This window comes from Kitasatospora sp. NPDC090308 (assembly GCF_044769485.1).
In the GTDB taxonomy this organism is placed as follows: Bacteria; Actinomycetota; Actinomycetes; order Streptomycetales; family Streptomycetaceae; genus Kitasatospora; species Kitasatospora fiedleri.
This window is the reverse complement of record NZ_JBIVXY010000001.1, coordinates 283,717-340,336: the sequence shown is the minus strand read 5'-3', so window position 1 is coordinate 340,336 and position 56,620 is coordinate 283,717. Positions and strand designations below refer to the sequence as shown.

Below are 56,620 nucleotides of genomic sequence, written 5' to 3'. Positions count from 1 at the left end.
CTCGGCCACGACGTCGTCCGGCACCCCGAACGGGCCGCCCGGCTGCTCGGCTACCTCGGGCAGGAGTCCACCGCCCTCGACGAGCTCACCGTCGCCCTGGCCGCCGAGACCACCGGCCGGCTGCGCGGCCTGTCCCGGGCCGCCGCCCGGGCCGAGACCGCCGAGGTGATCACCGAACTCGGCCTCGAACCGCTCGCCCACCGCCCGCTCGCCAAACTCTCCGGCGGCCAGCGCCGGCTCGCCTGCTTCGCCGCCGTCCTGATCGGCGAACGCCCGCTGCTGGTCCTGGACGAACCCACCACCGGCATGGACCCGCTCGCCCGCCGCGCCGTCTGGAGCGCCGTCGACCGCCGCCGCGCCGAACGCGGCACCACCGTGCTGCTGGTCACCCACAACGTCATCGAGGCCGAGACCGTCCTCGACCGGGTCGCCGTGATCGACGCCGGCAAGGTCATCGCCTGCGACACGCCCGGCGGCCTCAAGGCCCTGGTCGACGGCCACGTCCGGCTCGACCTGGTCTGGCGCACCGACGCCCCGCTGACCGTCCCCGCCGTCGCCGCCCTCGCCGAGCGCGCCGAACGCACCGGCCGCCGCTGGACCCTGCGCACCACCCCCGACGAGGCCCGCGAACTGGTCGCCGCCGTCACCACCGGACCCGCCTTCGCCGCCCTCGACGACTTCACCCTCGCCACCCCCACCCTGGAGGACGCCTACCTCCGGCTCGGCGGCCGGCCCGGAGGACTCGCCCGATGACCCTGCTCGACGCCCCCGCCGTCACCACCGCGCCCGCGCCGCTCGCCCCCGCCGCCCGGCTGCTGCCCGCGCTGGCCGCCGTCTACCGGGCCCAGCTGGCCCGCGCCAAGGTCTCCCGGATCCCGCTGCTGTTCGTCGCCACCTTCCAGTCGATCGGCATCCTGGTGATGATGCGCGGCGTCGTCGACGCCGGCGACAACCCCTCCGCGCACGCCGTGGTGGCCGGCTCCGCCGTCCTGGTGGTCGCCTTCGTCGCGCTCAACCTGCTCGCCCAGTACTTCGGCCGGCTCCGCGCCACCGGCGGCCTCGACCACTACGCGACCCTGCCGGTGCCGCCCGCCTCCGTGGTGCTCGGCACCGCCGCCGCCTACGCCTCCTTCACCGTGCCCGGGGTCTTCGTCACCGCCGGCGCCGGCTGCTGGATGTTCGGACTGCCCCTCGCCCGGCTGTGGGTCCTGCTCGCGGTGATCCCGCTCGCCGGCGCCGCGCTGGCCGGCCTCGGCGCCGCCCTCGGCCTGCTCGCCCCCCGCCAGGAGCTCGCCACCCTCGCCGGACAGCTCGGCATGTCCGCCGCCCTGCTGCTCGGCGTCCTGCCCGCCTCCCGGCTCCCCGAGCCGGTCCGGTGGCTGCGCGACCTGCTGCCCTCCAGCTACGGCGTCGACGCCTTCGCGCTCACCTTCGCCCCGCACCCCGACTGGGCCCGGATCACCCTCGACCTCGGCGTCTGCGGCGCGGTCGGCCTGGTCTCGCTCACCCTCGCCACCTGGGCGTACCGGCGCGCCGCGAGCTGACCCGGCCGGAACGGGGGGCGGGACACCGCCCGGCCGGTGGGTGGGTCGTTCGCCGTGGTCGTTGTCCCGTCGAGATCGACATCCGCCCGGGCCGACATGAAACGATGGGCCCGTGACCGTACCGAACACACCCGCGGGTAGCTCGCCCGGGCCGGACCCCTTCGCCCCGCCCTTCCCGCCGCAGCCGTCCGACCGCGCGAAGCGGCCGCCGATCGGCCCCGAACTGCGGATCGGAGCGATCATCACCCTCGTCGGAGCGGTCCTCGGCGTGGTGCTCGGCCTGCTCTGGTTCTGGCTCGCCCCCCGGGTCGGCTACGCCGTCCAGGACGACCACATCCTCTACCGGGACCCGGAGGGCGAGGAGCTGATCGGCGCGGTCGGCGTCTTCTCGCTGCTCGGCCTCGGCCTCGGCCTGCTCACCTCGCTCGGCGCCTTCCTGTGGACCCGCGCCCGCGGCGGCGGTGTCGCCGTCGCCGTCGGCCTGGCCGTCGGCGGCCTGCTCGGCTCGGTGATCGCCTGGCAGCTCGGCACCCACCTCGGTGCCACCTCCGACCTGCGCGCCCACGCGCTGTCCGTCGGCAACGGCGGCACCTTCGACGGGCCGCTGGAGCTCACCGCGAAGGGGGCGCTGATGGTCTGGCCGATGACGGCCATGATCCTGCTGCTCGCCCTCTCCGCGACGTTCGGCAAGCGCGAGCCGGACCGCCCCCCGTACTGGGAGACCCCGGGGCCGGTGCCGGGGCCGCCCCCGGCCGACCGGGCCTGAGCCCCGGCCCCCGGGCTCCCGGGGTTCACTCCCGCGCGATGGGGGCGGTCAGCGCGTCGGTGAGGCGGACCAGGTCGGCCGGGGCGAGTTCGACCTCGGTGCCGCGGCGGCCGGCGGAGACGAAGACGGTGGGGTGGGCGAGGACGCCGGAGTCGATGACGGTGCGCAGCCTGCGGCGCTGGCCGAGCGGGGAGATGCCGCCGACCACGTAGCCGGTGGAGCGCTCGGCGGCGGCCGGGTCGGCCATGGCGGCGCGCTTGGCGCCGAGCGCGGCGGCCAGCGCCTTGAGGTCGAGCCGGCCGGAGACCGGGACGACGGCGACGGTGAGGGTGCCGTCGGTCTCGGCGAGCAGGGTCTTGAACACCCGGCCGGGGGAGACGCCCATCGCCTCGGCGGCCTCCGCGCCGTAGGAGGCGGCGGCCGGGTCGTGGGCGTACTCGTGGACGGTGAACGGGACGCCGGCGGTGTCGAGGGCGACGGTGGCGGGGGTGCCGCCGGGGGACTTCTTCTTGGCCACGGAGGTCCTCAGTTGGGGCTGAACGCCTGGCGGGTGAGTTCGGCGGCGGGCAGCGAGGGGAGTTTCGCGAGCACCGCGCTCTCGTGCCGGAGCAGGGCGAGTTCGCGGGTCAGGCGCTGTGCGGTGTCGGGGCAGGCGAGGAGTTCCTGCTTGTCCTTGGTGGAGAGCGAGGTGGCGGCGGCGACCAGGTAGGAGAGCACCTGCGGGTCGTCGGGGAGCTCGGGTTCGCCGCTGAGGGTGGCCTCGCGGGCCCCGGCCAGCCGCTTCTGGTAGGTGCGGAAGGCGCGTTCGACGCCGGCGGCGAGCGCGCCGGAGCCCTCGCCCGGCTCCTCGGGGAGCACCGAGACCTCGCCGACCAGGTAGGGGCCGGTGGCGTCGAGGGCGCGCAGCCGGAACCGGGTGGTGCCGGTGATCAGCAGTTCGTACCGGCCCTCGGGCTGCTCGCGGACGGAGGCGACGTCGGCGACGCAGCCGACCGCGTACAGGGCGTCCAGCGGATCGCCGCCGGGGGCGCCGAGGCCCTCCAGCGGGCCCGCCGGGCCCTCGCTCTCGCGGACCGGGGTGGTTCCCCGGCCGTCCTTGACGGCGACCACGCCGAAGCGGCGCGGTGCGTCCTCGGGCTGTTCCAGGAGATCGGCGACCAGGTGGCGGTAGCGCTCCTCGAAGACGTGCAGGGGCATCACCAGGCCCGGGTACAGGACCGTGTTGAGCGGGAAGAGCGGGAGCCGATCAGTCACGGCGGACAGCGTAGTTGGCGGCGGGCCGCCGCCGCGCCGCGGTTCGCTCGCGGCCGGGGGCGTCAGCCGCGCTGGAGCAGCCGGGTGACGCCGGCCACGGCGGTGGTGGCGAGCACCCAGCCGGTCAGCACCAGGGCGGTGGCGACCCACTGGCCGGCGCGGTCCGGGTTCCAGCCGTTCTGGCCGAGGTCGATCAGCGGGAGGACCTTGCCGGCCGCGTACAGGGCCGGGTTCCAGACCACCTTCTCGTCGGCCTTGAGCGGCGCGGGCTCGTGCCCGGCGAAGTACGCGGTGCCCAGTGCCCAGGCCAGCACCAGCCAGGCGGCGGCCCGGCCGGGGCGGTAGCCGTAGCCGACGGCGGCGTCCTGGAGGTGGCCCCAGATCCGGCCGGGCAGCGGCAGGGTGTGCCGGCGGCGGCGCTGCTTGGCGTGCAGGACGGCGCGGGCGTCCTCGTCGGCGCCGTCGCGGCGCAGGGCGGCGGCGAGCTGCTCGTACGCCTCGGGGCGGAACTCCCGGCCGGAGTCGACCCAGGCGATCCGGCGCTCCAGCGGGAAGGGGCCTACGGGGCGCAGCGACTCGTAGGTGAAGCCGGTGAGCGAGACGTGGTGCGCGGTGGGCCAGGCGTCGGGCGAGTCGACCAGGTTGCCGATCCGGGCCCGGTTGAGGGTGACCGGGCCGGTGGGCGGGGCGTCGCAGGCGAAGCGGAGTTCGGGGGTCTGGATCCGGCTGAGCGCGAGCTCCTCGCCCGGGCCGAGGTGGAACTCGGCACCGGTGATCAGGCAGGCGTTGTCGAAGCGCCCGTCGGAGAGCCGGATCCGGCCCCGGGCGCGGAACGGGGTGTGGGTGGTGTCCCGGTAGTGCCCGGTGCCCGCGGGCTCCCCGTAGCCGGAGCCGTAGACGGTGCGCGAGCCGGCCCAGTTGGCGTCCTCCGAGCCGGACAGGTACAGGGTGTGGCCGACGGTGATCCGGGCCGCGTTGAGCGCGTTCGGATTGTCCGGGCCGACGGCCCGCAGCGAGCTGCCGCGCAGCGAGAGCCGGCCGCCGATCCGGGCCGAGCGCAGGCTCAGCTCGCCGAGCAGCTCGATCCGTTCGGCCTCGCAGTCCTGGTTGACGGTGAGCCCGTCGGCGGAGACCGCCCGCCCGTACGCGTCGGGGCCGACGGCGGACTGGTTGAGCAGCAGGTCGGTGCCGATCCGGGCGTCGGTGAGCCGGATGCCGCCGGGTATGCCGCAGCGGGCGAGGTGCACGTCGCCCTCGGTGGCCAGCCGGGAGCCCTCCAGCCGGGGCAGGGCGCAGGAGACGATCCGCAGGGTGCCGGCGGTGGCCTCGGAGAGCAGTAGCTTGCGTTCGAAGCGGCAGAGCTGGAACTCGACGTAGCAGCCGATCCGGCCGCCGGCCAGGGTGAACTCGCCGGTGATCCGGGCGCCGGTGAGCTTGAGCGCGGTGACCTTGCCGGGGGCGGCCTCCGGGCCGTGCAGCAGCAGCCGGGCGATCACCTCGGCGCGGACGGTGCGCTCCGGGCCCCACGGCGCGCCGGTGAACGGGTCGTCCGGGCCGTGGCCGGGGCCGTCCTGGTCCGGGTCGTCCGGGCCGTGGCCGGGGCCGTCCTGGTCCGGGTCGTCCGGGCCGTGGCCGGGGCCGTCCGCCCCCGCCGGGCGGACGGCCCGCCCGGCGGGGGCGGGGAGCAGCAGCTCGACCGGGCCGCTCCCGGCCCGCAGGTCGTACACCTCGCCGTGCCGGAAGGCGTCCCACAGGCCGCGCTCGGTGTCGGTCCAGTCGTCCGGTGCCTGCTCCACCGCGTCCCCCGATGATCTTGGTTTCGTCTCACCCTTCGTATCACGGACTGAAATGCCGGGCTGCCGGTTTTCGCCACTCCTTACACTTGGGCCTGTGATCTCTCGAATCGACCTCCGCGGCTCCTCCACGGACCCGCGCGACGTGCTCCCCCGTGCCGAGTTCGACGTCGAAGCCGCCCTGGAGAAGGTGCGGCCGATCGCCGAGGACGTGCGCCATCGCGGGGTCGCGGCGCTGATCGAGATCACCGAGCGCTTCGACGGCGTCCGGCTGGAGTCCACCCGCGTCCCCGCGGAGCGGATCGCCGAGGCGCTGGAGCAGCTGGACCCGAAGGTCCGCGCCGCGCTGGAGGAGTCGATCCGCCGGGCCCGCGCCGTGCACGCCGACCAGCGCCGGGTCGGGCACACCACGCAGGTGGTGCCCGGCGGCACCGTCACCCAGCGCTGGGTGCCGGTCGACCGGGTCGGCCTGTACGTGCCGGGCGGCCTGGCGGTCTACCCGTCCTCCGTGGTGATGAACGTGGTGCCCGCCCAGGAGGCCGGGGTGGCCGGCATCGCCGTCACCTCGCCGCCGCAGAAGGCGTTCGGCGGCCGGGTCCACCCGACCATCCTGGCGGCCTGCGCGCTGCTCGGCGTGGACGAGGTGTACGCGGTCGGCGGCGCCCAGGCGGTCGCGATGTTCGCGCTCGGCACCGAGGAGTGCGCGCCGGTCAACCTGGTCACCGGCCCCGGCAACATCTACGTCGCCGCCGCCAAGCGCCTGTTCGCCGGCCGGATCGGCATCGACTCGGAGGCCGGCCCGACCGAGATCATGGTGCTCGCCGACGACACCGCGGACGCCGCGGAGGTCGCCGCCGACCTGATCAGCCAGGCCGAGCACGGCCCGACCTCCGGCTCGGTGCTGGTCACCGCCTCCCCGCTGCTGGCCGACGCCGTCGAGGCCGAGCTCAAGGCGCAGGTCGCCCGCACCCGGCACGGCGAGCGGGTGGCCGAGGCGCTCGGCGGCCCGCAGTCCGGCATCATCCTGGTCGACGACCTGGAGCAGGGCCTCGCGGTGGTCAACGCCTACGCCGCCGAGCACCTGGAGATCCAGACCGCCGACCCGCACGCCGTCTCCGAGCGGGTCCGCAACGCGGGCGCGATCTTCCTCGGCCGCTTCACCCCGGTCTCGCTGGGCGACTACGCGGCCGGCTCCAACCACGTGCTGCCCACCGGCGGCTGCGCCTGCCACTCCTCCGGCCTGTCCGTGCAGACCTTCCTGCGCGGCGTCCAGGTGGTCGAGTACGACCGCGAAGCGCTGGCCGGGATCGCCGCGCACGTGGTCAACCTGTCCGAGGCCGAGGACCTGCCCGGCCACGGCGACGCCGTGAAGGCGCGTTTCGTCGGAGACGAACAACACTGGCACAGCGACTGGACGGTTCCCACCTCGTGACGAAGATCGACGACCTCCCCGTCCGCGACGAGCTGCGCGGCCAGTCCCCGTACGGCGCACCGCAGTTGGACGTGCCCGTCCAGCTGAACACCAACGAGAACCCGTACCCGCTGCCCGAGCCGCTGGTGGCCCGGATCGCCGAGCGGGTCGCCGAAGCCGCCCGGCAGCTCAACCGCTACCCGGACCGGGACGCGGTCGAACTGCGCACCGGCCTGGCGTCGTACCTGAGCGACACCACCGGCTTCCCGGTCACCAAGGACCAGGTGTGGGCCGCCAACGGCTCCAACGAGGTGCTCCAGCAGCTGCTGCAGACCTTCGGCGGGCCCGGCCGCACCGCGATCGGCTTCGAGCCCTCGTACTCGATGCACGCCCTGATCGCCCGCGGCACCGGCACCGGCTGGGTCTCCGGCCCGCGCAACGAGGACTTCACCATCGACCTGGACGCGGCCCGGGCGGCCATCGCCGAGCTGCGCCCGGACGTGGTCTTCGTCTGCTCGCCGAACAACCCGACCGGCACCGCCGTCGCGGCCGACACCGTGCTCGCCCTGTACGAGGCCGCGCAGGCCGCCGGGCCCAGCATGGTGGTGGTCGACGAGGCGTACGTCGAGTTCTCGCACCGCGCCTCGCTGCTGCCGCTGCTCGAAGGCCGCCCGAACCTGGTGATCAGCCGCACCATGTCCAAGGCGTTCGGCGCGGCCGGGCTGCGGCTCGGCTACCTGGCCGCCGACCCGGCCGTGGTGGACGCGGTGCAGCTGGTCCGGCTGCCCTACCACCTGTCGGCCGTCACCCAGGCCACCGCGCTGGCCTGCCTGGAGCACACCGACACCCTGCTCGGCTACGTCGACCGGCTCAAGTCCGAGCGCGACCGGGTGGTGCTCGCGCTGCGCGGGCTGGGCCTCGACGTCACCGACTCCGACGCCAACTTCATCCAGTTCGGCCGCTTCGCCGACACCCGCGCGGTGTGGCAGGCGATCCTCGACCAGGGCGTGCTGATCCGCGACAACGGCGTCCCCGGCTGGCTGCGCGTCACCGCCGGCACCCCCGCCGAGAACGACGCGTTCCTGAGCGCCGTCTCGCTTGCAACCAAGGAGCTGTAACCCCGCATGTCCCGCATCGGCCGCGTCGAACGCACCACCAAGGAGACCTCCGTCCTGGTCGAGATCGACCTCGACGGAACCGGCAAGACGGACGTCTCCACGGGCGTCGGCTTCTACGACCACATGCTCGACCAGCTCGGCCGCCACGGCCTCTTCGACCTCACCGTCAAGACCGAGGGCGACCTGCACATCGACACCCACCACACCATCGAGGACACCGCCCTCGCGCTCGGCGCCGCCTTCAAGCAGGCGCTCGGCGACAAGGTCGGCATCTACCGGTTCGGCAACTGCACCGTCCCGCTGGACGAGTCGCTGGCCCAGGTCACCGTCGACCTCTCCGGCCGCCCGTACCTGGTGCACACCGAGCCCGAGCAGATGGCCCCGATGATCGGCTCGTACGACACCACGATGACCCGGCACATCCTGGAGTCCTTCGTCGCCCAGGCGCAGGTCGCCCTGCACGTGCACGTCCCGTACGGCCGCAACGCGCACCACATCGTCGAGTGCCAGTTCAAGGCGCTGGCCCGGGCGCTGCGCTACGCCTCCGAGCGCGACCCGCGCGCCGCCGGCATCCTGCCCTCCACCAAGGGCGCGCTCTGATGGCGACGCTGCTGATCGTCCTCGGGCTCTTCTTCGCGGGCGGCGTCTGGTCGTTCTGGAAGCAGAAGCTGCCCAAGGGCGTCGTCCTCGTCCTCGCCTTCGCCTCGGCCATGTGCCTGGCCGCCGGCATCATGCGCCTCTAGGAGACCCCACAGATGTCCAAGAACGTCGTGGTGCTGGACTACGGCTCCGGCAACCTGCGCTCCGCCCAGCGCGCCGTCGAGCGCACCGGTGCCACCGTCACCGTCACCTCGAACTTCCAGCGGGCGCTGGACGCCGACGGCCTGCTGGTGCCCGGCGTCGGCGCCTTCGAGGCGTGCATGCGCGGCCTGAAGGCCGTCCGCGGCGAGCAGGTCATCGGCCGCCGGCTGGCCGGCGGACGCCCGGTGCTCGGCATCTGCGTCGGCATGCAGATCCTGTTCGAGAAGGGCGTCGAGCACGGCGTGGAGACCGCCGGCTGCGACGAGTGGCCCGGCACCGTCGAGCCGCTGGACGCGCCGGTCGTCCCGCACATGGGCTGGAACACCGTCGACGCGCCCGCCGACACCCGGATGTTCGCCGGGATGGACGCCGACACCCGGTTCTACTTCGTGCACTCCTACGGCGTGCGGCACTGGGTGCTGGAGACCCACTCGGAGAAGATCCGCGCCCCCAGGGTCACCTGGGCCACCCACGGGCAGCCGTTCGTCGCCGCAGTGGAGAACGGCCCGCTCTGGGCCACCCAGTTCCACCCCGAGAAGTCCGGCGACGCCGGCGCCGCCCTGCTGACCAACTGGGTCGACACCCTCTGACGACGGAAGAGTCCTTCAGAACATGACCAACCGCCTCGAACTGCTGCCCGCCGTCGACGTCCGCGACGGCCAGGCGGTCCGCCTGGTCAAGGGCGCCTCCGGCACCGAGACCTCCTTCGGCGAGCCGCTCGCCGCCGCCCTCGCCTGGCAGAACGCCGGCGCCGAGTGGCTGCACCTGGTCGACCTCGACGCCGCCTTCGGCACCGGCAGCAACCGCGAGCTGCTCCGCGAGGTCACCGGCCGCCTCGACATCAAGGTCGAGCTGTCCGGCGGCATCCGCGACGACGAGTCGCTGGCCGCCGCCCTCGCCACCGGCTGCACCCGGGTCAACCTCGGCACCGCCGCCCTGGAGAGCCCCGAGTGGGTCGCCAAGGTCATCGCCGAGCACGGCGAGAAGATCGCCGTCGGCCTCGACGTGGTCGGCACCACGCTGCGCGGCCGCGGCTGGACCCGCGACGGCGGCCAGCTCTACGACGTGCTGGCCCGCCTCGACGCCGAGGGCTGCGCCCGCTACGTGGTCACCGACGTCAACCGCGACGGCACCCTGACCGGCCCCAACCTCCAGCTGCTGCGCGACGTCTGCGCCGCCACCGACCGGCCCGTCGTCGCCTCCGGCGGCGTGTCGTCCCTCGACGACCTGCGCGCGATCGCCACCCTGGTACCGGAGGGCGTCGAGGGCTCGATCGTGGGGAAGGCGCTCTACGAGCAGAAGTTCACCCTCGAAGAGGCCCTGGAGGCTGTGTCCCGATGACCGACGAAACCCCGGCCGCCGCCGTCGCCCGCCAGTCCGGACGGTCCCCCTACGAGGACCAGTACGGATTCTCCCGGGCGGTGGCGGCCGGGGACTCCGTCCTGGTGGCGGGCTGCACCGCGTACGACGACGGCGTCGCCGTCTTCGAGGGCGACCCGTACGAGCAGACGCTGGCCGCCTTCGAGGTCGCCCTCGAAGCGCTCGGCCCCTACGGACTCACCGCCGCCGACGTGGTCCGCACCCGGATGTACCTCACCCACGTCCGGGACTGCGACGAGGTCGGCCGCGCGCACAGGAAACTCTTCGGCGAGGTCCGCCCGGTCACCACCATGGTGGTCGTCCAGGGCCTGACCGACTCCCGGATGATGGTCGAGGTCGAGGTCGAGGCCCACCGGCCGGGCCTCGCCCGCGCCCTGGCCGCCGCCCGCGACCGGACCTCCGCCGACGCCCCGGCCGACGCCCCGGACCCGGCCGGCCCCCAGACCTCGGAAGGCACCCAGCCGTGACACTCGCAGTACGCGTCATCCCCTGCCTTGACGTGGACGCCGGACGCGTCGTCAAGGGCGTCAACTTCCAGAACCTGCGCGACGCCGGCGACCCGGTCGAGCTCGCCAAGCTCTACGACGCCCAGGGCGCCGACGAGTTGACCTTCCTCGACATCACCGCCTCGTCCGGCTCCCGGGAGACCACCTACGACGTGGTCCGCCGCACCGCCGAGCAGGTCTTCATCCCGCTCACCGTCGGCGGCGGCGTCCGCGCCGTCGAGGATGTCGACCGGCTGCTGCGGGCCGGCGCCGACAAGGTCGGCGTCAACACCGCCGCGATCGCCCGGCCCGAGCTGGTCCGCGAGATCGCGCAACGCTTCGGCCGCCAGGTGCTCGTCCTGTCGGTCGACGCCCGGCGCTGCCCCGAGGGCACCGAGACCGCCTCCGGCTTCGAGGTCACCACCCACGGCGGCCGACGCGGCACCGGCCTCGACGCGATCGAGTGGGCGGCGCGCGCCGCCGAACTCGGCGCCGGCGAGATCCTGCTCAATTCGATGGACGCCGACGGCACCAAGGACGGCTACGACCTGGAGATGATCCGGGCCGCCCGCAAGGCCGTCTCCGTCCCGGTCATCGCCTCCGGCGGCGCCGGCAAGCTCGCCGACTTCGCCCCCGCGGTCGACGCCGGCGCCGACGCGGTCCTCGCCGCCAGCGTCTTCCACTTCGGCGACCTGACGATCGGCCAGGTCAAGGACGAACTCCGGGCCACCGGGCACCCCGTCCGCTGACGTCCCCCGTGCGCTGAGGCGCCCGTCCGGGGCCGTGCCGGTGCGTCACCGGCGCGGCCCTGGCCCCGACTCCGGCTCCGGTTCCGGCCCTGGCCCCGACTCCGGCTCCAGGAGCGCGAACTGCGCGCCGAACGGGTCCGCCAGCACCGCGACCCGCCCCACCGTCGGCACCGGCCGCGGCGGCAGCAGGACGCTCCCGCCCGAGCGGCGCACCTCGTCGGTGGCCAGCAGCGCGTCCGCCACCGCGAAGTGCACCAGCCAGCCCGCGTCCACCCGCGGGTGCACGTGGGCGACCGCGCCGAAGTCGGCCCCGCCGTCCGCCGGGCCCAGCGCCGCGCACTCCGCCCCCGACGGCTCCGAGTCCCGGCTCCGCCAGCCGAACAGGCCGCGGTAGAACCGCAGCGACCCCGGGACGTCCGGGGTGCGCAGCTCCGCCCGGCACAGCGCGCCCGGCCCGCCCACCGCCTCCAGCCCGGCCGCCCCGCCGTCCTGCCACACCGCGAACCGGCCGCCCGTCGGATCGGCCAGCCGCACGGACCGGCCCCGCCCCGGCACCTCGGCGGCCGGGGCGCGGACCGTGCCGCCGGAGCGCTCCGCCGCCGCCGCGACGCCGGCCGGGTCCGCCGCGGCGAAGTACACCGTCCAGGCGGGCAGCGCCTCCGCCTCGGTCAGCGGGCCGACGCCCGCCACCGTCCGGCCCGCGCGGCGGAAGGAGCCGTGGCCGTCCGGGCCGGAGCGGTCCAGCGTCCAGCCGAACACCGCGCCGTAGAACGACGCGGACTCGGCGAGGTCCGGGCTGCCCAGGCCGATCCAGTTCGGCGAGCCTGGTCGGAAGTCGCTGCTCACCACGGTGTGCGCTCCTGAGGGGCGGGGGAGGGGCCTGGAGCCCAGGCTGGCACACCGACCGGACGGAGCGGGCCGACGCGCCGTCAGGGCCCGGCCGCCGTCAGGGCCCCGGTCTCCGTCAGGCCCCGATCCCCGTCAGGCCCCGGCCTCCGGCAGCGGCAGCACGTGCGCCAGCGTCTCCACCGCCTCCGGCGCGCCCTCCGCCGCCACCGCGGCCTGCGCGCCCCGCCCGTACAGGAACAGCACCAGCTCGCCCGGCTCCCCGCTCACCGTCACCACCGGCGCGCCCTTCCGACGCACCGTCACCTCCCGGCCGTCCGGGTGCACCAGCCGCAGCGAGACCGGCGCCTTGGCGTCGCTGAACCGGGCCACCGCCGGCACCCGCTTCCACAGCGCCTCCGCCAGCTCCGCACCCACCGGCTCCGGCTCGAACGGCACCGCCCGGCGGACGTCCTCCGCGTGCACGAAGAACTCCACCAGGTTCGCCGCCCCGTCCACCCCCGGCAGGTTGAACGGCGACCAGGCCGGCGGCCCCGACCGGAACGACTTCACCACCCCCTCGTACCCCCGCTCCGCGACCTTCCCCTGCACCCGCTCCGTCCACCCGGCCAGCGCCCCGACCCGGATGCCCGCCGCCGCGTCCGGCCGCCCCTCCCGCACCACCAGGTGCGCCGCCAAGTCCCGCGCCACCCACCCCTCGCACAACGTCGGCCCCTCCGGGCCCGCCGCCGCCAACAACCGACTCAACCGGGCCCGCTCGCCCTGCGCAAGACTCACCATGCGCCCAGCGTACGGTGCGGGCGGCTTACTTGAGCGGTCCGGTCATCTTGCGGTCGTCGTTCTGGTTGCTGACCGTCACCGCGCAGCTCGCGTCCCGGTAGCCCTGTTGGTAGTACTGCGCGCCGGGGGAGAGCGGGCTGTTGTAGTACGGGGTCTTCCCCTCCTGCCGCTGCTGCACGGCGGTGTACTGCTCTTTGCACAGCCCCAGCGTGGCCTGGATGATCGTCCCGTCGGTGGTCAGCCCCTCCGGCAGCACCACCACCGAGATCGTCTCGGAGTCGTGCGGCTGGTCGCACGGCACCACCGTGGTGGTCGTGACGTCGCTCAGCCACGGCACCGTCAGGCAGGTGCCCGGTGGATAGAAGGGGTACGGGTACGTCTTCGACGGGCTCGGACTCGGGCTCGGGCTGGGGGAGGGGCTCGGGGGCGGCGGCGCGGCGGCGGGCTTCTTCGGGGCGGGCCACAGCAGCGCCACCACCGCCGCCGCCACGACGAGCGCGGCCACCAGGCCTGCCAGGAAAGCCTTCTGTCGACCGCTCATGCGGACCCCCTCCGTCCAAGGACATTCTGAGGGCACAACAGCTGTCACGTCAGTCCTTTCCGGGCATCGGTTTGCTCATCCTTTGCATGCTGATCAGTAGGATGACCGGCCTGTCGGACGGGATGTACGAGAAAGGCAACTGCCATGGGGGACAGCGGGTTTCAGGTCGAGCCGAGCGTGCTCGACCGGTACTCGTCGCTGCTGGCCGAGCAGGCGGAGCAGCTGAGGCGGATCGCGGAGGCCACCGCGGCGATCACCCTCTCCTCGGACGCGTTCGGGCACCTGCCGAACGCCCAGCACCTGGCATCGGCGTTCCAGGAGCACGCCGGTGCCGGCCGCGAGAACGTCGGGCTGCTCGGTGACGCGCTGCACGGCAGCGCGCAGGGGCTGTCCGGGGTGTCGCGGAACTACACCGACCACGAGGAGTACGTCGCGGGCACCATGAGCGGGGGCCGGTGATGGCGCACGGGACCAGGCACCACACCTCGGGCGGCTCCGGCGGCTCCGGCGGCTCGGGAACCTCCGGCACGACGCACGGCGCCGACCACCCGCGGCAGTCGGCCGCACCCGCGCCCGCGCCCGGCCACGGCACCGGTCCGGCACCGCACGTCGGGGACCCGAACCAGATCCGCACCGGCGCGCGCACGCCCGCCGGGAACGGCGGGAACGGTGAGACCGGCGGGAACGGTGAGACCGGTGGCGAGGATGCGCCGCCGGTGGACCCGCGGCAGTCCTGGTTCAGCGGGGCGCTCAAGGAGGCCGGGACCAGCGCGGCGGGCAGCCTGGGCGGCAAGGCCGGCGACTACGTCGGGGAGAAGCTGTTCGGCTCCGGGGAGGAACCCGAAGGGGCCGGTGAGCCGGGCGAACCGGGTGAGTCGGCGGGGTCCGAGGGCGTCAGCACGCTGCCCGTCCCGTCGCCCGGGTACGTGGGGGCCGGGATCGGCGGGGCCGTCGGGGCCGCCGGAGCGAGCACGCTGCCCGGGTACGGCCTGCCGGGCGCGCCGGGCGGCCCGGCCGACGCGTACGCGTGGGCCCGGGCGCAGATCGAGCGGACGTTCCAGGAGCTGCCGGAGGCCGAGCACGAGTCGCGGGGCGGCCTGAGCGGGGCGCTCGACGAGGCGGTCGAGTGGGCGCTGGAGGAGTCCGGCCTGCTGGACATGCTGGAGAAGGTCACCGGCAACCTGGCGGAGCTGAACGACGCCACCGCGCAGTGGCAGGCCCAGGCGGCCGCGGTGCACTCGGTCGCGGTGGAGCTGCGCTCGGGCGCGATGCCGGTGGCGGCGAGCTGGCAGGGGGCGGCGAGCGACGCGTTCGGCGGTCACATGGGCGACGTCGCGGACGCGCTCGACCAGACCGCCGAGGAGATGCTGCAGACCGCGCAGATCATCAACTCGGCCGCGCAGGAGTGCGCGATGGCCGAGGGCATGGTGATCCAGATCATCACCGAGGCGATCGAGGCGCTGATCGCCTCGCTGGCCGCCGAGGCGGTGCTCTCGGTGGTGACCTTCGGCGCGGCGGCGCTGGTCGGCGCGCTGATCGACGAGGCGGAGATCGCCACCTTCGTGGCCCGGGTGGGGCAGGTGTCCACCAAGCTGGCGAAGGCGCTGGAGGAGCTGCTCAAGGCGCTCCAGGAGATGGGCAAGGCGGTCAAGGCCACCCGCAAGCTCAGCGACGTCGCCAAGGTGATGGAGAAGATGAAGAAGGTCGAGACGGCCTTCAACGAGGTCCGGAAGCTGGAGGAGGGCACCGGCAAGGCCGCCAGGATCGCCCGGAAGCTCGACGAGAAGGCCACCGAGAAGGTCGGCGACTGGGCCCAGGACCGGATCAAGGCCGGGCTGGGCATCGACGAGGACGACCGGGAGGGCGTCCGGATCGGCGACGGCACCCTGAAGGGCAACCTCAGGGCGGCCGGACAGTCGGCCCTGGGCGTCGCCAAGGAGGGCCTGAGGAGCGACGTCAACAGGAACGCGGTCGAGCGGGAACTGCTGGGCGACCTCGGCCTGGAGCAGCAGCCGACGCCCTACCGGGTGGACCGCTCGCGGATCCGGACGGCGTTCGGCTGACCGCCGCAGCACTGCCCGCCCGCCGGTCCCCGCCACCACCCGGAGGCAGGGACCGGCGGCTCGCCCCACGGCCGCCGGGAGCACCGCCCGGCAGCCGTCGGCCGGTGGCGGCCTGCGAGAATGGGGGCATGTCGACCACTCCCGCCGCCCCCGGCAGCACCGCCCTGGACCCGGCGATCGCCGCCCGCCTCAAGCGCACTCCGGACGGGCTGCTGCCCGCCGTCGCCCAGCAGTACGACACCGGCGAGGTGCTGATGCTCGGTTGGATGGACGACGAGGCGCTGCACCGCACGCTGACCACCGGCCGCTGCACGTACTGGAGCCGCAGCCGGGCCGAGTACTGGGTGAAGGGCGACACGTCGGGCCACGTCCAGCACGTCAAGCAGGTCGCGCTGGACTGCGACGGCGACACCCTGCTGGTCCGGGTCGACCAGGTCGGTGCGGCCTGCCACACCGGCGACCGGACCTGCTTCGACGCCGACGTGCTGCCGCTCGCCCAGTAGCCTGTCCCCCGACCGTCCCCGGACCGTCCCTCCGCCCGTCCGCTCCTCTCATCTGATCGGTGCCCCATGGACCTTGAGGCCTTCCGCACGCTCGCCGCTGACACCCGGGTCATTCCCGTCACCCGCCGGCTCCTGGCGGACGGCCTCACCCCGATCGGCGTCTACCGCAGCCTCGCCGCGGAGCGGCCCGGCACCTTCCTGCTGGAGTCCGCCGAGCAGGGCCGCAGTTGGGCCCGCTACTCCTTCGTCGGGGTGCGCTCCGGCGCGGTGCTCACCGTCGGCGAGGACGGCGGCGCCCGCTGGCTGGGCGAGCCCCCGGTCGGCATCCCCACCGGCGGCGACCCGCTGGAGGTGCTGCGCGCCACCCTGGCCGCCCTGCACACCCCCCGGCACCCGGACGACGGCCTGCCGCCGCTCACCGGCGGCCTGGTCGGCTACCTCGGCTACGACGTGGTGCGCCGCCTGGAGAAGCTGCCGAACCTCACCCCGGACGACCTGCGGCTGCCCGAGCTGACCCTGCTGCTCGCCACCGACCTGGCCGTCCTGGACCACGCCGACGGCACCGTGCTGCTGATCGCCAACGCGGTCAACCACAACGACCTGGCCACCGGCGTCGACGAGGCGCACGCGGACGCCGTCGCCCGCCTCGACGCGATGGAGGCCGACCTGCGCCGCCCGGTCGACCCCGGCCTGGCCACCTACACCCCGACCGCGGTCGAGGCGCACTCGCCGTTCGGCGGCGCGCCGTACCGCAAGGCGGTCGAGGTGGTGAAGGAGCGCATCCGGGCCGGCGAGGCGTTCCAGGTCGTCCCCTCGCAGCGCTTCGAGGCGCCCTGCCCGGCCTCCGCGCTCGACGTCTACCGCGTCCTGCGCACCACCAACCCCAGCCCGTACATGTACCTGTTCCGCTTCCCCGGGCCGGACGGCGGCGCGGAGGGCGGCTTCGACGTGGTCGGCTCCAGCCCCGAGGCGCTGGTCAAGGTGGCCAGCGGCGAGGCGATGCTGCACCCGATCGCCGGCACCCGGCACCGCGGCGCCACCCCGCACGAGGACGCCGAGCTGGCCGCCGAGCTGCTCGCCGACCCCAAGGAGCGGGCCGAGCACCTGATGCTGGTCGACCTGGGCCGCAACGACCTGGGCCGGGTCTGCGCGCCGGGCTCGGTCGAGGTGGTGGAGTTCATGACCGTCGAGCGCTACAGCCACGTCATGCACATCGTCTCCACCGTCACCGGCAAGGTCGCCGAGGGCCGCAGCGCCTTCGACGTGCTCACCGCCTGCTTCCCGGCCGGCACCCTCTCCGGCGCGCCCAAACCGCGCGCCATGCAGATCATCGAGGAGCTGGAGCCCACCCGCCGCGGCCTGTACGGCGGCTGCGTCGGCTACCTGGACTTCGCCGGGGACTCCGACACGGCGATCGCCATCCGCACCGCGGTGATCCGCGACGAGACCGCGTACGTCCAGGCGGGCGCGGGCGTGGTCGCCGACTCCGACCCGCACTCCGAGGACACCGAGTGCCGCAACAAGGCGGCGGCGGTGCTCCGGGCCGTCGCCACGGCGAACACGCTGCGCTGAGGCCGAGGTGTGAGGGCAGGCCCTAGCGGCCGAGCAGCTCCAGCCGTTCGGCGCTGGGGCTGCCGGGGTCGGCCCGGTAGACGACGAGCAACTGCCGGGCCTCGGGGCGCAGCAGTTTCTCGTAGTGCAGGTCGAGGGCGCCGACGTCGGGGTGCTGGAACCGGGTGCGGCCGACGGCGCGGCGGCGCACCTCCCGCCTGGCCCACAGGGTCCGGAAGCGCTCGCTGGCGGTGGTGAGTTCGTCGATGGCGGCCAGGAGTCCGGGGTCGGTGCCGTCGAGGGCGAGGGCGGCCCGCAGCCCGGAGACGGCCTTGGCGGTCACGTCGTCCCACCGGGGGTACAGGCGGCGCATCCCCGGTTCGAGGAAGACGGCGCGCAGCGGGTCGTGGCCGACGCCGAAGAACGGGCACAGCGCCGTGGCGAGGCGGTTCGCGGCCACCACCCGCCCGGAGGCCGCCTGGGCGTAGGCGGGTGTCGTCGGCCAGGCGTCCAGGAGCAGTTGCAGGTCCGCGTCCGGCCGGGCCGCCCCGGCTCCGGGCCGGGGGCCGGTGGGCGGGGCCGGGTGGGCAAGGCGGTGCAGGTAGGCCGCCGCCGCCTCGTCCAGCCGTAGCGCGGCGGCCAGGCCGCGCAGGATCTGGTCGGAGGGGCGCCGGTTGCGGCCCTGCTCCAGGCGCAGGTAGTACTCCGGGCTGATGCCCGCGAGTTGGGCGACCTCCTCGCGGCGCAGTCCGGTGACCCGGCGCCGCTCTCCCGGCGGCAGTCCGGCGCGCTCCGGGGTGAGCTGTGCGCGCCGGGAGCGCAGGAAGTCGCCGAGGGTGTCCGGCATCGGGTCCATGCCCCGACGCTAGCGGGCCACCAGGCCGAGCCGCAGCAGGCTCTCGGCGGTGGCGACCACGGCCTCCTCGTCGCCGCGCGGGGTCCAGCCCAGCTCGGTGCGGGCCCGGGTGCCGTCGGCCCGGCGCACCACGCCCAGCTGCGGGGCCAGCTCCCGCATCCGGGGGCTGACGACGGCCAGCGCGCGCAGCAGTCCGGCCGGCGCGGTGCGGGTGGGGGCGGCGGAGGCGGCGTCGCCGAGCCGTTCGCGCAGCACGGCCGCGATCCGGTGGAACGAGACGGGCTCGCCGGCCGTCGCCAGGTAGCGCCGGCCCGCGGCCGCGGGGGCGGTCATCGCCCGGACGTGCAGGTCGGCGACGTCGCGGACGTCCACCGTGTTGGTCCAGACCGGGGGCGCGACCCGCATGCCGCCGCTGAGCATCGCGTGGACGATCCGCACCGAGCTGGAGTAGTCCGGCCCCAGGACCGGCCCGAAGATCCCGACCGGGTTGACGACCGTCAGCTCCATGCCGCCGCCCTCGGTGGCGGCGAAGTCCCACGCCGCCCGCTCGGCGACGGTCTTGGACTTCACGTAGGCGGAGACGCCCGGCCCGTCGAGGTCCGTCCAGTCGGCCTCGGTGAAGACGTGCCCGCCGGCCCGGTGGCCGTAGCCGACGGCGCCGAACGAGGAGGTGAGCACCGTCCGCCGCACCCCGGCGTCCCGGGCGGCGCGCAGCACCCGCAGCGCGCCGTCCCGGGCGGGGACGACCAGCTCGTCCTCGTGCCGGGGAGCGCCGGCGGGGAACGGCGAGGCCAGGTGCAGCACGTGGTCGGCGCCGGCCACGGCCCCGGCCCAGCCCGCGTCCCGGGTCAGGTCCGCCTCGACGTACGCCACCGCCGCCGGGTCGGCGACCCCGGCCGCCCTCAGCATGGACGCGACGTCGCCGCGCCGGGTCAGCGACCGGACGGTGGTGGTTACCGAGTGGCCCTCCGCGAGCAGCCGGGCGATGGTGTGCGCGCCGAGGAAGCCGGTTCCGCCGGTGACGAGTACGTGTGCCATGCCCCCCACCCTCACCCGGGGGCGCCGCCGCCACCAGGCCCCGCCGACCCTGGTACCCGGAGGGACAGGACGCGCGGACCGGGGGCGGGGGCGGGACGCGGGGTGAGGTCGGGGACACTGGGGGAGTGAGTGAGACGCCTGCTTCCCCGAAGTCCCGCGGCACGTTGGGGCTGATGCTGTTGCTGACCGCGCTGGGCGCCGTACTGGTCCTGACGTCGGTGGGCCGGACCTGGGCGCAGGGGGTGGCGCCCGGGATGGGCGGCAGCCGGATCGTGGTGAGCGCGAGCGGGAGCAGACTGACGGCGCTGCCGACCGGGATGGCACTGGTGGCGATGGCGGCGGCGGTCGCGGTCTTCGCGGTACGCGGCCGGACGCGGATGCTGGTGGGCGCTCTGACGGTGCTGGCGGGCGCGGGCGCGGTCGCCGGCGCCGTGATCGGGTACACCGACACCGCGGGGCTGCACGCCGTCGCGGCGGGCCAGCTCGCCCTGAGCAGCGGCCGGGCCGAGGAGATCACCCGGACGGCATGGCCCTGGGTGGCCCTGGCAGGCGGACTGCTGCTGGTGGCGGCGGGCGCACTGACCACCCGGTTCGGCAGCGGCTGGCCGGCCATGGGCTCCCGCTACGAGGCACCGACCCGCAAGACGGCAGCCCCGGGGAGGGCGGCCGGCCCGGCCGACCTGTGGAAGGCCCTGGACCGCGGCGAGGACCCGACGGGCTGAACCGGCTCACTGGCCTGGCTGTGCCGCCAAGCCGAGCCGACCGGTCGACTCGGCTGAGCCCACCGACCTGACTGGCTGACTCGATCAGCTGGTCCGGCTGCTCGGTGGAAGGCGTGGGACTGGGGCGAGGACTCGACGGGCTGAACCGGCCCGCCGACCTGGCTGAGCCGCCTGAGCCGACCCGGCTGTGCCGACCAGCTGACTCGATCAGCTGGTCCGGCTGCTCGGTGGAAGGCGTGGGACTGGGGCGAGGACTCGACGGGCTGAACCGGCCCGCTGACCTGGCTGAGCCGCCTGAGCCACCAGGCCGAGCTGACCGGTCGACTCGGCCGACTGGCTCTCCCGCAGGCCCGGCCCGATCGGACCGGTTGGTCCGACCACCAGGCCCGGCCGATCCGTGGAAGGCGTGGGACCGTGGCGAGGACCCGACCGGCTGACCCGACGGGCTGGGGGCCCACCGGCCGTCCCGGCCCACTGGCCTGGCTGAGCTGCCTGAGCCGATCGACCGGGCCGCCCGGCCCGCCCGGCCGGCCGCCCCCCGGCCCGGCCGCCCGCCCGGCCCGGTCGGCTGATCCGCTGGCTGGTCCACCGCCCGGTCCGGCCGCGGCCGGATGTGCGCGGCACCACCCCGACCCGGCTTGGGGGCGCCGTGTTCGGCCCGGCACAATGGAGAGCGTCAACCCGTCGAGCGCCGCCCCAGGCCCGCCCGACCGGGCCCCGGAGAAACAAGGAGCACCAACAAGATGGCTGCAGCAGCGCACGGCCACACCCCCGCCGCGTGGACCGGCGTGGTCATTTCCTTCGTCGGCTTCTGCGTCGCGGGCGTCGCGATGATCATGCCGAACGTCGTGCTGGTCATCGCGGGCCTCGCCGTGGTCCTGATCGGCGGCGTGGTCGGCAAGGCCATGTCGATGGCGGGCATGGGCCGGCAGCCCAGCAAGAACTTCGCGCCGGTCACCGCCGAGGAGCGCAGCGCGGTCACCGCGGGCTGATCGCGGCGGAGTCGCGCAGCGGCGCAGCGGCGCACCGGACGGCGGGCCCTCGGGCCCGCCGTCCGGCGTTTCGGGGCCGGGCCCGGTTCGCCCGGGGGCACAATCGTCCCCGTGAACGCTCCCGCCGCCCCGTCCCGGCCCGAGGGCTCCGCGGCGCGCCGGCTGGTCCGTCCGCTGGCCGCGCTGGCGGCCGTCGCGCTGCCGGCCGGGTTCGTCGCCCTGGTGGACCCGAACACGCCCGGCCACTACCCGGTCTGCCCGTTCCTGCGGGCCACCGGCTGGTGGTGTCCCGGCTGCGGCGGGCTGCGCTGCGTGCACGCGCTGGCCCGGGGGGACGTGCCGACGGCGGTGCACGACAACCTGCTGGTGACGGTGCTGGCGTTCGGGCTGCTGGCGCTCTGGGCGGTCTGGACGGTGCGGGCGGTGCGCGGACGGCCGGGTGGCGGGGGGTGGCGGCTCACCGGCCGGCAGGCGGGGGTGCTGGTCCTGGCGGTGCTGCTGTTCGCGGTGGTGCGGAACCTGCCGGTCGGCGCGGGCCTGGCACCGCCCGTCGGGTGAGCGGCGCGCACCGGGCGTACGGAGGGGCTGGAGCGCCCGCCGGGCGGTCCGCCGATCGAGACGCGCGCCGTGCGGATGCGGAGTGCGCCCCCCGCGCCCGATACCATCGAATCGAAAGGCCGGGACCGCGCTCGACGCCCCCGGCCGCACCAGCGAAACACGATGGGGGCGCACGCGTGACTGTGCTCGACGAGATCATCGACGGGGTCCGGCAGGACCTCGCCGAGCGACAGGCCCGGGTCTCCCTGGACGAGCTCAAGGAGCTCGCCGCCAAGGCGCCCGAGGCGAAGGACGGCGTGGCCGCGCTGCGCGGCGACGGCGTCCGGGTGATCTGCGAGGTCAAGCGCTCCAGCCCGTCCAAGGGCGCGCTCGCGGCGATCGCCGACCCGGCCGCGCTGGCGGCCGACTACGCGGCCGGCGGGGCCGCCGCGATCAGCGTGCTCACCGAGCAGCGCCGCTTCGGCGGCTCGCTGGCCGACCTGGACGCGGTGCGCGCCGCCGTGGACACCCCGGTCCTGCGCAAGGACTTCATCGTCACCGCCTACCAGCTGTGGGAGGCCCGCGCGCACGGCGCGGACCTGGCGCTGCTGATCGTCGCCGCGCTGGAGCAGCCGGCCCTGGTCTCGCTGATCGAGCGGGCCGAGTCGATCGGCCTGACCCCGCTGGTCGAGGTGCACGACGAGGAGGAGATCGCCCGCGCGGTGGACGCCGGCGCGCGGATCATCGGCGTCAACGCCCGCAACCTCAAGACGCTCGAGGTCGACCGGAACACCTTCGGCAACGTGGTGGACGCCATCCCTGCGCACCTGGTGAAGGTCGCCGAGTCCGGGGTGCGCGGGCCGCACGACCTGATCACCTACGCCAACCAGGGCGCCGACGCGGTGCTGGTCGGCGAGTCCCTGGTCACCGGCCGGGACCCGCGGACCGCGGTCGCCGACCTGGTCGCCGCCGGGGCGCACCCGGCGCTGCGCAACAACGGGCGGGGCTGACCTCCGCCGTGTCGATCGCCACCCGTCTCGCCCCCGGCTGCCGCCCGCGCGGCTGCCGCGCGCCCGCGCGCCGGGTGCTGGGGCGGCGGGTGCGGTACGTGATCGGCTGCGAGCCCGGACAGGTCCCCGGACGCCGATGGCGCGGGCCCCGCGGCTAGCTCCTCGCCAGAGGACCCGGCCCCCTCGCGAGGGGGCCGGCACCCGCCGCGGTCCCCACGTCCACGCCGTCAATCCTTCATCCGAGGACGGATCATGTCCGAGCACTACCTTCCGGGCGCCCAGGTGCCCGACGCCCGTGGTTACTTCGGCGCCTACGGCGGCCGTTTCATCCCGGAGGCGCTGGTCGCCGCCGTGGAGCAGGTCGCCGAGGAGTACGAGAAGGCCAAGAACGACCCGGCGTTCGCCGCCGAGCTGGACGCCCTGCTCAAGGACTACACCGGTCGGCCGAGCCCGCTGACCGACGTCCACCGGTTCTCCGCGGAGGCCGGCGGGGCGCGGGTCCTGCTCAAGCGCGAGGACCTCAACCACACCGGCTCGCACAAGATCAACAACGTGCTGGGCCAGGCGCTGCTGACCCGCCGGATGGGCAAGACCCGGATCATCGCCGAGACCGGCGCCGGCCAGCACGGCGTGGCCACCGCCACCGCCTGCGCGCTGTTCGGCTTCGACTGCACCGTCTACATGGGCGAGGTCGACACGGAGCGCCAGGCGCTGAACGTGGCCCGGATGCGGATGCTGGGCGCCGAGGTGATCCCGGTGACCTCCGGCAGCCGCACCCTGAAGGACGCCATCAACGAGGCGTTCCGGGACTGGGTCGCCAACGTCGACTCCACCCACTACCTGTTCGGCACGGTGGCCGGCCCGCACCCGTTCCCGATGATGGTGCGCGACTTCCACCGGGTGATCGGCGTCGAGGCCCGGCAGCAGGTGCTGGACCGCACCGGGAGGCTCCCGGACGCGGTGGTCGCCTGCGTCGGCGGCGGCTCCAACGCGATGGGCATCTTCCACGAGTTCATCCCGGACGCGGGCGTCCGCCTGATCGGCTGCGAGGCGGCCGGCGAGGGCGCCGAGACCCCGAAGCACGCCGCCACCCTGACCAAGGGCGACCCGGGCGTGCTGCACGGCTCGCGCACCTACGTGCTGCAGGACGAGGACGGCCAGACCATCGAGTCGCACTCGATCTCGGCCGGCCTGGACTACCCGGGCGTCGGCCCGGAGCACGCCTGGCTGAAGGACACCGGACGGGCCGAGTACCGCCCGGTGACCGACCGGGCGGCGATGGAGGCGCTGCGGCTGCTGTCCCGCACGGAGGGCATCATCCCGGCGATCGAGTCCGCGCACGCCCTGGCCGGCGCGCTCGAACTCGGCCGCGAGCTCGGCCCGGAGGGGACGATCCTGGTCTCGCTCTCCGGCCGCGGCGACAAGGACATGCACACCGCCGCCGAGTACTTCGGCCTCTACGACGCCGAGGGGACCAACTGACCATGGCCGACACCAAGCTCACCACCGCCCTGGCCGCCGCGAAGGCGGAGGGCCGCGCGGCCCTGATCGGCTACCTGCCGGCCGGCTTCCCGACCGTGGACGGCGGAATCGCCGCGATCGGCGCCCTGGTCGAGGGCGGCTGCGACGTCGTCGAGGTCGGCCTGCCGCACTCGGACCCGGTGCTGGACGGCGCGGTCATCCAGACCGCCGACGACATCGCGCTGCGCGGCGGCGTGAAGATCAAGGACGTGCTGCGCACCGTCGCCGAGGTCGCCGCCGCCCACCCGGCCGTGCCGGTGCTGGTGATGACGTACTGGAACCCGGTGGACCGCTACGGCACCGCCCGGTTCGCCGCCGACCTGGCCGCGGCCGGGGGAGCGGGCTGCATCCTGCCGGACCTGCCGGTGGAGGAGTCCGGGGAGTGGCGCAAGGCCGCCGCCGAGCACGGTCTGGACACCGTGTTCGTGGTCGCCCCGTCCTCCACCGACCACCGGCTGGCCGAGGTCACCGCGGCCGGCTCCGGCTTCGTGTACGCGGCCGCCGTGATGGGCGTGACCGGCACCCGGGCCGCGGTCGGCAACCTGGCCGAGGACCTGGTGGCCCGCACCCGCGCCACCACCGCGCTGCCGGTCTGCGTCGGCCTGGGCGTCTCCAACGCCGACCAGGCCGCCGAGGTCGCCGCCTTCGCGGACGGCGTGATCGTCGGCTCGGCGTTCGTCCAGCGCCTGCTGGACGCCGCGGAGCCGGCCGACGGCGTCGCCGCGGTCCGCGCGCTCGCGGGCGAGCTGGCGCGGGGCGTCCGCCGCAGGTAACCACGGACCGACCGGGGACCGCCCGGGGAGCGACCGCCGCTCCCCGGGCGGTCCTCCGCGTTTCCGGCCGGGTCCTCCCTCCCGGATCCCGCCTGATCGGCGCGCGGCGCCGGGGGCCCGGCGGGATCCGGGAGGGAGGACCTACTCCGCGAGGGTGAAAAACCGGGCGGCACCGGTGCGGCCCGGCCCGTCGGCGCCGTTGGACCCTCCGGTGGTTCGTCGGCGAGAGGGTGTCCGGATGGCGTGGGTCCACCGGCAGGTGCTGCTGCGGGCGCTGGCCGCGGGGCTGGCGCTGGCCGTCGCGCTGGTCGGAAGCGGCGGCGTGGAACGGGAGTTGGCCCGGCGGGGGGCCGAGCGGGCGGTGCCGTGCCGGTCGGCGGACGCGGTCTGCGCACCGCCGGGACGATGATCCGGAAAATCGGACGTATGACCGTTTAAGGTCGCTCATACGGCGTAACTCGCCAATGTGGAGGAACCCCCCGCCATCCCCTACGGTTCATCAGGCAGGAAACGGTGGAACGCGCCCGAGGGGGAACCGAACTGATGGCCAGTCAGCAGGTCGAGCACGGCCGGGTGGGCGGGCTGCGCCGGGCGGTGGACGGCGCGGCGGCCGAGTGGTTCGGCCTGGCGGTGCGGCTGGGCCTGGCGGTGGTGTGGGGCTGGGCGGGCCTGGCGAAGGTCTCCGACCCGGCGGAGGCGGCGCAGGCCGTGCGGGCGTACGAGATCCTGCCCGAGTCGCTGGTGAAGCCGGTCGGCTGGGGGCTGCCGTTCCTGGAGCTGGCGCTGGCGCTGCTGCTGGTGCTCGGCCTCGGGACCAGGATCGTCGCGGTCGTCTCCGGCCTGCTGCTGCTGGTCTTCATCGCCGGGATCTCCTCCGCGTGGGCGCGCGGCATCTCGATCGACTGCGGCTGCTTCGGCGGCGGCGGCGCGGTGGACGAGTCGCAGACCGAGTACCTCCAGGAGATCCTGCGCGACTCCGGGTTCCTGCTGCTGTCGGCGTGGCTGGTCTACCGGCCCCGGACGAAGCTCTCGGCGGACGCCTGGCTGGCCGCCTGACGCCGCACGTCCACCGCCACCGATCAGACGAAACCGACCCCTGGACTGGCAAGAGCACCCCATGAGCGAGAAGAACCGAGAAGGCAAGCGCAACGCCCGGGACAAGATGCGGGAGTCCCGGGCCGTCGAGGAGGCCAAGGCACGGCGCAACAAGAAGCTGGCGGTCGGCGGCGTGGTGGCCGTGGTGATCGCGGCGGCCGTGGTGGTCGGCGTGGTGGTGCAGAACCAGCGCTCCAAGCCGGAGACCCCGACCGCCGCCCCGGCGGGCGCGAGCGGCGACAAGAACCTGGTCATCCCGGTCGGCGGTGCCGACGCCCCGTCCACGCTGACGGTCTACGAGGACCCGCGCTGCCCGGCCTGCGGCAGCTTCGAGCGGAGCTTCTCGCCGACCGTCGACCAGCTGGAGGACGCGGGCAAGGTCCGCGTCGACTACCACCTCGTCTCGTTCATCGACCGCTCGCTGGGCGGCAACGGCTCCAAGTACGGCGCCAACGCGCTGGCCTGCGCGCAGGACGCCGGGCACTTCCGCGACTACCACGACGTGCTCTACCGCAACCAGCCGGACGAGACCGCGGACTCCTTCGGCAGCAAGCAGACCCTGATCGACCTGGCCAAGCAGGTCCCGGGGCTGGACACCCCCGCGTTCCAGTCCTGCGTCAACGACAACGCGTTCGGCGGCTGGGTCTCGGCGGTGCAGCAGGACTTCGACAAGTCCAGCTACAAGTCGACCCCGACGGTGCTGCTGAACGGCGAGGCGATCTACCCGAAGAAGGGCGACGAGCAGATCAGCCCGGAGAACCTGGTGAAGTGGGTGGACGCGGCCAACCAGGGCAAGACCCTCGGCACCCCCGGCTCGCACGGGCAGAGCCCGGCGCCCGGCTCGACCGCCGGCGAGTCGAACAACCCGCCCTCGCCCTGACCGCCCCCGCCCTGATCCCTCCCCGCGCCCGGCCCGGACCTGGCCGCGTGACGCTACCGTGACCCGCTCCGGTGCCGGTGGTGCCGGTGGGACACGGTAGCGTCGAGAGTGCCATGGATCTCGCATACATTCCGAGCCCGTCGCGGGGCGTCCTCAACCTGGGGCCCATCCCGCTGCGCGCCTACGCCTTCTGCATCATCATCGGTGTCGTCGTGGCCGTGTGGCTCGGCAGCAGGCGGTGGGTCGCCCGCGGCGGCGGCCGCCACACGGTCGGCGACATCGCGGTCTGGGCGGTGCCGTTCGGCCTGGTCGGCGGTCGGCTCTACCACGTCATCACCGACAACCAGCTGTACTTCGGTGCGGGCAAGCACCCGATCGACGCGCTGAAGATCTGGGAGGGCGGCCTCGGCATCTGGGGCGCCATCGCCTTCGGCGCGGTCGGCGCCTGGATCGGCGCCCGCCGCCGGGGCGTCCCGCTGCCCGCCTACGCCGACGCGATCGCCCCCGGCATCGCGCTGGCCCAGGCCTGCGGCCGCTGGGGCAACTGGTTCAACCAGGAGCTGTACGGCCGCCCCACCACCCTGCCCTGGGGCCTGAAGATCGACAAGACGCTCCCGGACGGCACCGTGGTCCAGGGCGTCTACCACCCGACCTTCCTGTACGAGTCGATCTGGTGCGTGCTGGTCGCGGTCCTGGTGATCTGGGCCGACCGGCGCTTCACCCTCGGCCACGGCCGGGCCTTCGCGCTGTACGTCGCCGCCTACACGCTCGGCCGGTTCTGGACCGAGTGGCTGCGGATCGACGAGGCGCACCGCTTCTTCGGCCTGCGCCTGAACGACTGGACCGCGATCCTGGTCTTCGTCGGCGCGATCGTCGCCCTCGTGCTCTCCGCCAGGTTCCGCCCCGGCCGCGAGGACCCGGACGCGATCGACCCGCAGGCCACCCGGGAGCGCGCCGAGGCCGGGGCCGCCGCCGCGGAGGCCGAGCCGGGGAACGAGCCGGAGCCGCAGGACGCCCCGGCCGACGCCCCCGCGCGGGCCCCCGAGGCCGCCGAGAACGCCGAGGCTGCCAAGGACACCGAGGCCGTCAAGGCCGCCAAGGTGCCCGGGGACGCCGAGCGGCCCTCCTGAGCCGAGGCTCCCGACCCCCGTTGGGGCCGCCCCCGCCGAGACCGGCGGAGGCGGCCCCAACTGCCTTTGGGCAGGCTTACTTTGCTGGAAACGCGCAGGTCAAACGGCTACGTTCGAAGGGCACCAGCAAGCCCGGCCGATCCGCGGCCCGGGGGGAACCGCCGTGCCCGGAAGGGGAGCCGTCCGCATGAGCACCATCACCGCAGACCCGCACACCGACAGCCCGCAGCCCCGGATACCCGACGCCGACCACCACCGGGACGTCAACGGCGGCTGGCTGCGCCCGGCCGTGTTCGGCGCGATGGACGGCCTGGTGTCCAACTTCGCGCTGATGACCGGCGTGGTCGGCGGCGCCGCCGCGCCGGGCACCGTGGTGCTCACCGGCCTGGCCGGGCTGGCGGCCGGCGCGTTCTCCATGGCGGCCGGCGAGTACACCTCGGTGGCCTCCCAGCGCGAGCTGGTGGAGGCCGAGCTGGAGGTCGAGCGGATCGAGCTGCGGCGCAACCCGCAGGGCGAGCTGGCCGAGCTGGCCGAGCTGTACGCGGCCCGGGGCGTCGACCCGGAGCTGGCCCGCGAGGTGGCCCGGCAGCTCTCCGCCGACCCGGAGACCACGCTGGCCGTGCACGCCCGCGAGGAGCTCGGCGTCGACCCGGAGGACCTGCCCTCGCCGCTGGTCGCCGCGCTCTCCTCGTTCGGCTGCTTCGCGCTCGGCGCGCTGCTGCCGGTGCTGCCCTACCTGCTGGGCGCGACCACGCTCCGGCCGGCCGCCCTGCTGGCGGTGCTGGGCCTGTTCGGCTGCGGCGCGGTGGTGGCCCGGGTGACGGCCCGCAGCTGGTGGTTCTCCGGCCTGCGGCAACTGGTGCTGGGCGGGGCCGCGGCGGGCGTCACCTACCTGCTGGGACGGCTGATCGGCGGGGCCGTCGGCTGACCCGCCGACCGGCCGTCACCCGGACGGCCTTGTACGAAAATCCAGACCTCTGTATAGTTATGCCATGGAGCGCGTGATGTTCCGCACATGGGCCCGAGCCTGCGCCTTGCCCTAGTCTCGACATCCGGCTGTCGACCCCGGGAATCGCAAGCGGGGCGGCGTCGACTTCGAAGAATCCCAGGTGGGACTCCTGAGGCGCGTGTGGCGAGGGCGTTTCGCCCCTGTTTCCCGGCCTCCGGCAGGGGGCACACTGGAGGGAACGCGCGACGCTGCGCCTTTCCCCCATCCGCCCCCTGACCTGGGGATCAGTCCGGGATGTGGACGCATGAATCCACTTCCCGGTACAGGCGGCATCATGTAACCTGCACCGACAAATCGCATCAGGGCCAACGTCGTCCCTTTGCATGAAGCAACTGTTTACGACGACGGGAGAGCCGATGCTGTCTGCATCCATGCACTCCGGCCACGAGGACGCCAAGGCCACCGGCCCCTACGCCCTCGTTCCGGACGCGCGTCCCCAGGCCCAGGGTCTCTACGACCCGCGCAACGAGCACGACGCCTGCGGCGTCGGCTTCGTGGCCACGCTGACCGGCATCGCCGACCACAAGATCGTCGAGCAGGCGCTGACCGTCCTGCGCAACCTGGAGCACCGGGGCGCCACCGGCGCCGAGCCGGACTCCGGTGACGGCGCGGGCATCCTGACCCAGATCCCGGACGCGTTCCTGCGTGCGAACACGGACTTCGAGCTCCCCGCCGTCGGCTCCTACGCGGTCGGCATCGCCTTCCTCCCGGACGGCGACGAGGAGGCCGCCGCCGCGGCCGCCCGGATCGAGGCCATCGCCGCCGAGGAGGGCCTGACCGTCCTCGGCTGGCGCGACGTCCCGGTCACCCCCGACCTGCTGGGCGCCACCGCCCGCAGCGTCATGCCGCGCTTCCGGCAGGTCTTCGTCACCCACGGCGAGCGCACCGGCATCGCGCTGGACCGGGTCTCCTTCGTGCTGCGCAAGCGCGCCGAGCGGGAGGCCGGGGTGTACTTCCCCTCGCTCTCCGCCCGCACCCTGGTCTACAAGGGCATGCTGACCACCGGCCAGCTGGAGCCCTTCTTCCCCGACCTGTCGGACCGGCTCTACGCCTCCGCGATCGGCCTGGTGCACTCGCGCTTCTCCACCAACACCTTCCCGAGCTGGCCGCTCGCCCACCCGTACCGCTTCGTCGCGCACAACGGCGAGATCAACACGGTCAAGGGCAACCGGAACTGGATGACCGCCCGGGAGTCCCAGCTCGCCACCGACCTGATCCCCGGCGACCTGGACCGGATCTTCCCGATCTGCACCCCGGACCACTCCGACTCGGCGTCCTTCGACGAGGTCCTGGAGCTGCTCCACCTCGGCGGACGCTCGCTGCCGCACTCGGTGCTGATGATGATCCCGGAGGCGTGGGAGAACCACGCCACCATGGACCCGGCCCGCCGCGCGTTCTACCAGTACCACTCCAACCTGATGGAGCCCTGGGACGGCCCGGCCTGCGTCACCTTCACCGACGGCACCCAGATCGGCGCGGTCCTGGACCGCAACGGCCTGCGCCCGGCCCGGTACTGGATCACCGAGGACGGCCTGGTCGTGCTCTCCTCCGAGGTCGGCGTGCTCGACATCGACCAGGAGAAGGTCGCCAAGAAGGGCCGCCTGCAGCCCGGCCGGATGTTCCTGATCGACACCGCCGAGCACCGCATCGTCGAGGACGACGAGATCAAGTCCGCCCTCGCCGCCGAGCACCCCTACGAGGAGTGGGTCGCGGGCGGGCAGATCCAGCTCGCCAAGCTCCCCGAGCGCGAGCACATCGCCCACACCCACGCCTCGGTCACCCGCCGCCAGCAGACCTTCGGCTACACCGAGGAGGAGCTGCGGGTCATCCTCGCGCCGATGGCCAGGACCGGCGGCGAGGCGCTCGGCTCGATGGGCACCGACTCGCCGATCGCCGCGCTCAGCGAGAAGCCGCGCCTGCTGTTCGACTACTTCACCCAGCTGTTCGCCCAGGTCACCAACCCGCCGCTGGACGCGATCCGCGAAGAGCTGGTCACCTCGCTGCACAGCAACCTCGGCCCCGAGGGCAACCTGCTGGACGCCAGCCCGGCGCACTGCCGCTCGGTCGGCATCACCTTCCCGGTGATCGACAACGACGAGCTGGCCAAGCTGGTCCACATCAACAAGGACGGCGACCAGCCCGGCCTGAAGGCCGTCACCCTGTCCGGCCTGTACAAGGTCGCGGCCGGCGGCCAGGGCCTGGCCGCCCGGCTGGCCGAGATCGCCGCCGAGGCCGACGCCGCGATCGCCGACGGCGCCCGCATCGTCGTGCTCTCCGACCGGCACTCGGACGCCGAGCACGCGCCGATCCCGTCGCTGCTGCTCACCTCGGCCGTCCACCACCACCTGATCCGCACCAAGCAGCGCACCCAGGTGTCGCTGCTGGTCGAGGCGGGCGACGTCCGCGAGGTGCACCACGTCGCGCTGCTGGTCGGCTACGGCGCCGGCGCGGTCAACCCGTACCTGGCCATGGAGTCGGTCGAGGACCTGGTCGCCCAGGGCGTGTTCGTGTCGGACATCGAGCCCGAGAAGGCGATCAAGAACCTGATCAAGGCGCTCGGCAAGGGCGTCCTGAAGGTGATGTCCAAGATGGGCATCTCCACCGTCGCCTCCTACCGCGGCGCGCAGGTCTTCGAGGCCATCGGCCTCTCCCAGGAGCTGGTGGACGCCTACTTCGCGGGCACCACCACCAAGCTCGGCGGCATCGGCCTGGACGAGATCGCCAAGGAGACCGCCGCCCGCCACGCCAAGGCGTACCCGGCCTCCGGTATCTCCGCCGCGCACCGCGCGCTGGACATCGGCGGCGAGTACCAGTGGCGCCGCGAGGGCGAGCCGCACCTGTTCGACCCGGAGACGGTCTTCCGCCTCCAGCACTCCACCCGCACCAAGCGCTACGACGTCTTCAAGCAGTACACCGGCCGGGTGAACGCCCAGTCCGAGCGCCTGATGACGCTGCGCGGCCTGTTCCAGCTGGACGCCCTGGGCCGGACCCCGGTCCCGATCGACGAGGTCGAGCCGGTCTCCGAGATCGTCAAGCGGTTCTCCACCGGCGCGATGTCCTACGGCTCCATCTCGATGGAGGCGCACGAGACGCTCGCCGTCGCGATGAACCGGCTGGGCGGCAAGTCCAACACCGGCGAGGGCGGCGAGGACCCGGAGCGCCTGTACGACCCCGAGCGCCGCTCGGCGATCAAGCAGGTCGCCTCCGGCCGGTTCGGCGTCACCTCCGAGTACCTGGTCAACGCCGACGACATCCAGATCAAGATGGCCCAGGGCGCCAAGCCCGGCGAGGGCGGCCAGCTGCCCGGCCACAAGGTCTACCCGTGGGTGGCCAGGACCCGGCACTCGACCCCGGGCGTCGGCCTGATCTCCCCGCCGCCGCACCACGACATCTACTCCATCGAGGACCTGGCCCAGCTGATCCACGACCTCAAGAACGCCAACCCGCAGGCCCGCGTCCACGTGAAGCTGGTCTCCGAGGTCGGCGTGGGCACCGTCGCGGCCGGCGTCTCCAAGGCGCACGCCGACGTGGTGCTGATCTCCGGCCACGACGGCGGCACCGGCGCCTCCCCGCTGACCTCGCTCAAGCACGCGGGCGGCCCCTGGGAGCTCGGCCTCGCCGAGACCCAGCAGACCCTGCTGCTCAACGGCCTGCGCGACCGCATCGTGGTGCAGACCGACGGCCAGCTGAAGACCGGCCGCGACGTGGTGATCGCCGCCCTGCTGGGCGCCGAGGAGTTCGGCTTCGCGACCGCCCCGCTGGTGGTCTCCGGCTGCATCATGATGCGGGTCTGCCACCTGGACACCTGCCCGGTCGGCGTCGCCACCCAGAACCCGGTGCTGCGCGAGCGCTTCTCCGGCAAGCCCGAGTTCGTGGTCAACTTCTTCGAGTTCATCGCCGAGGAGGTCCGCGAGCTCCTCGCCGAGCTGGGCTTCCGCTCGATCGAGGAGGCCGTCGGCCACGCCGAGCACATCGACGCCCAGGCCGCGATCGACCACTGGAAGGCCGCCGGGCTCGACCTGGCCCCGCTGTTCCACGTCCCCGAGCTGCCCGAGGGCGCGGCCCTGCACCACACCACCGGCCAGGACCACGCGCTCGACAAGGCGCTCGACAACCAGCTCATCGAGCTGGCCGAGGACGCCCTGGAGCGCGGCGAGGCCGTCCGCATCCAGCTGCCGATCCGCAACGTCAACCGCACCGTCGGCACCATGCTCGGCCACGAGGTGACCAAGCGGTACCGCGGCGCGGGCCTGCCCGAGGGCACCATCGACGTGACCTTCACCGGCTCGGCCGGCCAGTCCTTCGGCGCCTTCGTCCCGCGCGGCGTCACGCTGCGCCTGGAGGGCGACGCCAACGACTACGTCGGCAAGGGCCTGTCCGGCGGCGTGCTCGTGGTCCGTCCCGCCCGGGACGCCGCCGCGATCGGCGCCGACGCGCAGAACCACGTCATCGCCGGCAACACCATCGGCTACGGCGCCACCTCCGGCCGCATCCACCTGCGCGGCAAGGCCGGCGAGCGCTTCGCGGTCCGCAACTCCGGCGCCACCCTGGTGGTCGAGGGCGTGGGCGACCACGGCCTGGAGTACATGACCGGCGGCCGGGTGCTGATCCTCGGCGAGACCGGCCGCAACCTGGCGGCGGGCATGTCCGGCGGCATCGCCTACGTGCTCGACCTCCGCCCGGCCAACGTCAACAGCGGCATGGTGGGCATCGAGGCCCCCGGTGCGGCCGACCGCGAATGGCTGCGCGAGACCGTCCAGCAGCACTACGAGGAGACCGGCTCCACCGTCGCCGCCGCGCTCCTGGCCGACTGGGGCAGCGGGGTCTCCCGCTTCTCCAAGATCATGCCCACCGACTACAAGGCTGTGCTCGCCGCCAAGGACGCCGCTGAGCGCGATGGCCTCTCCGAGGTGGAGACCACTCGCAAGATGATGGAGGCGGCAAATGGCTGACCCCAAGGGCTTCCTGACCACGCCCAAGCAGCTGGCGGAGCGCCGTCCGGTGGACGTCCGGCTCCGCGACTGGAACGAGGTCTACGTCGAGCGCAGCCTCCTTCCGATCATCACCAAGCAGGCCGGCCGCTGCATGGACTGCGGCATCCCGTTCTGCCACAGCGGCTGCCCGCTCGGGAACCTGATCCCCGAGTGGAACGACCTCGCCTACCGGGACGACTGGTCCGGCGCGATCGAGCGGCTGCACGCCACCAACAACTTCCCGGAGTTCACCGGCCGCCTGTGCCCGGCTCCGTGCGAGTCGGCGTGCGTGCTGGGCATCAACCAGGACCCGGTGACCATCAAGAACGTCGAGGTCACCATCATCGACAAGGCCTGGGACCGCGGCGGGGTCACCCCGCAGGTCCCGGAGCGGCTGTCCGGCAAGACCGTCGCCGTGGTGGGCTCCGGCCCGGCCGGCCTGGCCGCCGCCCAGCAGCTCACCCGGGCCGGCCACACCGTGGTGGTGTACGAGCGCGCCGACCGGATCGGCGGCCTGCTGCGCTACGGCATCCCCGAGTTCAAGATGGAGAAGCGCCACATCAACCGCCGCATCGAGCAGATGCGCGCGGAGGGCACCCGCTTCCGCACCGGCGTCGAGGCCGGCGTCGACATCAGCGGCCAGGACCTGCGCTCGCGCTTCGACGCGGTGGTCATCGCGGCCGGCGCCACCACCGCCCGCGACCTGCCCGTCCCCGGCCGGGAGCTGAACGGCGTCCACCAGGCGATGGAGTACCTGCCGCTGGCCAACAAGGTCCAGGAGGGCGACTACGTCGACTCCCCGATCTCGGCCAAGGGCAAGCACGTGGTCGTCATCGGCGGCGGCGACACCGGCGCGGACTGCGTCGGCACCGCGCACCGCCAGGGCGCGGCCTCGGTCACCCAGCTGGAGATCATGCCGCGGCCGTCGGACGCCCGGCCGGCCCACCAGCCGTGGCCGACCATGCCGATGACCTACAAGGTCACCTCGGCCCACGAGGAGGGCGGCGAGCGGGTCTACTCGGTCTCCACCTCGCACTTCGTCGGCGACGAGGACGGCAACGTCCAGGAACTCCACCTGGTCGAGGTCGAGTTCAAGGACGGGAAGTTCGAGACCGTCCCCGGCAGCGAGAAGGTCATCCCGGCCCAGCTGGTCACCCTGGCGATGGGCTTCACCGGCACCGACGTCAAGAACGGCCTGGTCGAGCAGCTCGGCGTCGACCTCGACGCCCGCGGCAACGTCGCCCGGGACGGCAAGTTCGGCACCAACGTCGACGGGGTGTACGTTTGCGGTGACGCCGGTCGCGGTCAGTCGCTGATCGTCTGGGCGATCGCGGAGGGCCGCTCGGCCGCCGCGGCGGTCGACGCGTACCTGGGCGGCAAGACCGCGCTCCCCGCCCCGATCAAGCCGACCGACCGTCCGCTGGTGGTCTGACCGACCGCCAGTCGGTGGTCCGACGACCACCGGCCCCAGAACGCCCACGCCCCCCGCGAGGGGGGTACGGCCGACAAACACCGACCCGCCAGAGCCGCCGGGACCCGGTCATCGCGACGCCTGCCCACTCCCCGACCAGGTAAGGGCAGGCGTCGTTGTCGTTCCCGGCGGCGTTCCGGGCGGCGTTCCCGGTGGCGGGCGGCGGGCGGCGGGCGGCTCAGGCCGACGGGACCTTGTCCAGGAAGCCGACCACCGTGGCGATCCGGCCGTCCGCGGTGGCGGTGAGCACGTCGAAGCCGACCACCAGGGCCTCCGCGGTCCCGTCCGCGGCCAGCTCCCAGGTGAAGCGGGCGACGTCGTGGTGCGCGTCGACCGGGCCGAGGCGGAAGACCAGCCCGGCGAACTGGGCCTGGACGGCGGCCAGGGCGGCGTCGAACTGCTCGTGGCCGCGGGTCTCCACCAGCGGGTCGGTGTACGCGCCCCCGGGCGCCCAGGTCTCCTCGACCAGCTTGCGCCGGGCGGCCGGGTCGGTCTCGTTCCAGGCGGCGAGGTAGCGCTCGGCGAGGTGCTGCAGGTCCATGACGGCTCCTTGGGTTCGCTGTGTTGCGTGGTCTCTCCTTGCGGGACAAGAAGTTACGGAGATCGCGGGCCCGGGGAATCGGTCGCGCATGGGTAGGGTCGACCCATGCTGTACGGACGGGGGACGGAACGGGCCGCGGTCGACCGGCTGCTCGCGGCGGCCGGCGGGGGACGGGCCGGGGCACTGGTGCTGTGCGGGGAGCCGGGCATCGGCAAGAGCGCGCTGCTGGACGCGGCGGCCGAGCGGGCCGACGGATGGCGGGTGCTGCGGGCGGCCGGGGTGGAGAGCGAGGCCCGGCTGCCGTACGCGCTGCTCAGCCAGCTGCTGGCACCCGCCCTGGACCGGATCGGCGGCCTGCCCGGGCCGCAACGGGCCGCGCTGGAACGCACCCTGGGACTGGCCGAGGGCCCGCCCGGGGACCGGCTGCTGGTCGGCCTGGCGGTGCTCACCCTGCTCGGCGACCTCGCGGAGCACGGGCCGGTGCTGGCCCTGGTGGACGACCTCCAGTGGGCCGACCCGGAGTCCGCGGCGGCGCTGCGGCTGGCGGCCCGCCGGCTCGGCGCCGAGCGCCTGGCCCTGCTGCTGGCGACCCGGGAGGACGGGCCGGACCCGGCCGGGCTGCCCCGACTGCGGGTCGAACCGCTGGCCGAGCCGGACGCCGCCGCCCTGCTGGCCGAGCTGGCCCCCGAACTCGCCGACCCCGCCCGGGTGCTGGCCGCCGCCGGGGGCAACCCGCTGGCACTGCGCGAACTACCGGCGGCCGGGGCCTCCGGCGCCCTGCCGCCCGCCGGACGGCTCCGGCTCGCCTACCACGGCCAGGTCAGCCGGCTGCCCGGCACCGCGCAGCGCTGGCTGCTGCTGGCCGCCCTGGAGGAGACCGGCGCCCTGGAGGTGCTGCTGCGGGCCGCGGAGCACAGCGGGCTGAGCGCCGCCGACCTGGCGCCCGCCGAGGCGCAGGGCCTGCTCCGGGTCGACCTGACGGCGGGCCGGGCGGTCTTCCGCCACCCGCTGCTGCGCTCCGCGCTGGTGGACCGGGCCCCGCTGGCCGACCGGCTGGCCGCGCACCGGGCGCTGGCCGCCGCCTACGGGCCCGGGGAGCCGCTGCGGCGGGCCTGGCACCGGGCGCTGGCCGCCACCGGCCGGGACGCGGACGCGGCCGGGGAGCTGGCGGCGGCGGCCGACGCGGCGGCCTCGCGCGGCGGGCACACCGGGGCCTCGGCGGCGTACGAGCGGGCCGCCCGGCTCAGCCCCGACCCGGTGGCGGCCCGCCGCTGGACGGTGGCGGCGGTGGAGGCCGCGCTGGAGGCGGGCGAGGTCGAGCGGGCCGAGCGGCTGGCCGCCGCCGCCGACCGACCGGACGCCGACCCGGTGACCCGGGCGCACCTGCTGTTCGCCCGCGGGGTGGCCGAGTTCTGGCGCGGCGAGCACCGCCCCGCGCACCGGCGGCTGACCGAGGCCGCCGCGCTGGTCGCCGCCGACCACCCCGGCCCGGCCGCCCGGGTGCTGGTCCAGGCCCTGCACGTGGCCTGGTACGACGGCCTCCCGGAGGTGCGGCGGACCCTGGCGGCGCTCACCGCGCTGCGGCTGCCGGACGGCGACCCGCTCGCCCCGGTGGCCCGCTACCTGGACGCCGCGCTGGGGGAGGCGGACGGCCCCGCGCTGGCGGAGGCGGAGCGGGCGGCCCGGGCGGCCGGCGCGGCCGTCCCGGTCGACCTGGTGCTGCCGTGCGGGGCCGGGCTGGTGCCGGGCCACGACGCCGAGGTGCTCGACCTGTCCCGCCGCCTGGTCCGCGAGGCCCGCGAGACGGGCTCCTTCGGGACGCTGCCCACCCTGCTGTTCTTCCTCGCCGAGGCCGAGCTCTTCGACGGCCGCCCCGGCCTGGCCGCCGACCACGCCGCCGAGGCGTTGCAACTCGCCCGGGACACCGGACAGCCGCTGTGGACCGGCCAGGTGCACGGCTTCCTGGCCTACCTGGCCGCCGCCCGCGGCGAGAGCGACCCGTGCCGGGCGGAGGCCGCCGCGGCCTTCGACCGGGGCGGCGCGGGCACCTCCTGGGCCCGCTGGGCGCTCGGCCTGCTCGACCTGGGCGCCGGCCGGGCCGAGGACGCCCACGGGCAGCTGGCCGCGCTCACCGGCGGCGCGCACGGCCACCAGGTGAGCGCGGTCCGCGCGGTGCCCGACCTGGTCGAGGCCGCGGTGCGGCTGCGCCGGGACGAGGAGTGCGCCGACCCGCTGGCCCGGTTCGAACGCTGGGCCGAGCGCGCCGACCGGCCGTGGGCCCGCGCCCTGGTGCACCGCTGCCACGCGCTGCTGGCCCCCGACCAGCTCGCCGAGGACCTCTACCGGCAGGCGCTGGCCGCGCACGCCGAGCAGCCCCGCCCCTGGGAGCAGGCCCGCACCGAGCTGCTGTACGGCGAGTGGCTGCGCCGGGCCCGGCGCCGGGCGGAGGCCCGGGCGCCGCTGCGCTCCGCCGAGCTGGCCTTCCGGCGGCTGGGCGCCGCGCCCTGGGCGGAGCGGGCCCGGCTGGAGCTGGACGCCACCGGTGCGCCCGCCGCCGCGTCCGGCCCGGACCGGACGGTGGCCGGGCTGACCCCGCAGGAGTCGCAGATCGTCCGGCTGGCCGCGCAGGGCCTGTCCAACCGGGACATCGCCGCCCAGCTGTTCCTGAGCGCCCGCACCGTCGGGCACCACCTGTACAAGGCGTACCCGAAGCTCGGGGTGGGCTCCCGGGCCGAGCTGGCGGACGTGCTGTCCGGGTCGTGACCGGGCGGGCCGCCCGGGCCGTGACGTGCGGCCCGGGCCGGCCGGGCTGTCCGGGGCGGAGTCGAAACCCGGGCTCGTACAACGGATTGGCCAAATACCGGAAGGACCTCGCGGAGTGTCGTCGCCCAGTGGCAGACTGCATCCCACGGGGTCCACTTGGCGTTCCTGGGGCGGAGGTTTGCATGACGGGCCTGCAGACGGGCAGCGGTGCGACCGCGCGTCGCATCCAGTTGGGCGCCCAGCTGCGGCGCCTGCGCGAGGCCCGCGGCGTGACCCGGGAGGACGCCGGGTACTCGATCCGGGCCTCGGAGTCGAAGATCAGCCGGATGGAGCTCGGCCGGGTCGGCTTCAAGCAGCGCGACGTGGCGGACCTGCTGACGCTCTACGGCGTCGACGACGAGGAGTCCCGGGCCTCGCTGCTCGGCCTGGTCGGCGAGACCAACGCCCCGTCCTGGTGGCACGGTTACGGGGACGTCGTCCCCGGCTGGTTCCAGACGTACCTCAACCTGGAGGACGCGGCGAACCTGGTGCGCAGCTACGAGGTGCAGTTCGTGCCCGGGCTGCTGCAGACCCCCGAGTACGTGCACGCGGTGATGCGGGCCGGCAGCCCGACCGCCCCCGACGAGGAGATCGCCCGCCGGGCCGCGGTGCGGCTGCGCCGGCAGCAGCGCTTCCTGGCCCCCGGGGCGACCGCCCGGCTGGAGCTGATCGTGGACGAGACGGCGTTGCGCCGCCCGTGCGGCGGCCCCGAGGTGATGGGCGGTCAGCTGGCCAGGCTGGCCGAGCTCTCCCGGCGCGAGACGATCAGCCTGCGGGTGCTGCCGCTGGGCATGGGCGCGCTGGCGGCGGACAGCGGGGCGTTCACGGTGCTGGGCTTCCCCGAGCCGGACTTGGCGGACGTGGTCTACGTCGAGCAGTTCACCACCGCGCTGTACCTGGACAAGCCGGTCGAGGTGGCCGAGTACACGACCGCGCTGGAACGGGTGTCGGCGGCGGCGCTGTCCGAGGAGGAGACCCGGTCGCTTCTGGCGGAGATCCTCCAAGACGCCTGAACCGCAATTAAGATGATGATCCGTCAGTAGGTGGTCGTTAGTGCCGAGAGGGATCTGATGTCCTTGATCGCGGAACTCGCCCAGCAGTACATCGACGGTCAGTGGCGGGAGGGGACCGGCTCCTGGGACATCGTGGACCTCGACCCCTTCAGCGGGGAGAAGCTCGCCTCCTTCACCGTCGCCACCGCCGAGGAGATCGACCAGGCCTACCGCGCCGCCGAGCGCGCCCAGCCCGCCTGGGCCGCCACCAGCCCCTACCAGCGGCGCCTGGTCTTCGAGCGCGCCCTGCGGGTGGTCGAGGAGCGCGAGGCGGAGATCCTCCGGGTGATGACCGTCGAACTCGGCGGCACCCTGATGAAGTCCGGCTTCGAACTCGCCCTGGTCAAGGACATGATCCGGGAGGCCGGCGCGCTGGCGCTGCGCGCCGAGGGCCGCATCCTGCCCTCGCCGATGCCGGACAAGGAGAACCGGCTCTACCGGCTCCCGGTCGGCGTGGTCGGCGTGATCAGCCCGTTCAACGCCCCGGTCTTCCTCTCGCTGAAGGCCGTCGCCCCGGCGCTCGCCCTCGGCAACGCGGTCGTCCTCAAGCCGCACCAGGACGCCCCGGTGGCCGGCGGCACCCTGATCGCGAAGATCTTCGAGGAGGCCGGGCTGCCGGCCGGCCTGCTGAACGTCGTCCTCACCGACATCGCCGAGATCGGCGACGCGTTCATCGAGCACCCGGTGCCCAAGGTCATCGCCTTCACCGGCTCCGACGGGGTCGGCCGGCACGTGGCCACGGTCGCCGCGAGCCACCTCAAGCGGGTCGTCCTCGAACTCGGCGGCAACAGCGCGCTGGTGGTCCTCGACGACGCCGACGTCGACTACGCGGTGGGCGCCGCCGTCGCCAGCCGCTTCGTCCACCAGGGCCAGATCTGCATGGCCGCCAACCGCATCCTGGTCGACCGCGCGGTGTTCGACGAGTTCAGCGAGAAGTTCACCGCCAAGGTGGCCTCGCTGGTGGTCGGCGACCCCGGCGACCCCGCCACCCAGCTCGGCCCGCTGATCAACGCCGCCCAGGCCGAGGCGATCACCGCCGAGGTCGAGCGCGCGGTGGCGGCCGGCGCCCGCCCCCTGCTGCACGGCACCACCGTCGGCACCCTGGTCCGGCCCACCGTCCTCACCGACATCCCGGCGGACGACCCGATCCTGCGCCGGGAGGTGTTCGGCCCGGTCGCGCTGCTGATCCCCTTCGACGGCGAGGACGAGGCGGTCCGGATCGCCAACGACACCCCGTTCGGCCTGTCCGGCGCGGTGCACACCGCGAACGTCGAGCGCGGCGTGCGGTTCGCCCAGCGGATCGACACCGGCATGATCCACGTCAACGACGGCACGATCGCGGACGAGCCGATCGTGCCGTTCGGCGGCGAGAAGAACTCCGGGGTCGGCCGGCTCGGCGGCGACAGCAGCCTGGACGCGTTCACCACCGTCAAGTGGATCTCGATCCAGCACGGGCGCTCGCGCTTCCCGTTCTGAGCCGGGCCGCCCGCGCGGCTCCGGCGGCAGCGGAAGGGGCCGTCCGGGAGGGTGACTCCCGGGCGGCCCCGCGTCCTTGACGGCGTGCCGGGTGCTAGAAGACCGGGACGCCGGCCCGGACCAGGCGCCAGCCGCCGTTGGCGCCGCCGGAGAAGTCGGCCGGGTCGATGACGCCCTTGGCCTTCACCCAGGTGATCATCGTGTTGCGGATCTCGTCGGAGTCGGCCCACACCTGCCGGGCGGCCGCGACGTGCGGGAAGTTGCCGCCGCCGCTGGCGCGGTAGTTGTTGACGGCGAGGACGAACTCCGCCGCCGGGTCGACCGGCGCGCCCTGGTGCGACAGGTTGGTGATGCGGCTGCCGACCGGCTGCGCGATGTCGATGTCGTAGGACAGGCCGTAGATCGAGTCGTAGTTGTAGTCGGGGGTGTTGTCGGCCTGGTTGGTCAGCGCGTCCCGGTCGACCGGGGCCCCGGGGGCGACCTGGGCGTAGTACTTGGCGGAGTACTCCAGGTAGTCCTTGAGTTGGGCGCCGGTCAGGACGCGGGCCTCCAGGGTGTTCTCGTAGATGTACAGGCCGGCCGCGTCGCGCAGCTTGACCTGGCCGGCCGGGATGACCGCGGTGCGGTTGAACGGCGCGGCCTGGGCGAGCACCGGCAGGGCCGCGTACGGGCCGCCGGCCAGCGCGTCGCGCACCGCGTCGGCCTGGACCCGGCCGATCAGGTCGATGATCGGGGTGTCCCGGAAGCGGGACTCGGCGATGGAGAGGGTCTCCTTGCAGGTGCCGATGACCTGGTTGACGTACGCGACGACCTTCCGGTGCTGGTCCTTGACCAGCTTGACGACCTTCGGGTCCTCGGCGACGGTGTTGGAGTTCAGCAGCCGCGCGCTGACGCCGGTGACGGTCCACTGGCCGCGGGCGTACTCGACCTCGAAGTCGAAGCAGGTCAGCCGCTCGCCCCAGAGCGCGGGCTCGGACAGGACGACGTTCCTGCCGGTCGCGGTGTTGACCACGATCCGCTGCGGGACCTCCTTGTGGGCGTGGCCGACCAGGATCGCGTCGACGCCGGGCACGGTCGCGGCGATCTGGGCGCCCGCGTTCTCCGCGTACGGCAGCTGGTCGCCCCAGGAGGAGGAGCCGTCCACGCCGGTGTGCGCGGTGATCACGACCACGTCGGCGCCGGCCGCGCGGACCTTGGGGACCCACTTGGCGGCGATCTCGGGGATGCCCGGGAAGGCCAGCTGACCCTGCACGTTGGCCTTGTCCCAGATGGCGATGCCGGGGTTGGTCAGGCCGAGGATGCCGACCCGGACCGGGCGGCCGTGGCCGAGGTGCAGCTCGCGGATGACGTAGGGCGGGAAGGCCGGCTTCTCGTCCTTGACGTTGACCGCGTTGGCGCCGAGCAGCGGGAAGTCCAGCTGCCGCTGGTAGGCGCGCAGCAGCGGGATGCCGTAGTTGAACTCGTGGTTGCCGAGCGCGGCGGCGTCGTAGCCCATGGCGTTCATGGCGGCGGCCATCGGGTGGCGCGGGGGGCGCTTGCCGGTGATCGGCTCGATCCGGGCGTAGTAGTACGAGAGCTGGGTGCCCTGGATGGTGTCGCCGGCGTCGATCAGCAGGGTGCGGCCGCGGCCCTTCTCCTTGCGGACCTGCTCGACCAGGGTGGAGATCTTGGCCAGGCCGACGTCGTTGTGCGCGGCGTCGTCGTACTCGGAGTCGGTGAAGTACTCCCAGTTGAGGACGTGGCCGTGCAGGTCGGTGGTGCCCATCACGGTGAAGGCGCCCTTGAACGGGACGGGGCCCCTGCCGTGGGACTCGTCCCGGTCGTGGTCCGCGGCGGCGGCGGGGGTGGCCGCGGCGGCGGACAGGCCGCCGACCAGGGCGGCGCCGGCCGCGGTGGCGGCGGAGCGGGTGACGAAGTCACGGCGGTTGAGGGACATCGAGGACTCCAAGTCGGCGGTACGGGAGGTCAGCCGGCGTCCGGGGCGGGGCAGGTGACACCCCGCCACCCGTGGTGACGCGCGTAGAAAACGCGACTGGCAGTCTGCCGCTTTCCGGCCGCCGGGGCCAGACCCCTCCGCCGTCCAACGGGTGAGATCCCGGTGACCCCCGGGCGACGCGGCCGTCCGCGGCCGTCCGCCGCGTGCCGATCGCGGGTCTGCCGCGGGCCGATCGCGGGCCCGTCCGGTGGCCGACTGCGGGCCCGTCCGGTGGCCGCCGGCCCGTCCCCCGGCGAACTCCCGTGCGTCAATCCGGGCGCCGGCCGCTCACCCCGCGCGCCACCGTTCGCACGGTGCGGGTCCGTTCACCGAATCTTCTGCCAACTGCCATGGCGGGACTGGCCGGAACCGCGCTGTTACGACCCGGTAATGCCTAGGCTCTGCTGTATGCGCCGAGCAAAAATCGTTTGTACTCTCGGGCCTGCCGCAGACTCGTACGACCAGATCAAGGCCCTGGTCGACGCCGGCATGGACATCGCCCGACTGAACCTCAGCCACGGCTCCCACGCGGAGCACGAGGACCGCTACCACCGGGTCCGCAAGGCCTCGGACGAGACGGGCCGCAGCGTCGGGGTGCTGGCCGACCTCCAGGGCCCGAAGATCCGCCTCGCCACCTTCGCCGACGGGCCGGTCCTGCTGGAACGCGGCGACGAGTTCACCATCACCGTCGACGACGTCCCCGGCGACCGGGAGGTCTGCGGCACCACCTACAAGGGCCTGGCCGCGGACGTCTCGCCCGGCGAGCGCATCCTGGTCGACGACGGCCGGGTCACCCTGGAGGTCACCCGCGTCGACGGCCCCCGGGTGCGCTGCGCCGTCGTCGAGGGCGGACTGGTCTCCGACCACAAGGGCCTCAACCTCCCCGGTGTCGCCGTCTCGGTGCCCGCGCTCTCCGACAAGGACGTCGAAGACCTGCGCTGGGCGCTGCGGACCGGGGCCGACATCGTCGCGCTGTCGTTCGTGCGCAGCGGGAAGGACGTCGAGGAGGTGCACCGGATCATGGCCGAGGAGGGCCGCCGGATCCCGGTCATCGCCAAGATCGAGAAGCCGCAGGCGGTGGAGAACCTCGAATCCATCGTGGACGCCTTCGACGGCATCATGGTCGCCCGCGGCGACCTGGGCGTCGAACTCCCGATGGAGCAGGTGCCGATCGTCCAGAAGCGCGCGGTCAAGCTGGCCAAGCGCAACGCCAAACCGGTGATCGTCGCCACCCAGATGCTGGACTCGATGATCAACGCCTCCCGGCCGACCCGGGCCGAGGCGTCCGACGTCGCCAACGCGGTGCTGGACGGCACCGACGCGGTGATGCTCTCCGGCGAGACCTCGGTCGGCAAGTACCCGGTCGAGACGGTCCGGACCATGGCCCGGATCGTCGAGGCCGCCGAGGAGGAGGTCCTGGCGGAGGGCCTGCCGCCGCTCACCGCGAGCGGCAAGCCCCGCACCCAGGGCGGCGCGGTGGCCCGGGCCGCCGCCGAGATCGGCGACTTCCTGGACGCCAAGTACCTGATCGCGTTCACCCAGAGCGGCGACACCGCCCGCCGGCTGACCCGCTACCGCTCGCCGATCCCGGTCCTGGCGTTCACCTACGAGCCCGCCGTGCGCAGCCAGTTGGCGCTGACCTGGGGCGTGGAGACCTTCCTCGGCCCGTTCGTCACCACCACCGACGAACTGGTCGCCCAGGTCGACTCCGCGCTGTTGAGCCTGGGCCGCTGCGCGCCCGGCGACGTCGTGATCATCACCGCCGGGTCCCCGCCCGGCCTGGCCGGCTCCACCAATCTGGTGCGGGTGCACCACGTCGGCGAACCGGCCAACTGACGGCCCGCGGCCGGGCCCGCCCGCCGCGCACCGGACGCGGGGGCGGGCCCGGCCGCCGCGTGACGGGCCGTCAGCGGCTCCCCGCGCCCCCGGCGCGTTGTCGGTAGCATGCCCCGGGGGTCCCGGGGCCGGGCCGCGCCGGGAACGGGGGAAGGAACCGCTTGATACGCCGCCGCACCGCCGTGCTCTGCGCCGCGGCCGTCCTCACCGCCGGCTGCACCCCCTACGGCGCGGACACCCTGCGGGAGGTGGCGTCCGGGAGCCCCACCGGCCCCGCGGCCCGGAGCGTGGCCGTCGACCGGACGGCGTGGTGGGGCGGCAGCTCCTACCGGCTCACCAAGGTCACCGCGACCACGCAGCCCGACGGCCGCACCGCGGTCGAACTCGTCCTGGGCGTCGTCGTCGAGTCGCCGGTGCCGGCCGCGCCCGCCCTGCCCCGGGTGGCGCTGGAGTCCGACGGCGTCGCGGTCAGCGGCCCGCTGGAGGTCCGGCCGCCGCCGTTCGGCTACGCCTCGCTGACCGTCACCGTGCAGGACGTCGGCACCCCCGGGCAGCCGCTGGACCCGGACCGCCTCGCCCTGGTGCTGGCCGCCCCCGGCGCGGCCCGCGCGGTGCTGCCGGTGGGCGCCCGCGCCGGACAGGACGCGGTCGACCTCCGGCCGACCCCGCTGCGCGCCTCCACCGGCGTGGTGCGCACCGGCCGCTACCGGCTGCTGCTGGCCTCCGCCCGGCTGCGCGAGGACTGCACCGGCAGCCCCGTCCCGGCCCCCGCGGTGCCGCTCGGCACCACGCCCTTCGTGCCCCGCGCGCTGCGCGCCCTGAAGCCCGGCCAGCACAGCGCGGAGATCCTGTTCGACGCCCCGGCCGGCACCACCGCCGACCGGCTGGACCTGCACCTGACCCTGCCCGACGGCCGCCGGCTCGCCCCCAGCGCCCCGATCGGCGCCACCGCCTACGTCGGGCGGCCGGACACCGTCAGCCTGGCGGCCTGGTTCGACTTCTACGGGGAGACCGCCGGCACCTACACCCTGGAGGCGGCGGACGGCTCGGCGGAGGGCGCCGCGGCCGGGCCGGTGTCGATCACGCTCGCGGCCGGGTGAGACGCCGGGTGAGACGCGGGGCGGGACGCCGGGTGAGGCGCCGGGTGAGACGGATCTCGCGCAGGGAGGAACGGCGGCCGGCGCCGCCTTGGATTCGAAGAGAAAGTGCCCCGAGTGGGATTCGAACCCACACCGGACGGTGTTTGAGACCGTTGCCTCTGCCGATTGGGCTATCGGGGCCCAGCGGAACGAAGGTTCAACCCCCCACCGCGGTGAACCAAACATACCGCGTCTGGGTAGGCTCATGCATGCAGCACCCCGCCGGACCGAGGAGCCCCGTGAGCACCGCCGACGAGCAGGCACAGCCGCTTGACACCGACTCGCCCCAGATCACCCGAATCGTCATCGCCGAGGACGAGGCACTGATCCGCCTCGACCTCAAGGAGATGCTGGAGGAGGAGGGCTACACCGTCGTCGGCGAGGCCGGTGACGGCGAGACGGCGGTCAGGCTGGTCGAGGAGCTCAAGCCCGACCTGGCCATCCTGGACGTGAAGATGCCCGTCCTGGACGGCCTCTCGGCCGCCGAGCGCATCCACGAGCAGCACCTGGCCCCGGTGCTGATGCTCACCGCGTTCTCCCAGCGCGAGCTGGTCGACCGGGCCCGCGACGCCGGCGCGATGGCGTACATCGTCAAGCCGTTCAGTAAGAGCGACCTCGTCCCGGCCATCGAGATGGCGGTCTCCCGCTACACCGAGATGCGGACCCTGGAGCAGGAGATCGCGGACCTCTCGCAGCGGCTGGAGACCCGCAAGCTGGTCGACCGCGCCAAGAGCGTGCTGCAGACCAAGTTCGGCCTCAACGAGCCCGCCGCGTTCCGCTGGATCCAGAAGACCTCGATGGACCGCCGGATGACCATGGCCGCCGTCGCCGAGGCCGTGATCGAGGAGGGCGCCGCCCAGGACCGCAAGAAGACCGAGGCCGCCGAGGGCTGAGCCCGCCCCCGCGCGCACGCGCCGGTGCCCCCGCCCCCCGTCGAGGGGGCGGGGGCACCGGCGCGTGCGGAGGGTCAGTCCTCGCCCAGGTACTGGCGGCGCACCGACTCGTCGTGCAGCAGCTCCGCGCCGGTGCCCGACAGGGTGATCCGGCCGGTGGTCATCACGTACGCCCGGTCCGAGAGCGAGAGGGCGGCCTGCGCGTTCTGCTCCACCAGCAGGATGGTGGTGCCCGCGGCCTTCAGCTCCACGATGGTCGCCATGATCTTCTGCATCATCAGCGGCGACAGGCCCATCGACGGCTCGTCCAGCATCAGCAGCTTGGGCCGGGACATCAGCGCCCGCCCCATCGCCAGCATCTGCTGCTCGCCGCCGGAGAGGGTGCCCGCGGCCTGCTTGCGGCGCTCGGCCAGGATCGGGAAGAGCGTGCAGGCCCGCTCCACGTCCTCGGCGATGCCCGCCGCGTCCCGGCGCAGGAACGCGCCGAGCAGCAGGTTCTCCTCGATGGTCATCCGCGGGAAGATGTGCCGGCCCTCGGGGGAGTGCGCCAGGCCGAGCGCGACGATCCGGTGCGCGGGCACGGTGTCGATCGCCGCGCCCTGGAACAGGACCTTGCCCGCGGTCGGCCGCAGCAGCCCGGACAGGGTGCGCAGGGTGGTGGTCTTGCCGGCGCCGTTGGTGCCGATCAGGGTGGTGACCTCGCCCTCCGCGACCGTGAACGAGATGCCCTTGACGGCCTCGATCTTGCCGTAGGCGACACGGAGGTCCTCGACCTCCAGCAGAGCGGTCACTGGCCGTCCTCCTGAGCTGCGGTGGTTCCTTCGAGCGGGGCGCCCAGGTACGCGGTGACGACCCGCTCGTCGTTCTGGACGGTCTCCCGGTCGCCCTCGACGATCTTCCGGCCCTGCACCAGCACGGCGGTGCGGTCGCACAGGTTGAAGATGAACTTCATGTCGTGCTCGATCACCAGCACGGCGATGCCCAGGTCCCGGATGGCGAAGACCAACTCCTCGGCGGCCCGGGTCTCCTGCGGGTTCATGCCCGCCGTCGGCTCGTCCAGCAGCAGCACGCCCGGCTCGGACGCCAGCGCCCGGGCGATCTCCAGCTTGCGCTGCTCGCCGTACGGGAGGTTGCGGGCCAGGTGGTCGGCCTTCGCGCCGAGGCCGCAGAACTCCAGCAGCTCCCGGGCGCGTTCGCGGCTCTCCGCCTCGGCCCGCCGGTAGCCCGGACCGCGCAGGATCGCCGAGAACAGGCCCTCCTTGGTGCGGGTGTGCCGGCCCACCAGGACGTTCTCCAGCGCCGTCATGTTCGAGAACAGCCGGATGTTCTGGAAGGTCCGGGCGATGCCCGCCTGGGTCACCAGGTGCGGCTTCGGCGGCAGCACCGTGCCCTTGTACTTCACGGTGCCCTCGGTCGGGACGTACAGCCCGGTCAGGCAGTTGAAGAAGGTGGTCTTCCCGGCCCCGTTCGGGCCGATCAGACCGACGATCTCGCCCTGGCGGACCGTCAGGTCGACGTCGTTCACGGCGGTGAGGCCGCCGAAGCGCATCACCACGCCGGAAGCCTCCAGCACGGGTTCGGCGAGCGGCTCGGACGCCGGGGCGGCGGGAGCGGTGTCGGTGGTCGTCACGGTGCTCACGCCCCAGCCTTGGTCGGTACGTCGTCGATCGGGGCGGCCTGCGCGGGCAGTTCCGCGTCCGCCTCGTGGAACTCCAGCTGCTGCCGGCGGCCGGCGATCAGCCCCTCCGGGCGGAAGCGCATCAGCAGGATCAGCGCCACGCCGAAGGCCAGCAGCTGGTAGGACTGCAGGAACTGCAGCTTCGCCGGGATCAGGAACAGCAGGGCCGCGCCCACCAGCGGGCCGCTGATGGTGCCCATGCCGCCCAGGATCACCGCGGCCAGCAGGAACGCCGAGTTGGGCGGGACGGCCCCGGCGAACTGGTACTGGTCGGGCGAGACGGCGCTCGCCACGTGCGCCTGCACCGCGCCGGCCAGGCCGGCCAGGGTGGCGCCCAGCGCGAAGGCGATCAGCTTCACCCGGAAGCCGTTGATGCCCATCGCCTCGGCCGCCGTCTCGTCCTCGCGGATCGCCACCCAGGCCCGGCCGATCCGGGAGTTGGCGACCCGGCCGAACACCGTCACCACGATCGCGGTGGCCACCAGCATCAGCAGCAGGTAGTTGCCGAACTTGCCCAGGTGCAGGCCGAGGACGTCGTGCGGCTGGCCGAAGTCGAAGCCGAACAGGTTGACGTCGGGGATCGCGGCGATGCCGTTGGGGCCGTTGGTCAGGCTCGGGCCGGAGCTGCCGTCCAGGTTGTTCATCGCGATCCGGAAGATCTCACCGAAACCGAGGGTGACGATCGCCAGGTAGTCGCCGCGCAGCCGCAGCGTCGGCGCGCCGATCACCACGCCGAACACCAGCGCGGCCAGCGCGCCGACCAGTGCGGCCAGCGGGAACGGCAGGTGCACGCCGCGGAAGGCCGAGAACGGCGAGCCGGAGACCAGCGCCGCCGCGTACGCGCCGACGCCGAGGAAGGCCACGTATCCGAGGTCGAGCAGACCGGCCAGGCCGACCACCACGTTCAGGCCGAGCGCCACGGTGGCGAAGATCAGGATGTTGACGCCGATCAGGACGTAGGTGTCGCTGCCCTGGGTGAACGGGAACGCGGCGGCCGCGGCGAACGCCGCCCCGGTGGTCACCGCGCGGTGCCGGGTGGTCAGTTCGGCCAGCCGGCCGACCGCGCCGGAGGCGTTCAGCGCGGCGGTGGCGGCGGCCACCAGCAGCAGGAAACCGATGAACAGCTCGCCGTACTCGGTGGAGATGCCGAAGTCGGCGGCGCCCAGGCCCACCGCGAACACCGCGGTGATCACCAGGATCTCCGCCCAGGACGGCAGGGCGCGGGCGGCGGGCCGCCGGCGCTCGATCCGGCCGATCCGGGTCCAGCCGTCCAGCAGCAGCCACAGCCGCAGCACGGCCAGCAGGCCGGGCAGGGCGAGGAAGAACCAGGTGTTCTCGGTGAGGATCGGCTGCACGCCGACGGGGATCGCGTGCAGCAGCCAGCCCTGGTCCAGGCCGAAGTACACCAGCAGGGCGGCGGCGGCCACCGCGTACGCCCACCAGCGCTCGGCGGGGCGCCGGACGGTGGTGCGGCGGTCCAGCGGCAGGCCCAGCGCGCCGGCCACGGCCAGCAGCGAGCCGACGCCGGCCACCCAGCCGCCCGGGTCGAGGTTGGCCAGGCCGCCGAGCTCCGCCGCGATCGCGATGACCGCGTACCAGCACACCGCGAGGGTGCCGACGGCGGCGAACAGCACGCCGTTGTTGCTGCCGGAGGGGCTCAGCCAGCGCAGCCCGGGCACCCGCGCGGCGGCCAGCGCCAGCAGGACGGTCAGCAGGCCGCCGACCAGGGCCAGCCACTGCAGGCCGGCCGGGGAGCCGTAGTAGGTCAGGTCGCCGGGGAAGTCGGCGGTCCAGGTCCAGGACATCAGCGCGGAGGCCGCGGCCAGGACGCCGCCCGCCACCACGGCGGCGCGGGCCGCGGCGGTCGGCAGGGACAGGACGGGGGTGGTCTCGTGGGACGTGGTCATCTGCCTCACACCCGATCCGCGACGCGCTCGCCGAGCAGGCCCTGGGGCCGGACCAGCAGCACGACGATGAGCAGCACGAACGCCCAGACGTTGGCCCAGCCGGCGCCGCCGAGCTGGTGCAGGCCGGGGACGTTCTCGATGTACGCGGTGGCCAGCGACTCGGCGACGCCGAGGACCAGGCCGCCGAGCATCGCGCCGTAGATGTTGCCGATGCCGCCCAGGACGGCCGCGGTGAACGCCTTCAGGCCGGCCATGAAGCCCATCATGAAGTCGATGTTGCCGTAGCGCAGGCCGTGCGCCACGGAGGCGATCGCCGCGAAGGCCGCGCCGAGCGCGAAGGCGACCACGATGATCCGGTCGGTGTTGATGCCCATCAGCTTGGCGGTGTCCGGGTCCTGCGCGGTGGCCTGCATGGCGCGGCCGGTGCGGGTCAGCCGGACGAACGAGGCCAGGAAGACCATGCACAGCGGGGCGGCGATCAGCAGGAACAGGTCGTTGCGCTGGATGTGGAAGAGGCCGAGGTCGAACGCCGCGCCGTTGAAGTGCGGGAAGGAGACGGCCTTCTTGGCGCCGGGGTAGAACGCCCAGACCACCTGCTGGAGCGCGATGGACAGACCGATCGCGGTGATCAGCGGGGCCAGCCGGGGCGCGGTGCGCAGCGGCCGGTAGGCGAACCGCTCGGCGGCGGTGGCGGTGACCACGGAGGCGATCACACCGCCGACGATCATGACCGGCAGGGCCAGCCAGAGCGAGGTGCCCTGCGGCAGCGCCGCGTAGGCGGTCAGCGCGCCGAAGCCGCCGATCATGAAGACCTCGCCGTGGGCGAAGTTGATGAGCTGGACGATGCCGTAGACCATCGTGTAGCCGACGGCGATCAGGCCGTACATCAGCCCGAGCATCAGGCCGTTGGCCAGGTTTTGCGGCAGTTCGTGCACCGCAGGCCTCCGTGGTTGGGGGAAGGAGAGGCGGGGGGCGCTCGTGGCGCCCCCCGCCGATCGGCTGTGGGTGGTGCTGGGGGAGGGATCAGCCGTTGTAGGTGCCGCTCTTGACGGCGGTCCACTTGCCGTCCTTGACCGTGTAGACGGTCAGCTGCTTGTTGGTGGTGTCGCCGTACTGGTCGAAGGAGACCTTGCCGGTGACGCCGTCGAAGGAGACCTTGCCGAGCGCGTCGATGACCTTCTGGCGCAGGTCGGAGGGCACCTTGCCGCCGTTGGCCGCGACGACCGCCTTCACGGCCTCGACCAGCGACCAGGCGGCGTCGTAGGAGTAGCCGCCGTAGGCCGCGTACGCGTCCTTGTAGTTGGCGGCCTTGTAGTCGTCGATGAAGGTCTTGGCGGAGTCGAGCTCCTCGACCGGGGCGCCCACCGAGGTGGCGAGGTCGCCGTTGCTGTTGCCGTTCGACAGCTTGATGTACTCGTCGTCGTAGATGCCGTCGCCGCCGAACAGCGGGACGGCGGCGCCGGCCTTCTTGATCTGGTCGGAGAGCGGGCCGGCCTCGGGGTACTCGCCGCCGTAGTAGACCGAGTCGGCGCCGGCGGCGGCGACCTTGGTGGCGACCGCGGAGAAGTCCTTGTCGTCGGGGTTGACGTGGTCGGTGCCGACCACGGTGCCGCCGAGCTTCTTGAACTCCTCCTGGAAGATCGCGGCCAGGCCCGCGCCGTAGGTCTTCTTGTCGTCGATGACGTAGACCTTGGTCTTCTTCGCGTCGTTGAACAGGTACTGGGCGGCGAACTTGCCCTGCACGACGTCGGTGGTGGCGGTGCGGAAGAACGAGGCGTACGGGCGGGTGAACTTGCCGCTGCCCCAGTCCGGGCCGAGGCTCAGCTGCGGGTTGGTGTTGGCCGGGGAGATCTGGGCCAGGTGGGCGTCGTTGAAGACCTTCTGCATGGTCAGCGAGACGCTGGAGTTCAGCGGGCCGACCACGCCGGCGACGTCCTTCTCGCCGACCAGCTTGGTGGCGTTCTGCTGGCCCGAGGTCGGGTTGGCCTGGTCGTCCAGCGGCTCGATGGCGAAGGTGACGCCCGGGACGACCTTGTCCTTGTTGGCCTTGTTGACGGCCAGGTCCACGGAGTTCTTGATGCCCTGGCCCAGGGCGGACAGCTTGCCGGTGAGCGGGGCGTCCACGCCGATGACGACCTTGGTGTCGCCCTTCGCGCTGTCCGAGCCGGAGTCGGACTTTCCGCCGCGCGAGCCGCACGCGGAGAGCGTGAGCGCTCCGGTCACGGCCATGGTCACGATGAGAAGTGAGCTCTTTCGCACGAGGAGGGTCTCCTTCGGGATCTGGAGGACACGCGCACAGGGCTGGCGGTGCCGAATCGCGACGGCGCCGCCCGGTAACCGGACGGTGCGGTGACTGGGCGTGACTCTAGACCGCCGCTGGCTGCTCGGGCAGTGGGGCGGGTGAGGCTGTGATTCTCTTGTTATGACCACGGCGTCGGCTGATCTCACATCATGGTCGAAAACCCCAGGTGGAGCCGGAAATTCCGGGACCCGTCCCGAGTAGCGGATGGACTCCTTCCTCAACTCGCAGGTCACGCCTGGGTTCACCGATTATCGGACAGGTTTGTCCGCAGATTGGGGGCTGGTCGCGGACGTCCGATAATCGGTGACGTCGCAGGCGGAATGCAGAGCGGCGGAAAGGTCCCGGGCGTAGGGGGTGCCCAGGATCTGACTCACGGTCTCCATTGCGCGCGTATTACGCAGCGTTACATCCAGGAAAGGAAGGCTCGCGTCCGCCGGCGCCCCCGAGCAGTCCACGACCTCCAGCCCCACCCGCAGCGAGAGCGTCCCCCCGGGCGGCACCGTCCGCGGCAGCCAGCCCGAGACCCGCACGGTCAGCCCCCGGTACCCCTGGCTCACCCCCAGCACGTCCACCGGGGCGGGCCCGGTGTTGCGCACCGCCAGCCGCAGGGCGAAGGAGTCCGACCCGGCCGGGGCCGGACCGTCGTACTCGAACCTGGTCGACTGCGAGGGGAACGGCGGGAGTTGCCCCGGTGGGGGCGAACCCGACGCTCGCCCAGGGTAGTTCACCGCGTGCCGGATCGTCAGTCCCAGCGCCAACAGCAGCAACAAACTTGCCAGCACGCACTTCTGACGCCTGCTCAGCAGGCGCGGCGGACGCTCGGGCGGCCGCTCCGGACGCAGCACGAGCGGCGTCCAGGTGCCCTCGCCCGGCTCGACCGGACCGAGGAACCCCCCTGGGCCGCTCGGCAGTTCGCGCTCTCCGGACATGGCGGCGCCCCCTCGTCCAGCCGAGATTGCCCCTGGCGGGGACCGGCCAAACTCCGAGGGGGCGCGCGCGGGGCCGTGCTCTGCGGGGTGCCGCCGCGGCGGTGTGCCGCGGTCGTGCCGCCGCGCTCGGGCGGACAGGGCCTAGAGGTCGCGCAGCATGCAGGTCAGCCGGCAGGAGGTGATCCGGCGGCCGGTGTCGTCCGTCACCGCGATCTCGTACGTCGCGGCCGTGCGGCCCTTGAACACCGCCGTCGCCACGCCCGTCACCAGGCCCGAGGTCGCCGAGCGGTGGTGCGTCGCGTTCAGGTCCACGCCCACCGCGTAGCGGCCCGGGCCGGCGTGCAGCATCGCGCCGATCGAGCCCAGCGTCTCGGCCAGCGCCGCCGACGCCCCGCCGTGCAGCAGCCCGTACGGCTGCTGGTTGCCCTCCACCGGCATCGTCCCGACCACCCGGTCCGGGGACGCCTCCACGATGGTGATGCCCAGCTTCTCGCCCAGGTGCCCGCCGGAGAAGGTCTCCGCGCTCACCCCCAGCTTGGCGAAGTGGTCCAGCACGTCCTGGGGCACTTTCAGTACGGGCGCCGCGTCGGTCATGGTGCTCCTGCTTCCGGGGTTCGCTTCGTTGCGCGTCGATCGTACGACTGTCTACCCGTGGGTAGGGAGGTGCTCCGCGCCGCGCCGGAGATGTCCGCACCGACCTCTAGGATCGGGGAGGCAGTGCAACCGGCAGGACGGGACGTGACGTGGCGACACAGGGTGCGGGCAAGAAGGCGGCCGAACGGCCCCGGCTGATGCTGCTGGACGGGCATTCGATGGCCTACCGGGCCTTCTTCGCCCTGCCGGTGGAGAACTTCTCCACCGCCACCGGCCAGCACACCAACGCCGTCTACGGCTTCGCCTCGATGCTGGCCAACACCGTCCGCGACGAGCGGCCCACCCACCTGGCGGTGGCCTTCGACCTGTCCCGGCAGACCTTCCGGTCCGCCGAGTTCCCCGAGTACAAGGCCAACCGCGCGGCCACGCCGGACGAGTTCCGCAGCCAGGTCCCGCTGATCGGCGAACTGCTCGACGCCATGCGGGTGCCCCGGGTCACCGCCGAGGGCTTCGAGGCCGACGACGTCATCGCCACCCTGGCCACCGCCGCCGCGGCCGAGGGCTTCGAGGTGCTGATCGTCACCGGCGACCGGGACTCCCTCCAGCTCGTCAACGAGCACGTCACCGTGCTGTACCCCACCAAGGGCGTCTCCGAGTTGACGCGCTACACCCCCGAGAAGGTCGCCGAGAAGTACGGCGTCCGCCCCGACCAGTACCCGGACCTGGCCGCCCTGCGCGGCGACCCGTCCGACAACCTGCCCGGCATCCCCGGCGTCGGCGAGAAGACCGCCGCGAAGTGGGTCAACCAGTTCGGCTCCTTCGAGGAACTGGTCAACCGGGCCGACGAGGTCAAGGGCAAGATCGGCGAGAAGCTCCGCGAGCACCTCGACTCCGTCAAGCGCAACCGCTTCCTCACCGAACTGGTGCGGGACGTCGAACTGCCGCTCGGCGTCCCCGAGCTGGCCCGCGCCCCGTTCGACAAGGACGAGGTCGCCCGGCTGATGGAGGCGCTGGAGTTCCGCAACCCCAACTTCCGCGACCGGGTGGCCGGCATCGACCCGGCCGGCGCCGAGAGCGCCGCCGCCGTCGAGGTCCCGGCCGGCCCCGCCGTCGACGGCGACCTGCTGACCGTCCCCGGCGCGCTCGCCGCCTGGCTGGAGGAGCACACCGGCACGGACGTCCGCACCGCCCTCGCCGCCGACTACAGCTGGGCGCTGGGCACCGGCGGGGTCGAGCAGATTGCCCTCGCCACCGGCACCGCCGCCGCCTGGTTCGACCCCGCCGCGCTCGGCGAGGACGACGACCGCGCCTTCACCGCCTGGCTCGCCGACCCCGAGCGCCCCAAGGCCCTGCACATCGCCAAGCAGGTCATGCGGGCCTTCGCCGAGCAGGGCTGGCGGTTCGCCGGCGTCACCGCCGACACCGCGCTCGCCGCCTACCTGGAGAAGCCCGGCCGCCGCACCTTCACCCTCGACGTCCTCGCCGAGGAGTACCTGGGCCGCTCGCTCGCCCCCGCCGCCGCCCAGGCCGAGACCGGCCAGCTCAGCTTCGACGCCGACGAGCCCGACCCGACGGCCGGCGCCCAGTCCCTGATGACCCGGGCCCGCGCCGTCCACGACCTCGCCGAGCTGTTCGACACCCGGCTCGCCGAGGTCGGCGCGGTCGAGCTGTTCCACGACATGGAACTGCCGATCGCCGAGCTGCTGGCCCGGATGGAGCGCCACGGCATCGCCGCCGACCGCGCCTGGCTCCAGGGCCTGGAGACCCAGTTCGCCGCCGAGATCCAGCGCTGCGTCGAGGAGGCGCACGCCGCCGCCGGCCGCGAGTTCAACCTCGGCTCGCCCAAGCAGCTCCAGGAGGTCCTGTTCGGCGACCTCGGCCTGCCCAGGACCAAGAAGATCAAG

Annotated in this window: 52 protein-coding genes and 1 tRNA gene (2 of these 53 running past the window's edge); 35 read left to right on the top strand and 18 right to left on the bottom strand. The window is 73.9% G+C overall.

What is annotated here, in order from left to right:
- From ACIQVD_RS01440 to ACIQVD_RS01430, 3 genes are all read left to right on the top strand, one after another.
- Positions 1–753: the 3' portion of an ABC transporter ATP-binding protein gene (locus ACIQVD_RS01440; protein ID WP_400688344.1), read on the top strand. It extends 213 nt beyond the left edge of the window; only the last 753 of its 966 coding nucleotides appear in the window; the start codon falls outside the window, past its left edge; it ends in the stop codon at positions 751–753.
- The gene (locus tag ACIQVD_RS01435; protein WP_400688342.1) at positions 750–1,544 is read left to right on the top strand and encodes an ABC transporter permease; all 795 of its coding nucleotides are present in this window, start codon (positions 750–752) and stop codon (positions 1,542–1,544) included. Before ACIQVD_RS01440 ends, ACIQVD_RS01435 begins: the two co-directional genes overlap by 4 nt.
- 112 nt (positions 1,545–1,656) lie before the next feature.
- Positions 1,657–2,310, top strand: a complete 654-nt coding sequence (locus tag ACIQVD_RS01430) for a DUF2567 domain-containing protein (RefSeq protein WP_400688340.1) — start codon at positions 1,657–1,659, stop codon at positions 2,308–2,310.
- A 25-nt stretch (positions 2,311–2,335) separates the two neighbouring features.
- Here ACIQVD_RS01430 and ybaK read toward each other — a convergent pair whose 3' ends face one another.
- The 3 genes from ybaK to ACIQVD_RS01415 form a co-directional block, all read right to left on the bottom strand.
- Positions 2,336–2,827, bottom strand: coding sequence for a Cys-tRNA(Pro) deacylase (ybaK, locus tag ACIQVD_RS01425; RefSeq protein ID WP_402285223.1), 492 nt, complete (start codon positions 2,825–2,827; stop codon positions 2,336–2,338).
- Positions 2,828–2,835: 8 nt separating this feature from the next.
- A complete protein-coding gene (locus ACIQVD_RS01420; RefSeq protein ID WP_400688335.1) occupies positions 2,836–3,564 on the bottom strand; it encodes an LON peptidase substrate-binding domain-containing protein in 729 nt (242 codons plus the stop codon).
- A gap of 62 nt (positions 3,565–3,626) precedes the next feature.
- The gene (locus ACIQVD_RS01415; RefSeq protein WP_402285221.1) at positions 3,627–5,360 is read right to left on the bottom strand and encodes an oxidoreductase; all 1,734 of its coding nucleotides are present in this window, start codon (positions 5,358–5,360) and stop codon (positions 3,627–3,629) included.
- A 94-nt stretch (positions 5,361–5,454) separates the two neighbouring features.
- Here ACIQVD_RS01415 and hisD point away from each other — a divergent pair, with 94 nt between their 5' ends.
- Genes hisD through hisF form a run of 8 tightly spaced genes read left to right on the top strand, consistent with a single transcriptional unit; the run spans position 5,455 to position 11,301 of the window.
- Positions 5,455–6,789, top strand: coding sequence for a histidinol dehydrogenase (gene hisD / locus ACIQVD_RS01410; protein ID WP_402285219.1), 1,335 nt, complete (start codon positions 5,455–5,457; stop codon positions 6,787–6,789).
- A complete protein-coding gene (locus ACIQVD_RS01405; protein WP_402285217.1) occupies positions 6,786–7,886 on the top strand; it encodes a histidinol-phosphate transaminase in 1,101 nt (366 codons plus the stop codon). The genes hisD and ACIQVD_RS01405 overlap by 4 nt, the downstream gene beginning before the upstream one ends.
- Before the next feature lie 6 nt (positions 7,887–7,892).
- Positions 7,893–8,486, top strand: coding sequence for an imidazoleglycerol-phosphate dehydratase HisB (gene hisB, locus ACIQVD_RS01400; protein ID WP_100835761.1), 594 nt, complete (start codon positions 7,893–7,895; stop codon positions 8,484–8,486).
- Positions 8,486–8,629: a hypothetical protein gene (locus ACIQVD_RS01395; RefSeq protein ID WP_400688326.1), complete on the top strand. Its 144-nt coding sequence runs from the start codon at positions 8,486–8,488 to the stop codon at positions 8,627–8,629. The genes hisB and ACIQVD_RS01395 overlap by 1 nt, the downstream gene beginning before the upstream one ends.
- A 12-nt stretch (positions 8,630–8,641) precedes the next feature.
- Positions 8,642–9,277, top strand: a complete 636-nt coding sequence (gene hisH, locus ACIQVD_RS01390) for an imidazole glycerol phosphate synthase subunit HisH (protein WP_402285215.1) — start codon at positions 8,642–8,644, stop codon at positions 9,275–9,277.
- 22 nt (positions 9,278–9,299) lie between these two features.
- Complete coding sequence (gene priA / locus ACIQVD_RS01385; RefSeq protein WP_100835759.1) at positions 9,300–10,028, top strand: bifunctional 1-(5-phosphoribosyl)-5-((5-phosphoribosylamino)methylideneamino)imidazole-4-carboxamide isomerase/phosphoribosylanthranilate isomerase PriA; 729 nt, start codon at positions 9,300–9,302, stop codon at positions 10,026–10,028.
- Positions 10,025–10,534, top strand: a complete 510-nt coding sequence (locus ACIQVD_RS01380) for a RidA family protein (RefSeq protein ID WP_402285212.1) — start codon at positions 10,025–10,027, stop codon at positions 10,532–10,534. The genes priA and ACIQVD_RS01380 overlap by 4 nt, the downstream gene beginning before the upstream one ends.
- Entirely contained in the window at positions 10,531–11,301 is a 771-nt protein-coding gene (gene hisF, locus ACIQVD_RS01375; protein ID WP_100835757.1) for an imidazole glycerol phosphate synthase subunit HisF, read from the top strand. Before ACIQVD_RS01380 ends, hisF begins: the two co-directional genes overlap by 4 nt.
- Before the next feature lie 45 nt (positions 11,302–11,346).
- Here hisF and ACIQVD_RS01370 read toward each other — a convergent pair whose 3' ends face one another.
- The 3 genes from ACIQVD_RS01370 to ACIQVD_RS01360 form a co-directional block, all read right to left on the bottom strand.
- On the bottom strand, positions 11,347–12,147 hold the full coding sequence (locus ACIQVD_RS01370) for a VOC family protein (RefSeq protein WP_402285210.1): 801 nt from the start codon (positions 12,145–12,147) through the stop codon (positions 11,347–11,349).
- Between the two features lie 135 nt (positions 12,148–12,282).
- A complete protein-coding gene (locus ACIQVD_RS01365; protein ID WP_402285208.1) occupies positions 12,283–12,927 on the bottom strand; it encodes a TIGR03085 family metal-binding protein in 645 nt (214 codons plus the stop codon).
- 25 nt (positions 12,928–12,952) lie between these two features.
- The gene (locus tag ACIQVD_RS01360) at positions 12,953–13,468 is read right to left on the bottom strand and encodes a hypothetical protein (RefSeq protein WP_400688316.1); all 516 of its coding nucleotides are present in this window, start codon (positions 13,466–13,468) and stop codon (positions 12,953–12,955) included.
- 144 nt (positions 13,469–13,612) lie between these two features.
- Here ACIQVD_RS01360 and ACIQVD_RS01355 point away from each other — a divergent pair, with 144 nt between their 5' ends.
- The 4 genes from ACIQVD_RS01355 to ACIQVD_RS01340 all read left to right on the top strand — a co-directional run bounded on the left by ACIQVD_RS01355 (position 13,613) and on the right by ACIQVD_RS01340 (position 17,606).
- Positions 13,613–13,927, top strand: coding sequence for a hypothetical protein (locus ACIQVD_RS01355; protein WP_400688314.1), 315 nt, complete (start codon positions 13,613–13,615; stop codon positions 13,925–13,927).
- A gap of 257 nt (positions 13,928–14,184) precedes the next feature.
- Complete coding sequence (locus ACIQVD_RS01350; protein WP_402285206.1) at positions 14,185–15,531, top strand: hypothetical protein; 1,347 nt, start codon at positions 14,185–14,187, stop codon at positions 15,529–15,531.
- Between the two features lie 128 nt (positions 15,532–15,659).
- Entirely contained in the window at positions 15,660–16,034 is a 375-nt protein-coding gene (gene hisI, locus ACIQVD_RS01345) for a phosphoribosyl-AMP cyclohydrolase (RefSeq protein ID WP_100835751.1), read from the top strand.
- A gap of 66 nt (positions 16,035–16,100) precedes the next feature.
- Entirely contained in the window at positions 16,101–17,606 is a 1,506-nt protein-coding gene (locus ACIQVD_RS01340) for an anthranilate synthase component I (protein ID WP_402285203.1), read from the top strand.
- Positions 17,607–17,628: 22 nt separating this feature from the next.
- Here the strand turns inward: ACIQVD_RS01340 and ACIQVD_RS01335 are convergent, their stop codons facing one another.
- Both ACIQVD_RS01335 and ACIQVD_RS01330 read right to left on the bottom strand, forming a co-directional pair.
- Positions 17,629–18,441, bottom strand: a complete 813-nt coding sequence (locus tag ACIQVD_RS01335) for a helix-turn-helix domain-containing protein (protein ID WP_402285201.1) — start codon at positions 18,439–18,441, stop codon at positions 17,629–17,631.
- A gap of 9 nt (positions 18,442–18,450) precedes the next feature.
- Positions 18,451–19,479 (bottom strand): NAD-dependent epimerase/dehydratase family protein, encoded by a 1,029-nt coding sequence (locus ACIQVD_RS01330; RefSeq protein WP_402285199.1) that lies wholly within the window; start codon positions 19,477–19,479, stop codon positions 18,451–18,453.
- 125 nt (positions 19,480–19,604) lie between these two features.
- Here ACIQVD_RS01330 and ACIQVD_RS01325 point away from each other — a divergent pair, with 125 nt between their 5' ends.
- The 13 genes from ACIQVD_RS01325 (at position 19,605) to ACIQVD_RS01265 (ending at position 35,553) form a co-directional block, all read left to right on the top strand.
- Positions 19,605–20,201: a TIGR02234 family membrane protein gene (locus ACIQVD_RS01325; RefSeq protein WP_402285197.1), complete on the top strand. Its 597-nt coding sequence runs from the start codon at positions 19,605–19,607 to the stop codon at positions 20,199–20,201.
- A 743-nt stretch (positions 20,202–20,944) separates the two neighbouring features.
- Entirely contained in the window at positions 20,945–21,193 is a 249-nt protein-coding gene (locus ACIQVD_RS01320; protein ID WP_400688305.1) for an HGxxPAAW family protein, read from the top strand.
- 111 nt (positions 21,194–21,304) lie between these two features.
- On the top strand, positions 21,305–21,751 hold the full coding sequence (locus tag ACIQVD_RS01315) for a DUF2752 domain-containing protein (protein ID WP_402285195.1): 447 nt from the start codon (positions 21,305–21,307) through the stop codon (positions 21,749–21,751).
- Between the two features lie 176 nt (positions 21,752–21,927).
- Positions 21,928–22,740 (top strand): indole-3-glycerol phosphate synthase TrpC, encoded by an 813-nt coding sequence (gene trpC, locus ACIQVD_RS01310; protein ID WP_100835746.1) that lies wholly within the window; start codon positions 21,928–21,930, stop codon positions 22,738–22,740.
- Positions 22,741–22,989: 249 nt separating this feature from the next.
- Positions 22,990–24,222: a tryptophan synthase subunit beta gene (gene trpB, locus ACIQVD_RS01305; RefSeq protein WP_400688624.1), complete on the top strand. Its 1,233-nt coding sequence runs from the start codon at positions 22,990–22,992 to the stop codon at positions 24,220–24,222.
- 2 nt (positions 24,223–24,224) lie between these two features.
- On the top strand, positions 24,225–25,034 hold the full coding sequence (gene trpA / locus ACIQVD_RS01300; RefSeq protein WP_400688301.1) for a tryptophan synthase subunit alpha: 810 nt from the start codon (positions 24,225–24,227) through the stop codon (positions 25,032–25,034).
- A gap of 238 nt (positions 25,035–25,272) precedes the next feature.
- The gene (locus ACIQVD_RS01295; RefSeq protein WP_402285193.1) at positions 25,273–25,443 is read left to right on the top strand and encodes a hypothetical protein; all 171 of its coding nucleotides are present in this window, start codon (positions 25,273–25,275) and stop codon (positions 25,441–25,443) included.
- A gap of 134 nt (positions 25,444–25,577) precedes the next feature.
- Positions 25,578–26,090 (top strand): MauE/DoxX family redox-associated membrane protein, encoded by a 513-nt coding sequence (locus ACIQVD_RS01290; RefSeq protein ID WP_400688297.1) that lies wholly within the window; start codon positions 25,578–25,580, stop codon positions 26,088–26,090.
- A gap of 61 nt (positions 26,091–26,151) precedes the next feature.
- Complete coding sequence (locus ACIQVD_RS01285) at positions 26,152–27,009, top strand: DsbA family protein (RefSeq protein ID WP_402285190.1); 858 nt, start codon at positions 26,152–26,154, stop codon at positions 27,007–27,009.
- Positions 27,010–27,122: 113 nt separating this feature from the next.
- Positions 27,123–28,139, top strand: a complete 1,017-nt coding sequence (gene lgt / locus ACIQVD_RS01280) for a prolipoprotein diacylglyceryl transferase (protein ID WP_400688293.1) — start codon at positions 27,123–27,125, stop codon at positions 28,137–28,139.
- 187 nt (positions 28,140–28,326) lie between these two features.
- Positions 28,327–29,067 (top strand): VIT1/CCC1 transporter family protein, encoded by a 741-nt coding sequence (locus ACIQVD_RS01275; protein ID WP_400688291.1) that lies wholly within the window; start codon positions 28,327–28,329, stop codon positions 29,065–29,067.
- Positions 29,068–29,504: 437 nt separating this feature from the next.
- Positions 29,505–34,100: a glutamate synthase large subunit gene (gene gltB, locus ACIQVD_RS01270; RefSeq protein WP_402285188.1), complete on the top strand. Its 4,596-nt coding sequence runs from the start codon at positions 29,505–29,507 to the stop codon at positions 34,098–34,100.
- The gene (locus ACIQVD_RS01265) at positions 34,093–35,553 is read left to right on the top strand and encodes a glutamate synthase subunit beta (protein ID WP_100835739.1); all 1,461 of its coding nucleotides are present in this window, start codon (positions 34,093–34,095) and stop codon (positions 35,551–35,553) included. Before gltB ends, ACIQVD_RS01265 begins: the two co-directional genes overlap by 8 nt.
- Before the next feature lie 217 nt (positions 35,554–35,770).
- Here ACIQVD_RS01265 and ACIQVD_RS01260 read toward each other — a convergent pair whose 3' ends face one another.
- Entirely contained in the window at positions 35,771–36,133 is a 363-nt protein-coding gene (locus tag ACIQVD_RS01260) for a nuclear transport factor 2 family protein (RefSeq protein ID WP_400688289.1), read from the bottom strand.
- Between the two features lie 105 nt (positions 36,134–36,238).
- On the opposite strand from ACIQVD_RS01260, the gene ACIQVD_RS01255 reads away from it, so the two are divergent.
- From ACIQVD_RS01255 to ACIQVD_RS01245, 3 genes are all read left to right on the top strand, one after another.
- Positions 36,239–38,896, top strand: coding sequence for an AAA family ATPase (locus ACIQVD_RS01255; protein ID WP_402285185.1), 2,658 nt, complete (start codon positions 36,239–36,241; stop codon positions 38,894–38,896).
- A gap of 182 nt (positions 38,897–39,078) precedes the next feature.
- Entirely contained in the window at positions 39,079–39,948 is an 870-nt protein-coding gene (locus tag ACIQVD_RS01250) for a helix-turn-helix transcriptional regulator (RefSeq protein WP_100835736.1), read from the top strand.
- 57 nt (positions 39,949–40,005) lie between these two features.
- Entirely contained in the window at positions 40,006–41,463 is a 1,458-nt protein-coding gene (locus ACIQVD_RS01245; protein WP_400688284.1) for an aldehyde dehydrogenase family protein, read from the top strand.
- 94 nt (positions 41,464–41,557) lie between these two features.
- On the opposite strand, the gene ACIQVD_RS01240 is transcribed toward ACIQVD_RS01245, so the two are convergent.
- Positions 41,558–43,399 (bottom strand): bifunctional metallophosphatase/5'-nucleotidase, encoded by a 1,842-nt coding sequence (locus ACIQVD_RS01240; protein ID WP_400688282.1) that lies wholly within the window; start codon positions 43,397–43,399, stop codon positions 41,558–41,560.
- 447 nt (positions 43,400–43,846) lie between these two features.
- Here ACIQVD_RS01240 and pyk point away from each other — a divergent pair, with 447 nt between their 5' ends.
- A complete protein-coding gene (gene pyk / locus ACIQVD_RS01235; protein WP_402285182.1) occupies positions 43,847–45,274 on the top strand; it encodes a pyruvate kinase in 1,428 nt (475 codons plus the stop codon).
- A 161-nt stretch (positions 45,275–45,435) separates the two neighbouring features.
- Positions 45,436–46,374 (top strand): hypothetical protein, encoded by a 939-nt coding sequence (locus tag ACIQVD_RS01230; RefSeq protein WP_402285180.1) that lies wholly within the window; start codon positions 45,436–45,438, stop codon positions 46,372–46,374.
- A 106-nt stretch (positions 46,375–46,480) separates the two neighbouring features.
- Here the strand turns inward: ACIQVD_RS01230 and ACIQVD_RS01225 are convergent.
- Positions 46,481–46,554: transfer RNA gene (locus ACIQVD_RS01225), tRNA-Leu, on the bottom strand.
- A 98-nt stretch (positions 46,555–46,652) separates the two neighbouring features.
- Here ACIQVD_RS01225 and ACIQVD_RS01220 point away from each other — a divergent pair.
- Positions 46,653–47,306, top strand: coding sequence for an ANTAR domain-containing response regulator (locus tag ACIQVD_RS01220; protein WP_100835731.1), 654 nt, complete (start codon positions 46,653–46,655; stop codon positions 47,304–47,306).
- Between the two features lie 74 nt (positions 47,307–47,380).
- On the opposite strand, the gene ACIQVD_RS01215 is transcribed toward ACIQVD_RS01220, so the two are convergent.
- From ACIQVD_RS01215 to ACIQVD_RS01185, 7 genes are all read right to left on the bottom strand, one after another.
- Positions 47,381–48,097: an ABC transporter ATP-binding protein gene (locus ACIQVD_RS01215; RefSeq protein ID WP_400688275.1), complete on the bottom strand. Its 717-nt coding sequence runs from the start codon at positions 48,095–48,097 to the stop codon at positions 47,381–47,383.
- Positions 48,094–48,945, bottom strand: a complete 852-nt coding sequence (locus ACIQVD_RS01210; protein WP_402285177.1) for an ABC transporter ATP-binding protein — start codon at positions 48,943–48,945, stop codon at positions 48,094–48,096. Before ACIQVD_RS01210 ends, ACIQVD_RS01215 begins: the two co-directional genes overlap by 4 nt.
- Complete coding sequence (locus tag ACIQVD_RS01205; RefSeq protein ID WP_402285175.1) at positions 48,942–50,891, bottom strand: branched-chain amino acid ABC transporter permease; 1,950 nt, start codon at positions 50,889–50,891, stop codon at positions 48,942–48,944. The genes ACIQVD_RS01210 and ACIQVD_RS01205 overlap by 4 nt, the downstream gene beginning before the upstream one ends.
- A gap of 5 nt (positions 50,892–50,896) precedes the next feature.
- Complete coding sequence (locus tag ACIQVD_RS01200; RefSeq protein WP_111553205.1) at positions 50,897–51,826, bottom strand: branched-chain amino acid ABC transporter permease; 930 nt, start codon at positions 51,824–51,826, stop codon at positions 50,897–50,899.
- Positions 51,827–51,914: 88 nt separating this feature from the next.
- Complete coding sequence (locus tag ACIQVD_RS01195) at positions 51,915–53,150, bottom strand: ABC transporter substrate-binding protein (protein ID WP_402285173.1); 1,236 nt, start codon at positions 53,148–53,150, stop codon at positions 51,915–51,917.
- 291 nt (positions 53,151–53,441) lie between these two features.
- A complete protein-coding gene (locus tag ACIQVD_RS01190) occupies positions 53,442–54,122 on the bottom strand; it encodes a Tat pathway signal sequence domain protein (protein ID WP_402285171.1) in 681 nt (226 codons plus the stop codon).
- 141 nt (positions 54,123–54,263) lie between these two features.
- Positions 54,264–54,716 carry a PaaI family thioesterase gene (locus ACIQVD_RS01185; protein ID WP_100835725.1) on the bottom strand — a complete coding sequence of 151 codons (453 nt, stop codon included), beginning with the start codon at positions 54,714–54,716 and terminating at the stop codon, positions 54,264–54,266.
- A gap of 197 nt (positions 54,717–54,913) precedes the next feature.
- On the opposite strand from ACIQVD_RS01185, the gene polA reads away from it, so the two are divergent.
- On the top strand, positions 54,914–56,620 hold the 5' portion of the coding sequence (gene polA, locus ACIQVD_RS01180) for a DNA polymerase I (RefSeq protein WP_400688619.1). 981 nt of this gene lie beyond the right edge of the window; only the first 1,707 of its 2,688 coding nucleotides appear in the window; the start codon lies at positions 54,914–54,916; its stop codon lies off the right edge, out of view.

Coding starts and splice junctions, on each gene's coding strand:
- ACIQVD_RS01360 (WP_400688316.1), bottom strand. CDS start 13,468: ATGAGCGGTCGACAGAAGGCTTTCCTGGCAGGCCTGGTGGCCGCGCTC.
- ACIQVD_RS01185 (WP_100835725.1), bottom strand. CDS start 54,716: ATGACCGACGCGGCGCCCGTACTGAAAGTGCCCCAGGACGTGCTGGAC.
- ACIQVD_RS01190 (WP_402285171.1), bottom strand. CDS start 54,122: ATGTCCGGAGAGCGCGAACTGCCGAGCGGCCCAGGGGGGTTCCTCGGT.
- ACIQVD_RS01205 (WP_402285175.1), bottom strand. CDS start 50,891: ATGACCACGTCCCACGAGACCACCCCCGTCCTGTCCCTGCCGACCGCC.
- ACIQVD_RS01395 (WP_400688326.1), top strand. CDS start 8,486: ATGGCGACGCTGCTGATCGTCCTCGGGCTCTTCTTCGCGGGCGGCGTC.
- ACIQVD_RS01290 (WP_400688297.1), top strand. CDS start 25,578: ATGGCCAGTCAGCAGGTCGAGCACGGCCGGGTGGGCGGGCTGCGCCGG.
- lgt (WP_400688293.1), top strand. CDS start 27,123: ATGGATCTCGCATACATTCCGAGCCCGTCGCGGGGCGTCCTCAACCTG.
- ACIQVD_RS01295 (WP_402285193.1), top strand. CDS start 25,273: ATGGCGTGGGTCCACCGGCAGGTGCTGCTGCGGGCGCTGGCCGCGGGG.
- hisI (WP_100835751.1), top strand. CDS start 15,660: ATGTCGACCACTCCCGCCGCCCCCGGCAGCACCGCCCTGGACCCGGCG.
- gltB (WP_402285188.1), top strand. CDS start 29,505: ATGCTGTCTGCATCCATGCACTCCGGCCACGAGGACGCCAAGGCCACC.
- ACIQVD_RS01320 (WP_400688305.1), top strand. CDS start 20,945: ATGGCTGCAGCAGCGCACGGCCACACCCCCGCCGCGTGGACCGGCGTG.
- ACIQVD_RS01245 (WP_400688284.1), top strand. CDS start 40,006: ATGTCCTTGATCGCGGAACTCGCCCAGCAGTACATCGACGGTCAGTGG.
- ACIQVD_RS01330 (WP_402285199.1), bottom strand. CDS start 19,479: ATGGCACACGTACTCGTCACCGGCGGAACCGGCTTCCTCGGCGCGCAC.
- ACIQVD_RS01335 (WP_402285201.1), bottom strand. CDS start 18,441: ATGGACCCGATGCCGGACACCCTCGGCGACTTCCTGCGCTCCCGGCGC.
- ACIQVD_RS01260 (WP_400688289.1), bottom strand. CDS start 36,133: ATGGACCTGCAGCACCTCGCCGAGCGCTACCTCGCCGCCTGGAACGAG.
- ACIQVD_RS01265 (WP_100835739.1), top strand. CDS start 34,093: ATGGCTGACCCCAAGGGCTTCCTGACCACGCCCAAGCAGCTGGCGGAG.
- hisH (WP_402285215.1), top strand. CDS start 8,642: ATGTCCAAGAACGTCGTGGTGCTGGACTACGGCTCCGGCAACCTGCGC.
- ACIQVD_RS01250 (WP_100835736.1), top strand. CDS start 39,079: ATGACGGGCCTGCAGACGGGCAGCGGTGCGACCGCGCGTCGCATCCAG.
- ACIQVD_RS01240 (WP_400688282.1), bottom strand. CDS start 43,399: ATGTCCCTCAACCGCCGTGACTTCGTCACCCGCTCCGCCGCCACCGCG.
- ACIQVD_RS01380 (WP_402285212.1), top strand. CDS start 10,025: ATGACCGACGAAACCCCGGCCGCCGCCGTCGCCCGCCAGTCCGGACGG.
- ACIQVD_RS01355 (WP_400688314.1), top strand. CDS start 13,613: ATGGGGGACAGCGGGTTTCAGGTCGAGCCGAGCGTGCTCGACCGGTAC.
- ACIQVD_RS01285 (WP_402285190.1), top strand. CDS start 26,152: ATGAGCGAGAAGAACCGAGAAGGCAAGCGCAACGCCCGGGACAAGATG.
- trpA (WP_400688301.1), top strand. CDS start 24,225: ATGGCCGACACCAAGCTCACCACCGCCCTGGCCGCCGCGAAGGCGGAG.
- ACIQVD_RS01365 (WP_402285208.1), bottom strand. CDS start 12,927: ATGGTGAGTCTTGCGCAGGGCGAGCGGGCCCGGTTGAGTCGGTTGTTG.
- ACIQVD_RS01340 (WP_402285203.1), top strand. CDS start 16,101: ATGGACCTTGAGGCCTTCCGCACGCTCGCCGCTGACACCCGGGTCATT.
- ACIQVD_RS01255 (WP_402285185.1), top strand. CDS start 36,239: ATGCTGTACGGACGGGGGACGGAACGGGCCGCGGTCGACCGGCTGCTC.
- hisB (WP_100835761.1), top strand. CDS start 7,893: ATGTCCCGCATCGGCCGCGTCGAACGCACCACCAAGGAGACCTCCGTC.
- ACIQVD_RS01435 (WP_400688342.1), top strand. CDS start 750: ATGACCCTGCTCGACGCCCCCGCCGTCACCACCGCGCCCGCGCCGCTC.
- ACIQVD_RS01275 (WP_400688291.1), top strand. CDS start 28,327: ATGAGCACCATCACCGCAGACCCGCACACCGACAGCCCGCAGCCCCGG.
- pyk (WP_402285182.1), top strand. CDS start 43,847: ATGCGCCGAGCAAAAATCGTTTGTACTCTCGGGCCTGCCGCAGACTCG.
- priA (WP_100835759.1), top strand. CDS start 9,300: ATGACCAACCGCCTCGAACTGCTGCCCGCCGTCGACGTCCGCGACGGC.